This is a genomic window from Vibrio sp. 2130-1, assembly GCF_033339515.1.
The window spans coordinates 83,510-141,180 of the sequence record NZ_JAWOUT010000011.1 but is presented as its reverse complement, the minus strand read 5'-3'; the positions used below and the strand labels follow the sequence as shown (position 1 = coordinate 141,180).

Genomic DNA, 57,671 nt, shown 5'->3' with positions numbered 1-57,671 from the left:
TGCGTAACGTAACTCGGTTACTGTTGTTGTTAATTCCATAATAAGTATCTCCAATCCTTTGAATTCTTAAAGTGCTTCTGCGTCCATTTCGCCAGTTCGGATACGCACCGCTTGGTTCAGATCGTAAACAAAAATTTTACCGTCGCCGATTTTTCCGGTTTGCGCAGCTTTTGTAATTGCTTCAACAACACGATCTACATTGTCTGCGTGAGTCGCGATTTCAATTTTCACCTTTGGTAGGAAATCAACTTGATACTCTGCACCGCGGTACAATTCCGTATGACCTTTTTGACGACCGAACCCTTTAACTTCTGATACTGTCATCCCTTCGATACCGACATCAGCCAATGCTTCTCGTACATCGTCTAATTTAAACGGCTTAATAATGGCATTGATTATTTTCATTGAGTTATCTCCGAAGCTTTCATCCTGAAACACTTCTTATAATCCAATCTACGTGCCAAGTTTTTAAGTAATTGAATAATAAAAGCTAACCTCAATTTACATATCTATAAACAAAAAGAGCGCACCATATCGGTGCGCCCTTTTCACAAATTTAAAGCAACGGCAGAGAAGTTACCCAAAACTGTGCATTAAATGTTCAAAAAGTCTTTCCATTGTTCGATAAGTGTCATGAAATCCTCTATCCCACAACTTGCTGTACTTTCTGCATTGTAGAAGTCGAACTCACTTTCCATCTCGACATCATATTCATGGGCTAATGCGTTTTCTTGTACAAGAACTTCGTCGCCCTGAATCATCAAGCTAATTTCCGTGCCTGTTAGGTTATGCTCCTGAGAAGGCGCTAAAAATGACTGCTCAATTAGCTTTTCAACTTGTGCAATCTTCATCGGATCTTTGCCAATTTCTTCTTGCAACCAGCGCCCTACAATCTCATGTCCCATGCTACATTTTACATAGTACTCGCCCATCAACGTGTTACGAATGAATTCAAATTCCACCGAGATTGCCTATTTCGTATCAATTTGGTGCGAGTATAGCGAATTGCTCCCATAAAAAAAGCACCTCATGTGAGGTGCTTTTGAATTGTGCATTTCTGATTATGCCGGCTCTTGGAAGATCACTTCGTCCGCTTTCTTGGTGTATTGATCCATTTTATGGAAGTTCAAGTAGCGGTACGTATCCGTTGCCGTAGCGTCGATTTGCTTCGCGTATTCTAGGTATTCTTCTTTGGTTGGAATCTTACCTAGAATTGCACCTACTGCAGCTAGCTCAGCTGACGACAGGTAAACATTCGCACCAGTACCCAGACGGTTCGGGAAGTTACGCGTTGAAGTCGACATTACTGTTGATTTATCTGCAACACGCGCTTGGTTACCCATACAAAGTGAACACCCTGGCGTTTCAATACGAACCCCTGCACGTCCGAAGATACCGTAGTAGCCTTCTTCAATCAGTTGGTCTTTATCCATCTTTGTTGGTGGCGCTACCCAAAGGCGCGTTGCTAACTGGCCATTGAACTTATCAAGCAATTTACCTGCTGCGCGGAAGTGACCGATGTTCGTCATACAAGAACCGATGAACACTTCATCAATCGCTGTGCCTTGTACTTCAGACAACAAACGAGCGTCATCTGGGTCATTCGGTGCACATAGTACTGGCTCATTGATTTCAGCCATATCGATTTCAATCACATGTGCGTATTCAGCGTCTTTATCTGCTTGCATCAGCTCAGGGTTTGCTAGCCACTCTTGCATTGCAGTAATGCGGCGCTCGATAGTACGGCGATCACCGTAGCCTTCAGAGATCATCCACTTCAGCATCACGATGTTAGAGTTTAAGTACTCTTCGATCGACTCTTGAGACAATTTCACAGTACAACCTGCCGCCGAACGCTCTGCAGATGCATCAGAAAGCTCAAATGCTTGCTCAACCGTTAGCGTTTCTAGGCCTTCAATCTCAAGGATACGGCCAGAAAATTCGTTGATCTTGCCCGCTTTTTCTACCGTTAGTAGACCTTGCTGAATCGCGTAGTAAGGGATGGCATGAACAAGATCACGTAGTGTGATACCCGGTTGCATTTCACCTTTAAAACGAACCAAGATTGACTCTGGCATGTCTAGCGGCATAACGCCTGTCGCAGCTGCAAAGGCAACCAAGCCCGAGCCAGCTGGGAATGAAATACCCAGAGGGAAACGAGTATGTGAGTCACCACCCGTACCGACAGTATCCGGTAGTAGCATACGGTTTAGCCATGAGTGGATAATACCGTCACCAGGACGAAGAGATACACCTCCGCGGTTCATAATAAAGTCCGGAAGTGTATGGTGAGTGTTAACGTCTACTGGTTTTGGATAAGCCGATGTGTGACAGAAAGACTGCATGACAAGATCAGCAGAGAAGCCGAGACACGCCAAGTCTTTAAGTTCATCACGAGTCATAGGGCCAGTAGTATCTTGCGAGCCTACTGTCGTCATCTTCGGCTCACAGTAGGTTCCAGGACGGATGCCTTCTACGCCACATGCTTTACCAACCATTTTCTGTGCAAGCGTGTAACCCTTGCCAGAATCTGCGATTTCACCAGGTTTGCGGAATACGTCCGAAGGCTCAAGACCTAGAGACTGGCGCGCTTTGTCTGTCAAACCACGACCGATGATCAATGGGATACGACCACCAGCACGAACTTCATCAATCAGTACTTCTGTTTTTAGCGAGAACTCAGCTAGAACCTCACCAGTTTCGTGGTTGCAAACTTTACCTTCATATGGGTAAACATCGATAACATCGCCCATGTTGAGCTTAGTTACGTCAACTTCAATTGGTAGTGCGCCAGCATCTTCCATTGTGTTAAAGAAGATAGGGGCAATTTTGCCACCAAGCACATACCCACCAGCTCGTTTGTTTGGAACGTAAGGGATATCATCACCCATAAACCAAAGCACTGAGTTGGTTGCAGATTTACGTGAAGAGCCAGTACCAACAACATCACCAACGTAAACCAATTGATGGCCTTTGTCTTTTAACTCTTCAATTTGCTTGATCGGGCCAATAGTACCCGGTTGATCAGGGTTTATTCCTTCACGCTCGTTTTTAAGCATCGCCAGTGCGTGTACTGGGATATCAGGGCGAGACCAAGCGTCAGGTGCAGGTGAAAGGTCATCCGTGTTCGTTTCACCTGTTACTTTAAATACGGTTAGAGTGACTTTTTCTTCAAGCTTAGGCTTAGAAAGGAACCACTCAGCATCAGCCCATGATTGAAGTACTTTCTGTGCATGCGCATTGCCTGCTTTCGCTTTCTCTTCTACGTCATAGAAAGCATCAAACATCAGCAGCGTATGAGACAGCGCTTTTACTGCGATCTCTGCCAGTGCTTCATCATCCAATAGCTCAACTAGCGGTTCGATGTTGTAACCACCTTGCATAGTGCCTAGCAGTTCAGCCGCTTTTTCACGACTCACTAATGGTGATTTAACTTCACCTTTTGCTACTGCTGTTAGGAAACCCGCTTTTACATAAGCAGCTTCATCAACACCTGGAGGGATACGGTTTTCAAGTAGGTCAAGAATGACTTCTTCTTCACCTTGCGGGGGATTTTTCAGAAGTTCTACAAGTCCAGCAACTTGTTCTGCGTCTAGCGGTTTAGGAACAACTCCTTCAGCAGCACGCTCTTCGACGTGTTTACGGTAGGCTTCAAGCACGACTTTTTCCTCTCATTGCGGTTCCTCCTCTATTATTACTATTGTTAAAGTAAAGGAGTGAACATCCTTGGAAACTTGGCTCTCCATTGCCCTTGTTTTCATTCAATTATGATTGAGAAACAGCGCCGTAGAGGCCAAACTGTGGGCAAAATAATAGCAAATTTAACCTTAAATTAAAATCTTATCATTTTGACCAACATAGCAACTTACGACTAAAGTTCTGCTAATTTTGACCAAATATGCCAAGTTTTTGCTTTCTCATACCCGATTAATTAAACGATGTTCCTACGATCAAATACACAGCATCCAAATCTTGCTCGGTACGACCGTATGCCAACATTATTGGTCCTATTGGTGAGTCAACACCAAAGAAGATGGAGCCAGCATTGTAAAGCGGCGCTTCGTTTAGTTTCAGATCATTATCAGACCAAACACCGCCATATTCGACCGATGCGCCCAGGTAGACTGGAGCTTCAAACAATCCGAAATCATTATCAAACCACTTATATCGGTACACCAAACTGCTGAAAAATAAGTTCTGTCCGATCAGGCTATTTCTTGGGATTCCCGATAGGCTTAAAAAGCCGCCCAACTCTCTGGGATCAAGCGGTAAAGATGAGTTTTTACTCTCTACAAAACTATATTCAGCATGTCCGACTAAAGTATGACGCTGATGACTCACTGCACCTTTAAATCGTGCAGAGATTTCATAAACGGTATCTTCAATAATTTTGTCAGTCTCTAAAAGGCTAACGCCCTGAGGACTTTGATCATGAGACACTAAATATTCGAGATCGACTAAAAGTCCACGAGTCGGAAATGCGAAATCATCAAGTGTATCTAGACGATAATTGGCAAACAGTCCACGACGTTCAAAATCCAATTTACCAGCAGAAGCCAAAGTAGAAAGCTCAATATCTCCGGTAGAGTAGCGAGCGCCAAATCGAAGTTCTTGCCACAATGTGGGTTGGATACCTATCGCTAACTCTGTTGTAAAATCATCGTAAGTGACCGGAAAAAAATCATTTACTGACTCTAAATCTGGTGCTTGAGGCTCTGTTAAAGGTAAGTTTCGGCTCTCACTGCCATAGGAAATACGCCCCGATACAAAAAGTTCTTGGCTAGATAAAACAGGGGAATACAACTCAGCTTCAATCAGCTTATCCGTGCCCATTTCTACGTTGAACGCCAACTCCGCGCCATGAGAGTTCAAGTTGGTAAAGTTGGTTGATATCCCTATGCCGTACTGGCTATCTGTATCGAAGTCATCTTCAAGAAAAAATCGGAAGTTGAGATAATTAGGCCCCCACGACTTCTCGTTAACATCAAAAACCAACAATGTCTCACCATCAACCTCTTCAAAGTGATAAGTGATGAGCTCGAACCGATCTAACGCGTAGAGGTTTTCAACGGCTTTCTCAATTTCGGCCGTTGAAATACGACGTCCGGTTTCTAATTCAATACGATTCGTCAACAACACATCGCTGTAGTGCGTGTTATTTACAATCACAATGTCATCAACCACACGCTGATCGCCATAAATCAAAGTTTTACGAACTTCTTGTTTGCGGTCGATGTATTTTTGATAGTCCGCATTGGACAAGCGCAACCCTTTCAGCTTGTCTTTTAACTGCTTGGTAATATCGTACCCAGCTTGAAAAGCCCAAGGCATTTTGTCGAACTCGACAGTTTCCATGGTGCCCACATTGGGACGAATATAGATATCTTGAGGTTCAAGCTCGTCCACTTGCTGTTGTGTACTACGACGAACGAGATAGTTAGAGAGTTGATCCGCGACAGTAAACAGCCCCGTAAATTCATCTTCGGTTTTGTAGTCGGTGCTAATATCGACGGCAATAACGACATCAGCCCCCATGGCGCGAGCCACATCGACAGGCATGTTATTGACGACGCCGCCATCAACAAGCATATGGCCATTGAGCTTATAGGGAGGAAGTGCTCCTGGTACAGACATGCTAGCCATCATGGCATCCACAAGGTAACCATTACCCAGTACGACTTCTTCTAGGGCAAGAATATCAGTCGCAACAGAACGATAAGGAATGGCAAGCTCATCAAAAGAATCGAATCGCCCTAAGTTCCCTGTAGTCTCACGCAATACTCGCAACATGTTCTGGCCTTGCACCACACCCGTTGGTGCTCGTACCTCACCGAACCTTAAGCCGAGGTCGGTATTAATTTGATAGCGGTCTTCATACTCTTTGTCACGAACTCGACGTTGGCTACGGTCAACACGATCTCGATAACCGCTGCCCCAATCGACGGTGTAGATAAAACTCTCAATTTCATCAGCACTCATCCCCGTGGCATAGAGCCCACCCACATAGGCGCCCATACTGGTACCGGTCACAATATCGACAGGGATCTGCATTTCTTCCAATGCTTTTAAAACCCCAATGTGTGCCGCCCCTTTCGCTCCGCCACCAGCGAGCACAACCGCCACCTTTGGTCGAGGTTCCAAGTCATCCGTTTTTGTTAGAGAGTTTGCGAGGGAAACAGAAGGAGTGATCATCAAAAAGGTACTAACCCAAAGCGCAAAGTTGCGAACCGATGGGCTTGATAACAGCTTTTTGAACATTCACTTCTTCCTTTATTGAATATCTGATCAAGTAGGGCGTGCTAGCAGTACTGTACTAACACGCCCTAATATGTACTAAGAATTAATCAGATAAACAAGCTAATGTTGTTGATTTGGCGATGCTACCAATCAAATATGCTATTTAACCAGTTTGATTTCTTCTCACACTGTTGCTTTATCTGACCGGTTTTATCCCAAACCGGCAGTTTGTAATCACTACGGCAGTTCATTTCTAAACCTCCATCAGATGTAGGCTTGAACCCTAATGTGGTGATTTCTCTTGGCCATGGGAGCTCTAAGCGCTCAGGAATACGCTGCTTCAAGTACTCTGCGTATACTCGTAATGCACCACTCGACCCCGTTAGATTCACGGGTTTATTATCGTCGCGGCCTAGCCAAATTGTCGTCACCTCACGACCATCAACACCGACAAACCAACTATCGCGGTTATCATTACTGGTACCCGTTTTTCCTGCCAATGCAGCCCAACCAAACTGGCTTTGTAAGAAGCGGCCAGTGCCTTGAGCAACCCCTTGTTTCATCGCGTAGGTCGTTAGCCATGCTGCTTGTTCATCCACGGCTCTTGATGAACGAGGCAAGGATTGATACAGCACATTACCTTCCATATCCATGACTGAGCGCAGAGCGGTCAGTTTTGCACGCTTACCTGAATTCGTCAGAGTCTGATACATCTGTGCGACTTCGAATGGCGTCAAAGAAAACGAACCCAAAAACATCGAAGGCACTGGGCGAATTTCGTCTTTGTTCACGCCCAAACGCTCTAAAGTATTGGACACTTCAGGAATGCCAAGTGCCATACCTAAGCGCACGGTTGGTACGTTAAGTGATTTCGCTAAAGCAATGTAAAGTGGCACATCACCACGATATTTTCTATCGTAGTTGCGCGGCGTCCACACGTTACCTTTACTGCTCTTCAGACTTAACGGCGTGTCGTGTAGCGTCGTGCCTAGGTTGTATTTATCCGGTTGTTCTAGAGCCGTTAAGTAAATCGCTGGTTTCACTAAAGAACCAATTGGACGACTGGCATTGAGCGCTCGGTTAAAGCCTTCATAACCGACACGTTTACCACCAACCATCGCACGGATTTCACCACTATGGCGATCAACGGCCACAGCAGCGGCTTCTAACTCTTTACCACCCCGTTTAGCTAGTTCTGGGATCTTTTTCGCGATAGCTTGTTCCATTTTGCTTTGCGATACTGGGTCCAGAGACGTAAACACGCGCAGTCCGGTCTCTGCTTTAAATCGCTCCCCAACTTTTTCTTTTAATTCAATGCTCAATTGTTGGAAATAAGCTGGCTGACGGCTCGCAATACGTGGCTTGCTTTGCGTATCGAGTGGACGACTTACAGCTTGTTCATACTGCTCTGAAGTCAACATGTTTTGCTGCATTAACAGGCGCAGAACGAGATCACGACGCTCTTTCGTTCTCTCAGGGTAACGAATTGGGTTGTAGTAAGACGGTCCTTTTACCATCCCAACTAACATCGCCAGCTGATCGATTCGCAACTCCTGAATTGGCTGCCCAAAATAGTAACGCGACGCCAAGCCAAACCCGTGGATCGCTTCACCTCCACTTTGACCTAGGTACACTTCGTTGAGGTAGGCTTCTAAGATACGATCTTTGCTGTAACGGTAATCCAAAATTAGCGCGATATACGCTTCTCGAACTTTACGCCACAGTGTTTTATCACGAGTCAAAAACAGGTTTTTTGCCAATTGCTGAGTCAGCGTACTACCACCTTGAACAGTACGACCGGCCTTAATGTTCGCAACCAATGCACGTGCAATCGCCAGCGGTGACACCCCGTCATGTTGATAAAAATCCCGGTCTTCGGTCGCAAGCAGTGCATCCACTAAAATTTCAGGGAACTGATCACGACGTAAGAAAAGACGCTGTTCATCACGGTCTTTCTCCAGCATGCCCAACATCTTCGGTTCTAGGCGCAAGTAACCAAGGTCTCCTCGAGATTCTAAAGACTGAATACGTTGCAAGCCGGAATCAGAGAAATGCAGCATAATGTGACGATCCGGCTCAGGACCATCGGCAAACTCGAATGGACGGCGAATCAATTCAATCCGAGTGGAAGAAGAGGAATATTCGCCTGGGTAACGAGGTTGACTCACTTTACGGTAATTCAACACATCTAGCTCGTTGCGCAGTTCTTGGATGGTGATATTCTCACCAGGGCTTAGATTCAAGATACGGGCATAAACTACCGTTGGCAGCTCAAACAGCTGGCCTTCAAAGCGTTCTTTCACCACACTATCTAAGTAAATCCCAACAAACAGCAAAACAGCGGCAAGTGCAACGCCAGCTTTCCAGCTAAACGACCACAGAACTTTCAACCACGAACGTTTCTCGTTAGTCGGTTTTTTACTCGGCGTACGTCGAGTCTGTTTTGCGGTTCCTTTATTGGTTGTACTTTTCTTCGCTGGCGCTTTTTTCGCGCTAGGCTTCTTGCTGTCAGTCATTATTCAATTGTCTTTTTGTTTTCGTTGTTGCTACATGATTGGCAGGATCATCTGGCCAAACGTGTTTTGGGTAGCGCCCTTTCATCTCTTTTTGAACGTCTTTGTAGCTTCCGTTCCAGAAAGCCGCCAAGTCCGACGTTACTTGCAATGGACGTTGTGCCGGTGAAAGCAGTTCAAGCACCAAACGCTTGCGGCCAAGAGCCACCGTTGGGGAACCACTCTCCCCAAATACTTCTTGCATACGCACCGATAATATCGGCTCGTGGCCATATTGGTAACGGATACTCTTCTTTGAACCTGTGGGCAGTTGGTAATGCTCAGGTAACCATTCATCCAGTTGTTGATTGAGAGGCCAACCTAATAGAGCATTAAGCGCTTCGACCAAGTTTATCTTGCTCAGGTCTTTAACCGAGCTGACAGACGTCATGTATGGTTCTAACCACTCCTCTAATGAATCCAGCAAACTGGCTTCATCAAACACTGGCCATGACTGCTCAGGTAACCATTCCACCGCACAACGAATCCGAGCCAACAAGCTCTCCGCTGCCGGTGTCCAGTTTAGACTCTGTAAGCCCTGGCGGCGGACATACGTGAGTAAAGCTTGTGTCATTTTTTCTTTGCCCGGGCTTGGCAACGGCTCGCGTTCAACGACCAGCAGACCGAGTTTTGTTTGTCGCTCAGCTATTAGACGGCCTCTTTTTTCATCCCAGTCCACTACTTCTTCAGACGAAAATAGCGTATCAAAGGTCGTTCGCAATATATTGACATCCAATTCACATGCCGAGTGAATTTGACTTGAGTTAGAATGAGAACGCATTAAGTCAACGGCAACCAAATACTCACAGCCACCTAGCATGTCTTCCTGATGACATTCTGCACCATGACCATTAGCCAAAGTAAATCGCCCAAATTGATTTGTGCGCTGCTGCGCAATGCGATCTGGAAATGCCAAACTTAACACCAGCGGTAATGCATCTTCATCCACGCCTTTCAGGTCAAATACCGTATCCAATTTGTACGCCAGAGATTGAGCACGCTTGAACAACATCGACTTTTTTGGATGAGTACCAACAAGCCAACGATGCAAGCTATAAGCGATATTGGTAACATTTCTCTCTGGCTCTTCAATCAGTGCGACCGCCGCCAAAGCAGCATTTAACATCTTATCACTGTAAGATTGCGCTTTAATTAGCATCGCAGCCGCACGAGGCTCAACGCCTAGTTCATGCGCCTGTTTTCCTTCGGACGTTAATTGCCCTTTTTCCGTCAGTAGTCCCAATGACACCAATAGCTGCTTCGCTTGTTCCAATGACGCATTAGCGGGAACATCAAGCCACTTTAGATCGTGGATATCACTCGCTCCCCAAAAGGCAAGCTCCATAACTAAACTAGCTAAATCGGAATGCAAAATTTCGGGTTGGGGAACCAGCGGTTGCTGCTTGAACTGGTTTTCAGAATAAAGACGAACACAAATGCCCTCTTCTATTCGTCCCGCTCGTCCTGTACGCTGAATCGCTGAAGACTGTGCAATGCGTGTTTGCTCTAAGCGTGTTAAACCGTTTTTCAAATCAAAGCGGGCAATACGCTCTAACCCAGAATCAACGACGAGGCGAATGCCTTCAATCGTTAGTGAAGTTTCTGCAATGTTGGTCGCTAGAACGACTTTACGCTTACCTTGTTCTGCTGGCGTAATCGCTTTTTGTTGATCTGCAAAGCTCAGTTGACCATAAAGTGGGCATACGTCGATATCATCCGCTAAATGAGACAACCGCTCTTCAACTTGTTTTATGGCACCAACACCCGGTAGGAAAGCTAACAAAGATCCAGACTCTTTGTTCATAAGACTTTCTATTGTTTTTGCCATACTCGTAGGTAAATGCTCGTTCACACCTAACGGCTGGTAGCGCATTGCCACATCAAAGCTGCGCCCTTCAGATTCAATGTAACTGGCTTCCGGCAACAACGATTGTAATGCTTGTTGGTCAAGCGTTGCCGACATTACCACCAGCTTGAGATCGTCTCGCAATGCCTCTTGAACTTCTAAACTGAATGCCAAAGCGGTATCGGCATGAATGCTGCGTTCATGAAACTCATCAAAGATCAGTAGATCAACCCCATCCAGTTCAGGGTCAGTTTGGATCATCCTGGTCATGATCCCTTCGGTCACGATCTCCAGCTGCGTTGCAGAACTTACCTTTGCCTCGCCACGAACTCGATAACCCACGCGTTGACCAACTTGTTCTCCCAATTGCTCAGCAAGATAACGGGCAATGTTACGCGCCGCGAGTCGTCTTGGCTCAAGCATGATGATTTTTCCAGCAACCGAATGATTTAAGAGTAACTGCAAAGGGAAGTAAGTCGACTTACCGGCACCAGGCGCCGCTTTTAAGATCACTTGATGTTGATTTTTGACCGCCGTCAGCAACTCAGGCATCACGGCTTCAATCGGCAATTGTGACAAAGGAAATACCTTATGGTGTAATGGTGGCAACATTGTACATAAAAAATTTTTTGTCTAAATAAGCAAATGCATTTCACACCCGCTTTAGAGTCCGCCACTCTACTCAAACGTTATAAACGCTTTCTTGCCGATATCGAGCTCGATACTGGTGAAATCCGTACAATCCACTGCGCAAATACAGGTGCAATGACGGGTTGTGCAACGCCCGGAAACAAAGTTTGGTTTTCTACTTCCGACAACCCGAAACGAAAATACCCCAATAGTTGGGAGTTGAGTGAGACCGAACAAGGCCACCGTATTTGTATCAACACCGCGCGTGCCAATCAATTAGCCGTAGAGGCTATTGAAAATAATGTCATTTCAGAGCTTTATGGTTATGACACACTTCAAACTGAGGTGAAATACGGCAATGAAAATAGCCGAATTGATATCTTGCTCAGCGCAGACGACAAGCCAAAGTGCTATATAGAAGTGAAAAGCGTCACTCTTCTTGATGAGACCGACTCTACTGGACAAGGATACTTCCCAGATGCGGTCACGACTCGGGGACAAAAACACCTGAGAGAGCTCACAGAAATGGCACAAAATGGAAGTAGAGCCATACTTTTATTCACTGTTTTACATTCAGGTATTGAAAAAGTATCCGCGGCGCACCATATAGACGCGAAATATTCACTATTACTCAAACAAGCACAAGACGCTGGAGTGGAAGTTCTCTGCTACAAAGCTGAACTGAGCGATACTGGAATGAAGCTGATTTCCGCTATTGATTTTATCAATTAAGAGAAAAAATGATGTCGTCTTCACATTGACGATAACTTTGCGATTCAGTATTTGCTTGCACCGCCTCTTTTTGCTATAGATACCCGCCTTAAATTGACTGCGTAGCAGTTGACTAGGTGTAAGTAGGAGATGCTGTATGCCAGAATCAAAGAAGAAAACGATAGGCATCCTAGCCATTGCCGGCGTGGAGCCATATCAGGAAAAACCTGGTGAAGAGTACATGTCACCAGAGCAGGTTGAACACTTTACGAAAATCTTAACAGCTTGGCGCGACCAGCTAAGAGCTGAAGTGGATCGTACTGTTCACCACATGCAGGACGAAGCAGCAAACTTCCCAGATCCAGTTGACCGCGCCTCTCAAGAGGAAGAGTTCAGCCTAGAACTGCGTAACCGTGACCGCGAACGCCGTTTGATCAAGAAGATTGAAAAGACTTTGGATAAAATCAAAGAAGACGATTTTGGCTTCTGTGAGTCTTGTGGCGTAGAGATTGGCGTTCGCCGTCTTGAAGCACGTCCAACCGCTGACCTTTGTATTGACTGTAAAACACTTGCAGAAATCAAAGAGAAGCAAATGCAAGGTTAATCACCCAGCATTATGATTGTTGAAGGGAGCTCAGGCTCCCTTTTTGTTTTGGCTATCTTCGCACCCTATTTGTTTACTAAATTCGAGATACACGCATGACACGCTATGTAGGTCGATTCGCCCCATCTCCTTCTGGTCCACTGCATTTTGGTTCACTGATTGCCGCTCTTGGCAGTTATTTTCAAGCGAAAGCACAAAACGGAGCTTGGTTAGTACGTATTGAGGACTTAGACCCACCAAGAGAAATGCCAGGTGCAGCGCAACTTATCCTAGAGGCACTCAAGGCCTATCAGCTGCATTGGGATGGAGAAGTGGTATACCAGAGCGAACGTCACGACCTTTACCAAGCTCAAATAAACAAATGGCTCGAAAATGGGGAAGCCTATTATTGCCAATGTACTCGTAAGCAAATTAAAGAGCATGGCGGTTTTTATCCTGGCACTTGCCGCGATAAAAACTTGAAAGACGGCGCGATTCGCCTAAAAATGACCAAGCCTGTCGCTCATTTCCTCGACCAAAAGCGGGGAACCATTACGATTCCAGAGCAACTCGTTAATGAAGATTTCATTATTAAACGTCGAGATGGATTATTTGCTTATAATCTTGCGGTAGTATTGGACGACATCGACCAAGGCGTCACAGAAGTCGTGCGAGGTGCAGACTTAATCGAGCCGACAGGGCGTCAAATTAGCCTGTACCAAATACTTGGTCAGCCAGAAGTTAGCTACTTGCATTTACCATTGGCGATGGACAACAACGGCAATAAATTGTCGAAACAAAATCACGCGACGGCTATTGATATAGATACACCAAAACCTACTCTATTGCGCGCCATGACATTTTTAGGTTTCGAGATACCTGAAACCGTAAGGGCGGCCAACATAGAAGATATTCTTCGTTGGGGCTGCGAAAACTGGCGGTTGGAACAGCTTCCAGCAGAGATCGAGATCACACCGTGATTCTCAAATGGCATTGTGTAGGCTATCATTAGCCGCAAATTAGGCCCCTAGAGGCGTATAAAACTAACCAAAGCAAGATTGGATTAAACCCAGTTATTGCCAGATGCACATGAATACAAACGACTATACACCAAGCGAACCTGCCACAATTCCAGAGCTCGCTCTCAATGTAATAACTCGTGAAGAGCACAACATTTCGCGTAAGCAGATCAGTGATAATGCGCTGAAGGTACTGTACCGCCTAAATGGTGCTGGTTTCGATGCTTTTCTTGTGGGTGGCGGGGTTCGAGACTTACTGCTTGGACAAAAACCAAAAGATTTTGACATTGCGACCAACGCAACGCCGGAACAGATCAAACAGCTATTTCGTAACTGCCGTTTGATTGGTCGCCGCTTCCGCTTGGCTCATATTATGTTTGGCCGAGACATCATTGAGGTTGCGACATTCCGTGGTCACCACCAAGAGCAAAAGAATAAGAGCATTTCTCAGCAATCAAAAGAGGGTATGCTGCTGCGTGATAACGTCTACGGCACCATCGATGAAGATGCTGAGCGCCGTGATTTCACGATTAACTCGATGTACTACAACATCGCAGATTACTCGATTCACGACTACGCACGTGGTATTGAAGATTTAGAAGATCGCCTAATTCGACTGATTGGTGATCCAGAAACACGCTACCGTGAAGACCCTGTACGCATGCTGCGTGCGGTTCGTTTCGCGGTAAAACTAGACTTTGATATTGAAGAAGACACCGCAGCGCCAATCGAACACATGGCACCGTTGCTCGGTGACATTCCGTCAGCGCGTCTTTTTGAAGAGTCACTCAAATTATTGCAATCCGGTCATGGCTTAGAAACCTACCACCTACTGCGTGAGTACAACCTATTCCAGCAACTATTCCCGACGATTGCAGCGCACTTTACAGAAGATTACTCCTCTCACACTGAGCAGATGTTGGATCTTGTCCTAGATTCTACCGACATGCGCATCGAAGATGGGAAACGCATCAATCCAGCATTTATGTTTGCTGCAATGCTGTGGTACCCACTGTGTGCGAAAGCCGATGAACTGATGGAAGAGCGCAACTTAGGCCATTACGACGCCATTATGGAAGCGAGCAACATCATTCTTGACGAGCAAGTTCGCACAATTGCCATTCCAAGACGCCACACCGCAACCATTCGCGAGATTTGGCAGTTACAGCTTCGTCTTCCACGACGTAACGGTAAACGTGCATTCCGTCTTATGGAGCTCAATAAATTTAGAGCTGGCTTTGATTTTCTTGAAATGCGCGGTGAAATTGAAGGTGGTGACACTCAGAAGCTTGCCAAGTGGTGGGAAACTTTTCAAAATGCAGGCCGAGAAATGCGTCAAGCAATGGCTGCCGACTTAGACGGTCAATCACCGAAAATAGGCCAACGCCGCCGTAAAACTTATCGCAAGAAAAAGAGTAAGCCCAAATCATGATTACAGCGTACATTGCGGTAGGCAGTAACTTGGCTGATCCTGTCAGCCAAGCGAAGCAAGCGATTGAAGCATTAAAAACGCTGCCTAAATCAGAGTTTGTTCAAGCTTCTTCGCTATACAGCAGCACGCCAATGGGGCCACAAAACCAACCGGATTACATCAATGCGGTTGTGTCTATTAACACCAGTTTGACGCCTATTGAATTGCTCAATTGCACACAAGCTATAGAGCAAGAACAAGGGCGTGTCCGTAAAGACGAACGCTGGGGACCAAGAACCTTGGACCTCGACATTGTGCTTTATGGCAATGAGGTGATTAATTCCGAGAGGCTGATCGTTCCTCATTATGGAATGAAAGAGCGTGAATTCGTACTCTACCCTCTTGCGGAAATTGCACCAAGTTTACAACTCCCTGATGGGACCGAGGTCTCTAAACTACTGGAACAAGTAGATAGAAACGGCCTCAGTATCTGGCAGTCATAGCCAACTCCTAGTAAGGATAAAACCATGAAAAAAATGACCATCAACGACCTAATCAAGTGGAAGCAAGAAGGTCGTAAATTTGCTACTTCAACCGCTTATGATGCGAGCTTTGCCCAACTGTTTGAAAGCCAAGAAATGCCAGTACTTCTTGTTGGTGATTCTCTAGGTATGGTTTTGCAAGGTCACAACGATACTCTGCCAGTAACGGTCGATGATATCGCTTACCATACTCGTTGCGTACGCGCTGGTAGCCCAAATTGTTTGTTGATGGCAGACATGCCATTCATGAGCTACACCACGCCAGAGCAAGCTTGCGAAAATGCGGCTAAACTGATGCGTGCTGGTGCCAATATGGTAAAAATTGAAGGTGGTGACTGGCTTGTCGACACGGTGAAAATGCTCACTGAACGATCAGTTCCAGTTTGTGCTCATCTTGGTTTAACTCCTCAAGCTGTTAATATTTTTGGTGGTTACAAAATCCAAGGTCGCGATCAAGAAAAAGCAGACCGCATGGTAAAAGACGCATTAGCGCTGCAAGAAGCAGGCGCTCAAATCGTCTTACTAGAATGCGTACCAGCTGAGCTTGCTGAACGTATTACGCAAGTGCTTGACGTTCCTGTTATCGGTATTGGTGCAGGTAACGTAACAGATGGTCAAATTCTCGTAATGCATGATATGTTTGGTATTTCTGCCAACTACATGCCGAAATTCTCCAAAAACTTTCTTGCTGAAACAGGTGATATGCGCAAAGCCGTTACTAAATACATTGAAGATGTAGCCAACGGTGTATTCCCAGACGACGCTCATACCATTGCCTAGAGGATAAATGCATGCAAACTTTTGCGGAAATCTCAGCAGTTCGTGAACACCTTAAAACCTTTAAACGTGAAGGTCGTAAAGTGGCGTTTGTCCCTACCATGGGCAACCTTCACGAAGGCCACTTAACCTTAGTGCGTAAAGCACGCGAATACGCTGATATCGTTGTCGTAAGCATCTTTGTTAACCCGATGCAGTTTGATCGTGCAGACGATTTAAATAATTACCCACGCACGCTAGAGGAAGACTTAAGCAAGTTAACCTCTGAAGGGGTCGATGTGGTATTTACGCCAACACCAGAAGTTATCTACCCAGAAGGTCTGGACAAGCAAACCTTCGTCGATGTCCCTGGCCTATCAACAATTCTCGAAGGCGCGTCTCGACCAGGTCATTTCCGTGGCGTGACGACGATTGTGAATAAGCTGTTTAACATCGTACAACCGGATGTCGCGTGCTTCGGCGAGAAGGACTTCCAACAACTTGCTGTTATCCGCAAGATGGTTGATGACCTAGCAATGGACATTGAAATCATCGGTGTACCAACCGTACGTGAAATGGACGGTTTAGCAATGAGTTCACGCAATGGCTTGCTTACGCTGGACGAGCGTCAACGTGCGCCTGTACTTGCTCGTACAATGCGTTGGATCAGCAGTGCCATTCGCGGTGGCCGCGATGACTACGCATCGATCATCGAAGATGCAAGCGACCAACTTCGAGCTGCAGGTCTGCACCCTGATGAGATCTTCATTCGTGATGCTCGTACATTACAAGTGATCACACCAGAAACGACACAAGCTGTCATTCTGATGTCTGCGTTCCTAGGCAAGGCTCGTCTTATCGATAACCAAACGGTAGATATGGTTGTCGAAGCGAAGGAAGAAGCTGAATCTAACAATACAAACTCAGAGAGCGCAGAGTAAGCTCTGAGTCATAAAAGTAAAAAGGTCGACTCTTAGTCGACCTTTTTATACTCTACGTATAGACGCAATCCAACCCTTCAGGGCGAGTTTTAAACCGCTTGTGCAGCCACATCCACGCTGGAATATCACGTTTTATCATTTTCTCAAGCTCTTGGTTCAAGATGCTTGCCGCTTTAATCGCATTACGTCTCTCGAAACGCTCGCTAATGTCTTTTCCAATGTACAGCGTGTAATGGTGATTTTTACTCACTGTAACGCCAGATATAACCGCGCACTTTGTTGCATCAATGAGAACACTAGACCCGACGGTACTCGCCGCTTGTTCAACAGCAAAAAACGGCGCAAAAACAGAATGGCTAACGCCATAATCATGGTCGGGCAAATACCAAAGTCGATGACCATTCTTCAGAACTTTGAGCATTGATTTCACGTCTTTTCGATCAATCATTTGATGTCCAAAACGAGTTCGACCTCGATGTTGAATAAACTCATAAGCAGGATTCGAATTTGGGCGATAAACGCCATAACCTTGGGCAAACTGGCTAAAAATACGAGCGGTTATCTCCAAGTTTAAATGGTGACTGCACACCACCAACACACCACGTCCATTATTTTCCTCAGCGAGTAAACGATCTTTTCCAACAATAGAGGTTATCCGACGTATCCGCCAATCTGGCCAAAACCAAGCGATACCGGTTTCGATGATCGCCATTCCAGTATATTGAAAGTTTTTTCGTACTACGTCCTTACATTGCCAATCCGTAAAATCAGGGAAACACAGCTGGAGATTACGCAGAGCGATCTTGTGTCGGCGCTTCATTACATGCATCGCAATACAGCCGATGCTTCTACCTAAGATTCGCAATACTACGTATGGCAGTACATTAACAAGAATCGCTAAAGATCCAAATGCCAGCCATACAGACCAATATTTGGGCTTAAGTAACTGATAGGAGAAAGGCGGCGGCGGGACAATATTCATAGGATCACTCATTTATTACAAATGATTGAAACCTACCATGATAAAAACCGAAAAATTGTATGGGTATGTATTGTTATGCACGCGAAAGAGCAGCGTGAATCGCCGCTCTTTGCTTTATGAGAATGGCTTAGCTTCTTAGCCCAATCCCTTTGGTTACTAGATAATGCGCAATGGCATACAGTGCAACAACAAACACTACAAGTACACTAAATGAAGTGACAATGCCCACATCCGAGACACCTAAAAAGCCGTAGCGGAACGCATTCACCATGTAGACGATTGGGTTGATCTTAGAAACGCCTTGCCAAAATTCAGGCAGCAGACTAATCGAATAAAAGACTCCTCCCAAGTAAGTTAAAGGAGTCAATACAAACGTAGGGATGATCGAAATATCATCAAACGTTTTTGCGTAAACCGCATTGATCAAGCCACCGAGAGCAAATACCACCGACGTCATGAAGACAGTCGCGACAATAATGCCCCAGTGCTCCACTTGCAAATCAACGAACAAAAGTGACACACAGGTAACAATTGCACCGACCAACAAACCTCGAGTCACGCCGCCCATCACATAGCCAGCAATAATCACATAGTTTGGTACCGGTGCCACCAGCAGTTCTTCAATATTCTTCTGTAGCTTTGCACTAAAGAATGAAGACGCAACATTCGAGTATGAGTTGGTGATCACCGACATCATGATCAAACCTGGAACAATGTACTCCATGTAACTAAAGCCGCTCATCTCACCAATTCGAGAGCCAATAAGATTACCGAAAATGATGAAGTACAACGTCATCGTAATGGCTGGCGGCACTAAGGTTTGCACCCAAATACGTGTAAAACGAGTGACTTCTTTGCTCAGCAAGCTGCGAAATGCCGTCCAATATAAACCGTACATTTAATTACTCCCCTCTCTTACAATGCTGACAAACAACTCTTCAAGTCGGTTGGCTTTGTTACGCATTGAGAGAACTTTAATGCCATGCTCTGTTAACTGACTGAATACCGAATTCAATCCTTGGCTTTTATCTAGTTCTATCTCTAAAGAGCCATCAACAATACTTTGTCGATTAACACCTTCAAGCTCAGGCACCTCGACTTCTGACTCAATATCCAAGATAAATGTCTCGACGCTTAGCTTACCTAGTAACGCCTTCATAGTGGTATTTTCAATCAGCTCACCACGATTAATAATGCCGATATTTCGACACAGCATCTCCGCTTCTTCTAGGTAGTGTGTCGTTAAAATAATCGTAATTCCTTGCTCTTGGTTGATCTCTTTCAGAAACCCCCACATTGAGCGGCGTAGTTCAATATCCACTCCAGCCGTTGGTTCATCTAAAATGAGTAATTGCGGCTCGTGCATCAAAGCTCTTGCGATCATTAAACGACGCTTCATCCCACCGGATAGGTTACGAGCACGCTCTTTGCGCTTCTCCCATAAATCCAATTTTTTCAGGTATTTTTCTGCTCGTTCTTTAGCTAACACTTTAGACACACCGTAATAGCCAGCTTGCTGCATCACAATTTGCTCAACGGTTTCAAACTGGTTGAAGTTGAACTCTTGTGGCACCAAGCCTAAATTCTGCTTGGCCAATTCGAGGTCGGTATCAATGTCATAACCGAAAACTTTCGTCGTTCCGGAGGTTTTATTCACTAAGGAGGAAATGATGCCAATCGTGGTCGATTTTCCTGCACCATTGGGACCCAGAAGCGCGTAGAAGTCACCCTTTTTCACTTGGAGACTTATACCTTTTAACGCCTCAAAGCCACCTGCATACGTCTTGCGCAGTTGTTCAATTTCTAATGCGTACATAAGGTCTTGATTGCCGTTTGTTTGTGATTACTAATACCGACTCATATTTAGCAGCGGTTTACTACAAAATCGCCTTGGGTATCGTATTGGAGGTCCATCAGTTTATCGTTGAATAACGATGATTACAAATAAACCTTTCGATAATATTGGAAATATAACCCTTACCTCGTAAAGGTTATCTCTGAGTAAGACAAAATAGAGCATAAAAAAACGCAACAGGACACTGTTGCGTTTTTAACTGTCAGAATGATTACGCCGTTATGCGCTGATACTGGTCTGCCTCAACATGTGCCACCGCCGCATTCAATGCTTCGTAACGGAATTGGTACATATTTTCATCAGGCACAAGGTCAATCACATGGAATTTCTCTAGCTGTTCTCGTGTTCGCTCATTCGGGCATAATAAATACACGGCACAATTGGCATCGAGAGCATCCTTAATCGCATTCTCTAACGCCAAACCGACGGTTACATCAATCATTGGTACATCCGTAAGATCGAGAATCATCACGTCATAGTCCGAAATACTAGAGTGCTGACGTGAAATGGCTTTAGAAACACTAAAGATCATCGGACCGGAAAGATAAAAGAACAGCACTTTACCATTAGCACGATCCAACAAACCACGCTCGCTGTCAGTCAGCGGCACATCATCTTCATCCGCGTCGCTGATCGCTTTTACTTGTCGCGCCTGCTCTCGGCTCAAACGCTCGATGATGATAATGTTCGAGATAAAGACGCCTAAACCCACCGCAACGATAAGATCAACGAATACTGTAAGCAACATAACGCCATACATCACCGCCATTCCGGAAAAGCTTACCTTATGTGCCCTCTGAATAAAGCTCCAGTCTAGGATGTTAAAGCCAACATACACCGCAATGCCTGCTAACACAGCCATCGGGATTGGCTCTGTTAGCCCACCAGCAACCAGTACAACCAACGCCAACATTAGTGCGCGAATCACACCAGATAATGGCGAGCGAGCCCCAACTTGAATATTCGTTACCGTCCCCATGGTAGCCCCCGCCCCCGGCAGCGCACCAAACAAGCCTGAGATCATGTTAGCTAACCCTTGACCTCGCAGCTCTTTATCTGAGTCGTGTTCTTTACGAGTTAATGAGTCACCGATAACCGCCGTTAACAAAGTATCAATACAACCTAATGTGCCGAGCACTAATGCATCAATGACCATCTCGACAAACATATCCGTGTCAATATAAGGGGCGACGAGAGAAGGTAACCCAGCAGGAATTTCACCGATACGACGAATATCTTCTGTATCAAAGAGAATCACAGACAATAAAGTCACCGCGACCAATGCCACGAGCTGTGCAGGAACGTATTTACGATATTGCTTAGGGAAGAAAAAAAGAATCCCCAAAGTCAGTAGTCCCAAAAACAACTCACTGAACTTAAGGTTAGAAATGGTCTCCGGCAAAGCAGATAACGTTCCGAGTACTCCCCCTGAAGGCGCAGCATGCCCCATCAAAGGCGATAACTGCAGAATGATAAGAATCACACCAATGCCAGACATAAACCCGGAAATAACGCTATAAGGCATCAAGGTAACGTATTTACCCAGTTTTAACGTCCCCAATAGGATTTGGAACGCGCCAGCCATCATGACAACCGTGAAAGTCATAGCCATGCCCGTTTCTGGGTATTTCGCCATCATACTGGTTAATACTGCGGTCATGATTACCGTCATTGGCCCTGTCGGTTCTGATATTAACGTATTAGAACCACCAAATAACGAGGCAAACAAACCGACCATTATTGCCCCCCAAAGGCCGGCCTCAGCACCGGCTCCGGATGCAACACCAAACGCTAACGCCAGAGGGAGAGAGATAATCGCTGTGGTTACCCCGCCAAATACATCCCCTTTGAAATTGATATCTTCAAAACGACTACCGAACACTGCTGATTTTCCCTGCATTCAATTTTAAAAAGTAAAATATCACTACTTTAACGAGCTAGGCGAAAATTTAAACCATAAATAGATTAAGGCTAAATTCGCACCACAAATAGTTTCACCAGATTTTACTTTTTTCTTAATGAAAACTAGTCAGATGAGTCCTATCTGACGAATATTTAACGAGATCGAAATTGTAACATTGTGTATAGTTACAACACTGATCGCTTGCATGTGCACACAAACAGCGGCAGCGATTTTGTCTTTTAAGGGAAGTAGTTTGCAAAATGCCGGAAATAAAACAGTTATTTGAAAACAATTCGAAATGGTCTCAAGAGATCAAATCTGATCGACCTGAATACTTCGCAAAACTCGCTGAGGGGCAAAAGCCTGATTTTCTTTGGATTGGCTGCTCTGATAGCCGCGTTCCTGCCGAGCGACTAACCGGGCTATACTCAGGTGAACTCTTTGTTCATCGGAATGTTGCAAACCAAGTTATCCATACTGATCTCAACTGCCTATCGGTCGTCCAGTACGCTGTAGACGTTCTTAAGGTTAAACACATCATTGTCTGTGGACACTATGGATGTGGTGGCGTAAACGCAGCCATTGATAACCCTAAGCTAGGTCTTATTAATAATTGGCTGTTACATATCAGAGATATCTATTTCAAACACCGCACTTACCTAGATCAAATGCCGCAACAAGATCGAGCGGATAAACTAGGCGAGCTTAATGTTGCAGAGCAAGTGTACAACTTGGGTAACTCAACCATCCTGCAAAACGCTTGGGAGCGTGGGCAAGATGTTGAAATTCATGGTGTGGTATACGGAATTGAAGATGGTCGCTTAGAGTACTTAGGCATTCGTTCTAACTCTAAGGAAACCGTAGAAGCGTCTTACCAGAAAGCTCTTTCGACGATTCTAAATACAGACAACAAGCTCCTTTGTCGCTAAGTCACATCTAAAAGTTGAACGAAAAACGCCCATCTTAGATGGGCGTTTTTTTATATTTTTAATGCTGAACTCAATGATTATTCTTGAGGTACAACTTTACCGATGTATGGTAAGTGGCGGTATTTCTGCGCGTAATCAATACCCACCCCAACGACAAATTCATCTGGAATTTCGAAACCAATCCAATCCACAGGAACATTCACTTCACGACGAGATGGCTTATCTAGGAGCGTACAAATCGCGATAGACTTCGGCTCACGTAGCGAAAGAATCTCACGGATTTTATTTAGTGTGTTACCAGTGTCAATGATGTCTTCAACAAGCAGAATATCTTTACCTTTGATGTCATCATCCAAATCTTTCAAGATACGAACGTCACGTGAGCTTTCCATCGTATTGCCGTAGCTTGACGCAGTCATAAAATCAACTTGGTGAGTCAGTTCGATAGCACGTGCCAAGTCTGCCATAAATACAAATGAGCCTCGCAATAAGCCTACCAACACAAGATCTTCACTACCTTGATAACGCTCTGTAATTTGTTTGCCTAATTCACGAACTCGCTCCTGAACTTCTTGCTCAGAAATCATGACTTCTATTGTATGTTTCATACTGTGCTCAATCTAAATTTGTGGGTTGAGGTAAGTCGCACGCAAACGATCACCTAATCTTACGGCGTGTAGTGTATCACCACGTTCATTGGGTTGAAAGTCACATCCTGTTGCCAAAAAATCTTGGAAGAAGGTCTTAGTTTTATAAAGTTCATAGCTAAATTTATCAATAATAATGACATTACTGTATATAAATTGTTCTACAGATGTTGACCTTGTGCATATGCACCATTACACTCATCACTGCTTTAAGCAACTATTAAAATAATCAATTAGGGGGTTACCCCCAATATCAACTCAAATGGCAAGGAAAATGGATATGGACTCAATTGCAAAGAGACCTAGAACTAGGCTTTCTCCAATTAAGCGTAAGCAACAGTTAATGGAAATCGCATTGGAAGTATTTGCGCGCCGCGGCATCGGTCGTGGTGGTCACGCAGATATCGCAGAAATTGCTCAAGTTTCTGTGGCGACTGTTTTTAACTACTTCCCTACACGCGAAGACTTGGTGGATGAAGTTCTCAATCACGTCGTACGTCAGTTCTCAAACTTCCTATCGGATAACATAGACCTAGACTTACATGCACGTGAAAACATCGCCAATATTACTAATGCGATGATCGAGCTTGTCAGCCAAGACTGTCACTGGCTAAAAGTATGGTTCGAGTGGAGTGCTTCAACACGTGATGAAGTATGGCCATTGTTTGTTTCAACTAACCGTACTAACCAGTTGCTGGTACAAAACATGTTCATTAAAGCAATTGAACGCGGTGAGGTGTGTGACCAGCACGATTCAGAACACTTGGCAAACCTGTTCCACGGTATTTGTTACTCACTGTTTGTCCAAGCGAACCGCGCTAAAGGTGAAGCGGAGCTGAAACATCTAGTGAATTCATACTTAGATATGCTTTGCATTTACAACCGTGAACACTAAAGCTTAGCTCGTAATATATGTCAGCCCACCGTTTGGTGGGCTTTTTATTGTCTGCTAAGCACACATTTATATTCCTATATAACAAGCATAAAAAAACCGCTGCAATGCAGCGGCTTCTATCATTCAGTCAGAAAAACCTTACTTCTTCTTAACTGCTTTTTTGTTTGGCAGGTCAGTGATTGAACCTTCAAATACTTCAGCAGCTAGACCTACAGACTCGTGTAGAGTTGGGTGAGCATGGATAGTCAGAGCGATATCTTCTGCATCACAGCCCATCTCAATTGCAAGGCCGATTTCACCAAGTAGTTCACCACCGTTAGTACCAACGATAGCACCACCGATTACGCGGTGAGTTTCTTTGTCGAAGATTAGCTTAGTCATACCGTCTGCACAGTCAGATGCGATTGCACGACCTGATGCTGCCCATGGGAATGTTGCTACTTCGTACTTGATGCCTTCTTCTTTCGCTTCTTTTTCAGTCTTACCAACCCAAGCCACTTCTGGCTCAGTGTACGCAATTGAAGGGATAACTTTAGGGTCGAAGTAGTGCTTCTTACCAGAGATAACTTCAGCAGCTACGTGACCTTCATGCACACCTTTGTGAGCAAGCATTGGTTGACCAACGATATCACCGATCGCGAAGATGTGAGGAACGTTAGTACGCATTTGCTTATCAACGTTGATGAAGCCGCGCTCGTCAATTTCTAGACCCGCTTTTTCACCGTCGATTAGCTTACCATTTGGTACACGACCGATAGCAACTAGAACCGCATCGTAACGCTCAGCTTCAGCTGGCGCTTTCTTGCCTTCCATTGAAACGTAGATACCGTCTTCTTTTGCTTCAACTGCTGTTACTTTCGTTTCTAGCATTAGCTTGAACTTGTCTTTGATACGCTTAGTAAATACTTTCACGATATCTTTGTCTGCTGCAGGAATTACCTGGTCAAACATTTCAACAACTTCAACTTTAGAACCTAGAGAGTGGTAAACCGTACCCATTTCTAGACCGATGATACCACCGCCCATGATAAGCAGTTTTTCTGGCACTTCTTTTAGTTCAAGAGCGTCAGTAGAGTCCCAAATACGTGGGTCTTCATGCGGGATAAATGGCAGTTTGATTGGACGAGAACCAGCCGCAACGATTGCGTTGTCAAAGTTAACAACTGTTGGCTCACCTTCGCCTTCTACAAGGATAGAGTTAGGGCCAGTGAACTTACCGTAACCGTTAACTACTGTTACGTTACGCATCTTAGCCATACCGCTTAGGCCGCCAGTTAGTTGGTTAACAACTTTTTCTTTCCAGATGCGGATTTTGCTGATGTCTGTTTGAGGCTCACCGAACACAACGCCGTGGTCAGCCATCGCTTTCGCTTCTTCAATTACTTTAGAAACGTGAAGCAGTGCTTTAGATGGGATACAACCCACGTTCAGACATACACCGCCAAGCGTGCTGTAACGTTCAACTAGTACAGTTTCAAGACCTAAGTCCGCACAACGGAATGCAGCGGAGTAACCAGCAGGACCAGAACCAAGTACAACAACTTGGGCTTTAATTTCTTTGCTCATTTTGACCTCTTGTAGTCATTATCCCTAACAGGCTGAGTGGGTATCGATTTTTTATGTTTAAGAGAGATTTGTTTTAAACAGTTATTTTCAGACCGCTAACAGTTTACAGAGATGTTAATGGTGTGAAAAGTAAATCAATTTAGCCTGTGAGCTAGACAACAATTCGATTGTGAAAACCCTGAACGAAGCAAGGCTGATAACCAAATTGTCGGTAATTATGATTAGCAGAGGCGGCTAAGTTGCCGCCTCTCATTCATCTAATTTCTATTACAGAACTAGACGACGAATGTCAGATAGACATGCGTTTAGGTAAGTGATGAAGCGCGCACCTTCAGCACCATCGATCACACGGTGGTCGTATGATAGAGACAGTGGAAGTTGTAGACGCGGTTCGAACTCTTTACCGTTCCATACCGGTTTCATTTCTGACTTAGACACACCTAGGATACCAACTTCTGGCGCGTTTACGATTGGAGTAAACGCCGTACCGCCGATACCGCCTAGGCTAGAGATAGTGAAACAGCCACCTTGCATGTCAGCCGCAGTTAGCTTACCAGCACGTGCTTTCTTAGAAACCGCCATTAGCTCTTCAGATAGCTCGTAGATGCCTTTCTTGTTCACGTCTTTAAATACAGGAACAACTAGACCGTTTGGTGTATCTACCGCGATACCAACATTCACGTATTTCTTCAGAATTAGGCTCTCACCGTCTTCTGATAGAGAAGAGTTGAACGCTGGGAACGCTTCAAGCGCTTTAGCTACCGCTTTCATGATGAACACAAGTGGTGTGATCTTCATTCCAGTGTCTTTCTTCGCTTCAATCGCGTTTTGCTCTTTACGGAATGCTTCAAGAGCCGTGATGTCTGCGTTATCCCACTGTGTAACGTGCGGGATCATTACCCAGTTACGGTGTAGGTTTGCGCCAGAGATCTTCTTAATGCGAGATAGCGGTTGAACTTCTGTCTCACCAAACTTGCTGAAGTCCACTTTTGGCCATGGTAGTAGACCAAGAGCCGCGCCGTCGCCTTTGCCAGATGCTGCTGCACCTGCGCCAGACTCAAGACGCTTAAGTGCATCTTTCACGTAAGCTTGAACGTCTTCTTTTAGGATACGGCTCTTACGACCAGAACCTTTAACCTTAGAAAGATTAACGCCAAATTCACGCGCTAGACGACGAACAACTGGAGACGCGTGAGCGTACTCATCGTTTTCTTTGAAATCGCCAGTCGCTGCTGGAGCTGCTGCCGCTGGAGCTTCTGCTTTAGGAGCCGGAGCTGCAGGTGCTGCCGCTTGAGCTGGAGCTGGAGCTGCTGCAGGAGCAGGTGCTGCACCCGCCACTTCGAATACCATGATTAGTGAGCCAGTAGACACTTTGTCGCCAGCTGCAATCTTGATTTCTTTAACTGTGCCAGCGAATGGTGCAGGAACTTCCATAGAAGCTTTGTCACCTTCAACAGTGATTAGAGATTGCTCTTCTTCCACTGTGTCGCCAACCGCAACCATGATCTCAGTAACTTCAACTTCGTCGCCGCCGATATCTGGAACGTTCACTTCTTTTGCCGCAGACGCTGCTGGAGCTGCTGCCGCAGGAGCTTCAGCTGCCGCTGGTGCTGCTGGAGCGCCTGAACCTGCTGTTTCGAATACCATGATAAGTGAGCCAGTCGATACTTTATCGCCTGCTGCAACTTTGATCTCTTTTAGAGTACCTGCGAATGGCGCTGGAACTTCCATAGAAGCTTTGTCGCCTTCAACAGTTAGAAGAGATTGCTCTTCTTCGATGCTGTCGCCAACGGCAACCATGATTTCAGTAACTTCTACTTCATCACCACCGATGTCTGGTACGTGAACTTCTTTTAGTTCTGCCGCTGCTGCTGGAGCTGGAGCTGCTGCTGGAGCTGCTTCTGCCGCAGGAGCAGGTGCAGCGTCAGCTGCACCCTCGGCTTCGAAAATCATGATTAGAGAACCAGTAGAAACCTTGTCGCCTTCTGCAACTTTGATTTCTTTAACGATACCCGCTTGAGAAGCAGGAACTTCCATAGAAGCTTTATCGCCTTCAACTGTGATCAGAGACTGCTCTTCTTCAACCTTGTCGCCAACGCTTACAAGAATCTCAGTAACTTCAACCTCATCCGCACCGATGTCTGGTACATTAATTTCGATTGCCATTTCTTATCTACCTTCTTAATTAAGCGTATAGCGGGTTTGTTTTCTCTGTGTCGATGTCGAATTTCTTAATTGCTTCTGCAACTACAGATTTCTCAACTTCGCCACGTTTCGCTAGTTCAGTTAGCGCTGCTACTACTACGTAACCTGCGTTCACTTCGAAGTGACGACGTAGGTTTTCACGGCTGTCTGAACGACCGAAACCATCAGTACCAAGAACTTTGAAAGACTCAGCAGGAATGTATGCACGAACCTGCTCTGCGTAGTTCTTCATGTAGTCAGTTGCTGCGATAGCAGGTTCAGTACCCATTACTGTTTGGATGTAAGGTACTTTCGCTTCCGCTTCTGGGTGAAGCATGTTGAAACGCTCTGCATCTTGGCCATCGCGAGTTAGTTCGTTGAATGACGTTACAGAGTAAACATCAGAAGCAACACCATAATCTTCGCTTAGGATTTGAGCTGCTTTACGTACTTCATTCATGATAGTACCAGAGCTCATTAGCTGAACTTTCGCTTTGTCGCCCGTGTAAGTTTCTAGCTTGTAGATACCTTTACGGATGCCTTCTTCAGCGCCTTCTGGCATTGCTGGCATTGCGTAGTTTTCGTTCATTAGCGTTAGGTAGTAGAACACATTTTCTTGTTCTGGACCGTACATGCGACGGATACCGTCTTGCATGATTACTGCTACTTCGTACGCGAATGTTGGGTCGTAAGAAATACAGTTAGGAACCGTACCCGCCAAAATGTGCGAGTGGCCGTCTTCGTGCTGTAGACCTTCACCGTTCAACGTTGTACGACCCGCAGTTGCACCTAGTAGGAAACCACGTGCTTGTTGGTCACCAGCCATCCACGCCATGTCGCCAACACGTTGGAAGCCGAACATTGAGTAGTAGATGTAGAACGGGATCATTGGTAGGTCGTTTGTCGAGTATGAAGTCGCAGCAGCAACCCATGAAGACATAGCACCTAGCTCGTTGATACCTTCTTGTAGAACCTGACCTGAAGTCGCTTCTTTGTAGTAAGAAACAACGCCACGGTCTTCTGGTGTGTAAGTTTGGCCGTGCGGGTTGTAGATACCGATTTGACGGAACAGACCTTCCATACCGAATGTACGTGCTTCGTCAGCAATGATAGGAACGATGTTCTTACCAATGTTCTTGTTCTTAAGTAGAACGTTTAGCGCACGTACGAATGCCATAGTAGAAGAGATATCACGCTTCTGTTCTTCTAGTAGTGGCTTGAATTCTTCTAGCTCAGGAACGATGAATTCTTGAGTGAATTTTGGTAGACGCTGTGGCGTGTAGCCGTGTAGCGCTTTACGACGAGCGTGTAGGTATTCGTACTCTTTTGAACCTTCTTCAAGTTTCAGGTACGGAAGTTCTTTCACTGCTTCGTCAGTTAGGATGTCTTGAAGGCCTAGACGATCACGTAGGTGTAGTACGTGAGTCATATCCATCTTCTTAACTTGGTGCGCGATGTTCTTACCTTCAGCCGCTTCACCCATGCCGTAACCTTTAACAGTCTTAGCTAGGATTACTGTTGGACGACCTTTAGTTTCTGCCGCGTTTTTGTATGCCGCGTATAGCTTAGAAGACTCGTGACCACCACGCTTAAGTGCGAAGATTTCGTCATCAGTCATGTCAGCAACAAGTGCAGCTGTCTCTGGGTACTTACCAAAGAAGTGCTCACGTACGTACGCGCCATCTTTTGATTTGAATGTTTGGTAGTCGCCGTCGATCGTTTCATTCATAAGCTGTAGAAGCTTACCAGTCGTATCTTTAGCTAGTAGTGAATCCCAGTTGTTACCCCAGATTACCTTCACTACGTTCCAACCAGCACCTTTGAACAGACCTTCAAGTTCTTGAATGATCTTACCGTTACCCATTACAGGGCCATCTAGACGCTGTAGGTTACAGTTGATTAGGAAGCATAGGTTGTCTAGTTTCTCACGCGCAGCGAAAGAGATAGCACCACGTGATTCTGGCTCATCCATCTCACCGTCACCTAGGAACGCGTAAACGCGCTGCTCTGAAGTATCTTTAAGACCACGGCCTTCTAGGTACTTAAGGAAACGAGCTTGGTAGATAGAAGCGATTGGACCTAGGCCCATCGATACTGTCGGGAACTGCCAGAATTCAGGCATCAGTTTAGGGTGCGGGTATGAAGGAATACCTTTGCCGTCTACTTCTTGACGGAAGTTGTCTAGCTGCTCTTCAGTTAGACGACCTTCAACGAATGCACGTGAGTAGATACCTGGTGAAATGTGACCTTGGTAGTAAACTAGGTCGCCACCATCCTTCTCGTTTGGTGCACGGAAGAAGTGGTTGAAACATGTCTCGTAGAACGCAGCAGAAGACTGGAAAGACGCCATGTGGCCGCCTAGCTCTAGGTCTTTCTTAGATGCACGTAGAACGATCATGATAGCGTTCCAACGAATAATTGAGCGAATACGACGCTCAAGTGTTGTGTCACCTGGGTATGCTGGTTCTTGGTCTGCAGGAATCGTGTTGATGTAGTTAGTTGTGATACCTGTTGGCATATCAACACCGTCTAGACGTGCTTTATCTAGAACTTGCTCTAATAGGAATTGAGCACGCTCTAGACCTTCTTCACGTACAACTGACTCAAGCGCTTGTAGCCATTCTTGAGTTTCCAGTGCATCTACGTCATGCTTCATATCAGACATGGCGATCTATCCTTCTGTTGGTTGGATCTACTTATTTAAGTAACGCTCTTACGAGTCATTACCCTGCTGAATTCGACGTAGAGAACGCTCTCGTCGAGACTCTTCTCGAGTCAAATCCAACAATGTTTCTTCGATGTAAGCCAAGTGCGAGTGGGACATTTCTCGCGCCTTTTCAGGCTGACCAGAAACAATCGCATCCACGATATTGGCTCGGTGTTTACTGACTTTCTCGACCGCTTCTGGGCGGCGACGTAGTAATTTAAAATTTTGTAGAATATTTTGCTCAAGCAAAGGTGCTAAGCTTCGAACAATGTGCAACAAAACCACGTTGTGCGCGGCTTCTGTCAAAGCGATCAAAAATTGCATTACTTCCGCAGATTCAGCTTCGATATCGTTGTTTGCTTGCTCTTGGCTAATGCGCTCAAGGCAACCTTGAATACGCGCAAAATCTTCTTCGGTACCACGTAAAGCTGCAAAGTAGGCTGAAATTCCTTCCATCGCATGACGAGACTCAAGCACATCAAGCTGGGTTTCAGAATGACTAGACAACAAATTCAACAAGGGATCTGAAAAGCTCTTCCAGATATTCTCACTTACGAATGTTCCGCCACCTTGGCGACGAGTCAACAAACGCTTCGCTTCCAAGCGTTGAATGGCTTCTCGGACTGAAGGACGAGACACATCGAACTGTTTTGCCAGTTCACGCTCTGGAGGCAGTTGTTGCCCCGGAGACAATGTTCCTTCCACTATCAACCTTTCTAACTCTTGTTCTATAACATCAGAGAGTTTTGGCTGACGAATCCTTTGATAAGCCATAATTTATTGTTCTTCTACTCTTGCAGGTAATTGGTAATACCAATTTTAAGTTGGTGCAGAAATTAACATAATTAAAACGCCACTGTCCAGCCGAAAATTGACCTAAATCATAGAACGAGCTTACTTCCAACACTCTGATAACAATCGACTGTTAAAACAGCAATAGAATTGGTATGACCAATTACATAAAGCATACAAATGGGAAGTCGACGTGCTAGCAGTTTTGGAAAAGAAATACAGAAAATGACAAAATTATCAGTCTATTTATTCACCAAAACGGCATGTGCGAGCGTAAAAATGTAGTTAACTTTTAACAATCATTAATATTTCTGGTATCAAAAAAAGGCATACCTGATCGTATGCCTTATTTATTTCGCTTTTTTGAATTTACACTTTCGCTACAAATCAACGCTGTATAAGCAGTCTATATTTCACCCAATCAAAGCTTAGACCAGGATCGCTTTTTCTCAAGGGCGCAATATATTGATGACCGGTAATTCGTGGCGGGGTGATTTGAGGATAAGACTGCATAATCACCTCAGTGATCTCTGCAAGTGATTGATATTGCGCTTCTGTGTAGGCAGTAAATTCTGTCCCTTCAAGCTCGATACCAATGGAATAGTCATTACAACGCTCCCTGCCTGCGAAACTGGATTGACCGGCATGCCATGCTCTATCAAGAAAAGAAACAAATTGAACAACCTCGCCGTTTCTTTTAATCAAGCAATGTGCAGAAACGCCCATTTTGTGAATGACTTCAAAAAATGGATGTTCATTTGGGTCTAGCTTGCCAGTGAAGAAGTCCTCTATATATGGTCCACCAAACTGCCCAGGAGGCAAACTGATATTGTGTACCACCAGCAGAGAGATGTCGTTTATATCAGAGCGGGCATCAAAAAATGGTGACGGAACATGCTTTGCTTGTGTCAGCCAGCCATTCTCGATAATTGGGCGCATATCAACCTCTCTACTTTGCAAATTAACTGCTGAAATTATTGACACCGGAGAGTATCATTCGTTGCCATCTCCCTTTCAAGACAAGATTTGCGATGAAGAACACACACAACATTCAAGAACGCCTAGAATACCTTAAACAACAACTCCCTTTAGAGATCACTCGCTCTGTCGCTGATACCTTAAAAGAAGATCTAGGTGGCAGTGTCGACGCAGATAATGACATTACTGCATCTTTGATCCCTGCCGATGCGGTTAATACCGCAACGATTATTACTCGTGAGTATGGTGTGTTCTGTGGTCAAGCATGGGCAGATGAAGTTTTTAAGCAGCTCGGTGGCAAGGTCAGTATTGAATGGCACGTAAAGGACGGCGATAAAGTCGAACCTAACCAAACCCTTTGCACGCTGACAGGCCCTGCTCGTGACTTGTTGACTGGTGAGCGTAACGCAATGAACTTCATCCAAACGTTGTCTGGCTGCGCAACAGTTACCGCAGAGTACGCTGAAAAAATCGCGCATACTGAGTGTCGTCTACTAGACACACGCAAAACCATTCCTGGTCTGCGTAGCGCACTAAAATACGCCGTGACGTGTGGTGGTGGCTTTAACCATCGCATCGGCGTGTTCGACGCTTACCTCATTAAAGAAAACCACATTATTGCTTGTGGTGGCATCACTCAAGCCATCCAAAAAGCGAAAGAGCTTAACCCAGGCAAACCGGTAGAAGTAGAAACGGAAAGCTTAGAAGAGTTGAAACAAGCGATAGAGGCTGGTGCCGACATCATCATGCTCGATAACTTCACAAAAGAAATGATGCGTGAAGCCGTAGCGATTAACGCAGGTCGTGCCGCTTTAGAGAACTCCGGCAACATTACGCTAGAGACCATCGCAGAATACGCAGAAACCGGTGTCGATTACATTTCGGTAGGCGCGTTGACTAAGCATTTAAAAGCGATGGATCTTTCGATGCGCTTCAAATAATAAAAGCAACAAATCTGAAATTACTTCAACTAACTCAGTGAGTTGTGAGTAATTCATCATTTAAAAGGGCCAATTGGCCCTTTCTTTTTATCCACTAAAAAAATAGTACTACTCGCAAAACTCTGCATGCGATATGCAACTTTTCACCAAAGAGTTTTATCTCACTCGAGAGCCCATCCCTTCCCCATTTTCAACCCACCTTAACTCTCCATAATCTTTCGCTAATGCAAGAGCATTATTAATTTTTTAGAAAGGGTTAAAAATGAAAAACAGTAAACAGAAAAAACAGCAAGGTTTTACCTTGATTGAATTGATGATTGTAGTGGCTATTATTGGTGTTTTGGCAGCCGTCGCCATACCAGCTTATCAAGACTACGTAAAAAAATCAGAAGCCGCATCAGCTCTTGCTACGTTAAAGTCCCTAATTACTCCGGCTGAACTCTATTATCAAGAAAATGGAACGAGCTCGGCTGCTGGTCTTTCTGATTTAGGTTCAGTAGCTTCAGCTAACGATTTAGGCACACTAACATCAGCAATTGGATCTGGTTCAGGTGCGGTACCAACTCTAGAATTTGCTTTTGGTTCAAATAGCTCAATGACCTCGAGTGATACTTTAACTTTCTCTCGTAGTGCAACCGAAGGTTGGTCTTGTGCTCGTGCTGGTACAGTCCCAGCAATTGATGGCTGCCAATAACTAGTTGTTAATGTTAACCAACTTATCCACGGTTCTTCGCCAAAGAGGAGTACTGACGTTTTCCCAAGAAGAATCGTTAATAGAGCAAGTCAAAGCTTCTGGCATTTCGATGCCAGAGGCTTTACTCAGTTCTGGATTATTTACATCAAGCGAACTCGCTGAGCACTTAAGTTCTCTCTTTGGTTTAAATCAGCCCGAGTTATCTCAGTACGAGTATGCTTCGCTTTGTCAGCAACTTGGCCTTAGGGAATTAATCACGCGGCATAACGCACTCCCACTCCAGCGTACGTCTTCAACGTTATTACTCGCCGTTGCCGACCCCACCAACCAACAAGCAGAAGATGATTTTCGCTTTGCCACTGGTTTACAGGTTGAATTGGTCTTGGGGGATTTTAGTCAACTCAGCGCGGCAATTCGACGCTTGTATGGTCGTTCATTGAGTCATGAGAAGTCCGGGTTAAAAGAGATCAACCAAGAAGAGTTAGCCAATCTGGTTGACGTGGGCGCAGATGAAATCGACAACATTGAAGACTTGAGCCAAGATGAGTCTCCTGTTAGCCGTTACATCAACCAAATTCTGTTGGACGCTGTGCGCAAAGGCGCATCCGATATCCACTTTGAGCCTTATGAAAAGATGTACCGCGTGCGCCTACGCTGTGATGGCATCTTAATTGAAACACAGCAGCCACCAAGCCACTTAAGTCGCCGCTTATCCGCTCGTATCAAAATCCTCTCTAAACTTGATATTGCAGAGCGACGTTTACCACAAGATGGGCGTATTAAGCTCAAGTTGAATCAAGACACCGCAATTGATATGCGTGTATCCACGCTACCGACTCTATTCGGAGAGAAAATTGTACTACGACTGCTCGACAGCAGCTCTGCGTCATTGGATATCGACAAGCTTGGTTATAGCGAACAACAAAAACAATTGTACTTGGATGCGCTGCGTCGCCCACAAGGCATGATTCTGATGACAGGCCCAACAGGGAGCGGAAAAACCGTTTCTTTGTACACCGGGCTGAGTATCCTCAATAAACCAGAAATCAACATTTCTACGGCAGAAGACCCAGTAGAAATTAACTTATCGGGCATTAACCAAGTTCAAGTCCAGCCTAAGATTGGTTTTGGTTTTGCCGAAGCACTGCGCTCTTTCTTACGTCAAGACCCCGATGTGGTAATGGTCGGTGAGATTCGTGACTTAGACACCGCCGAAATCGCTATAAAAGCCTCGCAAACTGGTCATTTAGTACTTTCAACCTTACATACCAATTCTGCGGCTGAAACGGTTATTCGTTTATCAAACATGGGCGTAGAAAGCTTTAACTTGGCCTCATCTCTTAGTTTGATTATTGCCCAGCGCTTGGCCCGTAAACTGTGCTCGCACTGTAAACAATCACAAGAGCTTACGGTTCAGCTACAACATCTTGGAATTCAAGCAAGCGACAACATTTTTAAAGCCAATCCCGATGGATGCAATGAGTGTACCCATGGTTATTCCGGCCGGACGGGGATTTATGAAGTGATGCGCTTTGATGAATTTCTTTCCGAAGCGCTTATTAAAGGTGCCTCGGTACATGAACTAGAAAAACTCGCCATCGCAAATGGTATGAGCACGTTACAAATGTCGGGCATAGAAAAACTCAAACAAGGGATCACAAGTTTTAGTGAACTACAGCGTGTACTTTATTTTTAATCCTTTAATCAGCAGTCACATCCATGAAAAGCACTACACCACAACTTAAAAACTTCCGCTGGAAAGGCATCAATAGTTCTGGCAAAAAGACGTCTGGACAAACCCTCGCGATGACAGAAATTGAAGTACGCGAACGTCTAAACGCACAGCATATCAAGATCAAGAAGTTAAAGAAAAGCAGTATCTCGTTTCTCACTAAACTCAGCCATCGCGTAAAAGGCAGAGACATCACGGTGTTTACCCGTCAAATTTCGACGATGTTGATAACCGGTGTGCCCTTAGTTCAGGCTTTAAAATTGGTATCAGAAAATCACAAAAAAGCAGAGATGAAATCCATTTTGATGAGCGTAACACGCGCCGTCGAAGCGGGTACGCCTATGTCAAAAGCCATGCGCACTGCAAGTGAACACTTTGACCCACTCTATACCGACCTTATCGCAACAGGTGAGCAATCCGGTAACTTAGCGGAAGTATTCGAGCGCTTAGCCACCTACCGAGAAAAAAATGAACAACTCCGTGCGAAAGTGATCAAAGCACTGATTTACCCAGCGATGGTAGTGCTAGTCGCGTTAGGCGTGTCGTTTATCATGCTCACCAAAGTCATTCCCGAGTTCGAAAAAATGTTTGTTGGTTTTGGTGCTGATTTACCTTGGTTTACCAGGCAAGTGTTAGATCTTTCCGCCTGGACACAAAACTGGAGTCCGTTTATCGCACTAGGCTCCATTAGTTTATTCACCTCGGCGAGAATCCTCTCTAAGCGTTCAGATTCTTTTCGCTTAATGCTCAACCGCTCTGTGCTTAAATTTCCTGTTCTGGGCCCTGTATTATCAAAAGCCGCTATCGCCAAATTTAGTCGAACACTCGCCACAAGCTTTACAGCGGGTATTCCAATTCTAACCAGTTTAAAAACCACATCAAAAACCTCAGGAAACTTACACTATCAACTCGCCATAGAAGAAGTGTACCGTGATACCGCCGCAGGTATGCCAATGTATGTAGCCATGCGCAACTGTAATGTGTTCCCTGAATTGGTGTTACAAATGGTTATGATCGGTGAAGAGTCTGGTCGACTTGACGATATGCTCAATAAAGTTGCAACGATCTACGAGTTTGAAGTCGACAACACCGTCGACAACCTTAGTAAAATTCTAGAGCCACTAATTATCGTATTTTTAGGTATCGTTGTTGGCGGATTAGTGACAGCAATGTACTTGCCAATCTTTAACTTAATGAGTGTATTGGGCTAGAATGAGCTGTTAACTCCTTTAAAACAGCATCTTGCTGATTTCACTCATCGCTCAAGAGACAAATATGGAAGTATTCCAGTACTACCCTTGGCTATTCGTTGTGTTTGCCACCATCTTCGGTCTGATCGTGGGTAGCTTCCTCAATGTGGTTATTTATCGACTACCTAAAATCATGGAACTAGAATGGCGACGCGAATGTGCCGAGTCATTTCCTGAATACAAAATAGAACCTCCTAAAGAAGTGCTGACCTTAAGCGTCCCACGCTCCTCCTGCCAGAAATGCGCAACACCGATACGTATTCGCGACAACATTCCTGTGATTAGCTGGCTGCTTTTAAAAGGCAAATGTCACAACTGTCAGGCAACCATTAGTGCACGCTATCCACTGATTGAACTGCTCACCGCGTTCTGTTCAGGCTTTATAGCTTATTACTTTGGTTTTAGTTACTTTACCGTTGCCCTACTCTTTTTTACTTTTATCTTAATCGCCGCAACATTTATCGATCTCGATACTATGTTGTTACCTGACCAATTAACATTACCATTAACTTGGGCTGGCATTGCCTTAGCATTAGTCGAAATAAGTCCTGTTACTCTACAAGATTCTGTCATTGGTGCTATTGCTGGTTACCTATGTCTCTGGTCCGTTTACTGGGGCTTTAAGTTACTTACCGGTAAAGAAGGAATGGGGTATGGTGATTTTAAACTACTGGCGGCACTAGGAGCTTGGCTAGGTTGGCAGTCACTGCCGATGATCATTCTACTTTCTTCTGTGGTTGGCATCGTATTTGGCATCATTCAACTACGCTTGCAAAAGCAGGGAATTGAAAAAGCTTTCCCTTTCGGTCCTTACTTAGCAATTGCTGGTTGGATAAGCTTAATTTGGGGCGACCAGATTTTAAACTGGTACTTTACTTCAGTTCTAGGAGTGTAAATGGCTTTGGTTATTGGTTTAACAGGTGGTATCGCTAGTGGAAAAACAACCGTCGCGAATCTGTTCAAACAACAATTTAAAATCGATATCGTCGATGCCGACATTGTCGCAAGAGAAGTTGTCGAGCCAGGTACTCCCGGCCTAAACGCGATTATTGAACACTTTGGTCACGATATCGTTCGTGAAGACCAAACTTTAGATCGCGCAAAGCTGAGAGAAAAAATCTTTTCGAATTCAGATGAAAAAGCATGGCTCAACGCACTGTTGCACCCGATAATTCGTGAAAAGATGATCGAAGATTTGCAGCAAGTCACTTCAGAGTATGCGTTACTTGTGGTGCCGTTGCTCGTAGAAAACAAGCTAGATAGTTTGTGTGATCGCGTTCTTGTCGTCGATGTAGAACCGAATACACAGATATCTCGCACGATGAAACGAGACAATGTGAGTGAAGATCAAGTTCGCGCCATCCTTGCCTCTCAAGCATCAAGAGAGCAAAGGCTCGCGCTTGCAGAAGATGTGGTTAAGAATAATCCAAGTGACCCTGATCTTTTGCTTCAAATCACAGATTTGCACGAAAAGTACCTAGCCATGTGTAAGAAAAATCTGCGAAAATAGGAACGAAACTCACAAAGGCTTATGTCGATGACCACGCACAAATTTGAACATCCGTTAAATGAGAAAACTCGTATTTATCTAAGAGTGGAGTCTCTGCTGCGTCAGGCTCACTTGGCCTCTGGGTTTAGCGAAAATCATCAGTATCAACTGTTTTTCCGTGCGTTATTCGATATGGTTGAGATCTTCGAACAAATCCAACTGAAAAGTGAACTGGCTAAAGATCTTGAGAAGCAACGGCTGTCGTACCGCCATTGGCTCAATGTTGATGGTGTCGATCAAGACGCATTAAATACCTTGCTACAAGAGATAGATGTCGTTCATAGCCAACTAATGAGTGCTGAACGTTTTGGCCAAGCATTAAAAGAAGATCGCTTCCTAAGCTCTATCCGTCAACGCTTTAATCTACCGGGTGGTTCATGCTGTTTTGATCTGCCAGCATTACACTACTGGCTTCATCTACCTATTGAACGTAAAAAGCGTGATGCACAACAGTGGCAAGCAAGCTTAAAGCCCTTATCTGATGCGCTTTCGTTATGGTTAAAGCTCACTAGAGAGACCGGACATTTCAAAGCTCAAATCGGTCGTGCAGGTTTCTTCCAAAGCGACGCTGATGAAGCCAACATTCTAAGACTTCACATCCCAATGGAATATGGCGTTTATCCTATGATTTCAGGTCATAAAAATCGCTTTGCGATCAAGTTCATGTCGTTTGAAAACGGTCAAGCGTGCACACAAGATATTGAATTTGAACTTGCTGTGTGCAGCTAAGACGACACTACGCCTCGCCTCCATAATCTAAAATTCAACGCTTTATTGCGCTTATATTTGATAAAATTTCGTAGCAGCAATAGCGCGTTGAATAAGCCATCTTTAATTCGTTTAGGTATACTACCCTTTAACACCAATTAGTAATGGGACGCTCAACTATGTCTAAAGTTACCATCGTTCAATGTCCACAATGTGGCGCCGACGTAGAATGGGGAGAACAAAGTCCTCATCGCCCTTTCTGCAGTAAACAATGCCAAATGATTGATTTTGGTGAATGGGCAGATGAAGAAAACACCATCCCAGGCGCACCCGATATGTCCGATAGTGATGGCTGGTCTGAAGATCAGTACTAAATTAAGACCTAGGGTAAAGGAAGATCCTAGGTTCCTTCTTGGGGAATCTGAATCACGCTCCTTCGTCGCTGTCCAGAATGACGAATTTTAACCACGGTACTCTATAATCTTTGACCATCATTTCCTGTCATTCCTAGGAGCCATAGCGGCATCAGGAATCTACTCATAGCAAGGATGAAGCTAACAACTTAAACAATTGCATGCTCGACTAGTAGATTCTGAATCACGGTCCTTCGTCGCTATCCAGAATGACGAATTTTAACCAAAGTACCCAGTAATATTTGATCATCATTTCCCGTCATTCCGAGGAGCCATAGCGACATCAGGAATCTATTCACAGCAAGGCAGAGGCGTGGAGTGTACATCAGTGCATGAGCATCGACAGTTCAGGTCGGGTGAAAAGAAACGAGCAAGCTAATTACACAAATAAAAAAACGGAGCCCTAAAAGGACTCCGTTTAAGATGAGAACGCTAGTTATAGCATTACTTCTTAGCAAGTTTCTCTTTGATACGAGCAGACTTACCAGAACGCTCACGTAGGTAGTACAACTTGGCACGACGTACTGCACCACGGCGTTTAACTTCGATGCTATCAACGATTGGAGAGTGTGTTTGGAACGTACGCTCAACACCTTCACCGTTAGAGATCTTACGTACAGTGAAAGCAGAGTGTAGACCACGGTTACGGATTGCGATTACAACGCCTTCGAAAGCCTGTAGACGCTCACGGTCACCTTCTTTTACCTTAACTTGAACTACAACAGTGTCACCTGGTGCAAATTTAGGTAGGTCTGATTTCATTTGCTCTTCTTCAAGAGCTTTGATGATGTTACTCATTTTTTAAATTCCTAGAATAAACTGATACTAAATAAATTAGGTTACTTTGCGTTATGTTCTTTAATGGCTTTATGCTCATTAACAAACTCAGCAAGTAATTGTTCCTGTTCGTCAGTCAGAGCTAGGTTTTCCAGGAGCTCTGGTCTTCTTAGCCAAGTACGGCCCAACGACTGCTTGAGTCGCCATTGACGAATGTCCTTGTGATTGCCTGACATCAGTACAGCTGGTACCTCTTTGTCATCCAATACTTCTGGACGCGTATAGTGAGGGCAATCTAACAAGCCATTTGCAAAAGAGTCTTCTTCTGCTGACGCGAAATCCCCTAGTACACCCGGAACAAACCGAGAGACAGAGTCGATTAACGTCATGGCTGGTATCTCACCCCCCGTCATCACAAAATCACCAATCGACCATTCTTCGTCGACTTCAGATTGAATGATGCGCTCATCTACCCCTTCATAACGACCACAAATCAGAAGCAAGTTCTCATTCGTTGCCAGTTCTTCGACCCCTTTCTGGTCGAGCTTGCGACCTTGAGGAGAAAGGTAGATGACTTTCGTCTTGCCCGGTGAGGCTGCTTTCGCGGTATGAATGGCATCGCGCAAAGGCTGAACCATCATTAACATACCAGGGCCACCACCGTAAGGTCGGTCATCGACTGTGCGATGTTTGTCGTGAGTGAAATCTCTAGGATTCCAAGTCTCAATCGACAAAAGACCTTTTTTAACCGCTTGACCTGTTACTCCAAAATCAGTAACAGAACGGAACATTTCTGGAAAAAGGCTAATAACGCCAACCCACATGTTTATCTCGCTCTGTAATTTTGGAGATTAGAATCCAGGATCCCAGTCAACTTCGATCCGTTGAGCTTCGCGATCAACATTAATGATCACTTGCTCTTCAAGGAACGGGATTAATCGTTCCTTCTGCCCGAAAGCATCTTTAAGATTTGCTTTAACAACCAGAACATCGTTTGAGCCAGTTTCTAGCATGTCAGTAACAACACCTAGATCGTAACCTTTAGTGGTTACAACTTGCATCCCAAACAATTCGCGCCAGTAGAACTCATCTTCTGACAATTCAGGAAGTACCGCAGGGTCAATAGCAATTTCAAAGTTCGTCATTAGATGCGCGTCTTCACGAACATCCATGCCTTCCAGCTTAGCCACCATACCTTTGTTATGGCGCTTCCAGCTTTCTACTTTGTACTCAACCCACTTGCCCTTTTGGTTAATGTACCAAGGGCTGTAATCGAAAATGCTTTCAGCATTGTCTGTGTAGGAAAAAACCTTAAGCCAACCACGAATGCCGTAAGTAGCACCAAACTTGCCTACAACAATCTTTTCGTTGCTCATTGTTTCTTTACCTTTCATCGACATAAACTAGTTTCTACTTTTCAAGTAAAAAATTAAGCCGCTTTTTGAGCGTCTTTAACTAGCTTAGCAACACGGTCAGATACTGACGCGCCTTGACCAACCCAGTGGTTAACGCGGTCTAGGTCTAGACGTAGACCTTCTTCTTGACCTTTAGCAGTTGGGTTGAAGAAACCAACTTTCTCGATGAAACGGCCAGTTGCAGCGTTGCGGCTGTCCGCTACTACGATTTGATAAAATGGACGCTTTTTAGCGCCGTGACGTGCCAAACGAATGGTTACCATGTCGTCCTCTTTGCTTTCTCAAAAATAAAATTAACCCCAAAAACCATTCAAGAAATTAAACAGTTTGGGGTCTCGTGCCAAAATAAAGCTCCGGAATTTTACTCTTCTCCCGGAGCAATGCAAGGAGTTTAGTTACTTTTTCACCAACATAAATTGAATTTAAAGTTTGTGACGTACCTAACACCCTGAATCTATGCGTGATCGATTAATTAACGACCAAATGGGTTGAAGCCACCGCCACCCCCCATGCCGCCCATCATGCCTTGCATGTTGCGCATCATGCCTTTCATGCCACCTTTTTGCATCTTTTTCATCATTTTCTGCATTTGGGTGAACTGTTTTAGTAAGCGGTTTACATCTTGAACCTGCACACCAGAACCAGCCGCGATACGCTTCTTGCGCGAGCCCTTGATAATTTCTGGGCGTTGACGTTCTTTCATTGTCATGGAGCTGATGATCGCTTCCATCTGTTTGAACATCTTGTCATCGACTTTATCTTTCACATTGTCTGGTAGCTGGGACATTCCTGGAAGCTTATCCATCATCCCCATCATGCCGCCCATGTTTTGCATCTGGCCTAGCTGTTCACGGAAATCTTCAAGGTCGAAACCTTTCTTCTCTTTGAACTTCTTCGCTAACTTTTCTGCCTTTTCTTGGTCAACGTTGCGTTGTAGGTCTTCAATCAAAGACAGAACGTCACCCATGCCAAGAATACGTGAAGCAACACGATCTGGGTGGAACGGTTCTAGCGCGTCAGTTTTTTCACCGACACCCAAGAATTTGATTGGTTTGCCCGTGACATGGCGTACTGAAAGTGCCGCACCACCACGAGCATCACCATCAACCTTAGTTAGAACTACACCGGTAAGAGGTAGCGCATCGCCAAAGGCTTTTGCTGTATTTGCTGCGTCTTGACCCGTCATGGCGTCAACAACAAATAGCGTTTCTACTGGGTTGATAGCTGCGTGAAGATCTTTGATCTCCCCCATCATCTCTTCATCAATTGCCAAACGACCTGCGGTATCGACAATAAGTACGTCGTAGAACTTTTTCTTCGCATGGTCAATCGCTGCATTGGCGATATCAATAGGCTTTTGGTCTGGTGATGATGGGAAGAAGTCAACACCGATGTCTGATGCCAGTGTTTCAAGCTGCTTGATTGCCGCAGGACGGTAAACGTCGGCAGACACAACCAAGACTTTCTTCTTGTCACGTTCTTTTAGAAGCTTAGATAACTTACCTACCGATGTGGTTTTACCCGCACCTTGTAGACCAGCCATAAGAAGCACAGCAGGTGGTTGAGCAGCAAGGTTTAGCGCCTCATTCGACTCACCCATTACGGCTTCAAGTTCTGTTTGAACGATCTTGATAAATTCCTGACCTGGAGTCAGAGATTTAGAAACTTCTACGCCCACCGCTTTTTCTTTAACGCGGTTCACAAATTCACGAACGACCGGAAGCGCAACGTCAGCTTCAAGTAGAGCCATTCGGACTTCACGTAGGGTTTCTTTAATGTTGTCTTCGGTCAGACGACCTTTACCACTGATATTTTTCAGCGTTTTGGATAATCGATCCGTTAAATTCTCAAACATCTTTGTCTCTTCGCTAAAATGGCGATTAATTAGTGTGAGTATACATTAGCCAAGGTCTGAGTCATACCCGTACCGCTGTCCTATTCTTGTCTCTATTTATATATGGTGGGGTAACTTATTAATTTCAATATCTCATCTCTCACGATTGATGTCGGATATAACGTAGCCCCAAAGTGTAATGCAAGGTATAATTTCTCCATCGTGCACAATAATATTTAGGATTCATGGATAGCTTAATAGCCATCGCGGCCGCCATACTTTATGTCTTGGCGATTGCGACCATCATACCCGGACTCTCACAACAGTCAGGAATCAAAGCAAAAACAGTGTTTGCTAGTGCTGCCTGTGCGCTTGTTTTTCATGCGTGGATTTTGAGTGATCTGATTTTTGATGGTTCAGGTCAAAACCTGAGTATTCTCAACGTGGCTTCTTTGATCAGTTTTATTATTTCTCTGGTCATGAGCCTTGCTATGTTGAAAAACCGACTGTGGTTTTTATTGCCTGTCGTTTATAGCTTTGCTGCCATCAATTTATCTGCTGCCACATTTTTGCCAAGCACGTTTATAAAGCACCTAGAGAATGACCCTAAGCTACTCATTCATATTTCATTTGCGCTCTTCTCATACGCGACTTTAACTATCGGGGCACTCTATGCGCTTCAGTTGGCTTGGCTGGATCACAAACTGAAAGCAAAAAAATCTTTGGCGATTAACCCAAACCTGCCGCCTCTATTAATGGTGGAGCGTCAACTCTTCAAAATTATTTTGATCGGTAACTTATTGTTAACTGCCACGCTCATTACTGGCTTTGTCTTTGTGCAGGATATGTTTGCCCAAGGTAAGGCACATAAGGGCATTCTTTCTTTCATCGCTTGGGTGGTGTACTCAATACTGCTTTGGGGTCACTATCAAAAAGGCTGGCGTGGTAGAAAAGTCACATGGTTCGCTGTTGCAGGAGCAACACTGTTAACTCTGGCATATTTTGGCAGTCGCTTTGTAAAAGAAATCATCTTGAATTAAGGAGCTCTAGGGCTCCTATCCTTTATATTTTAGGCTAGATAAAATACAGTACGCCTTAACTCTTTGACTTAACGGACTTACTCAACCGTTATATAACCCAATACTTACAAGGAACAGCAACGTTTTGGACGACATCTCTACGGGTATCTTGTTTGCGCTACTCGCGTGTCTTATCGTCATATCAGGTTACTTTTCCGGTTCAGAAACAGGGATGATGTCTCTGAATCGTTATCGCTTAAAACACTTAGCCAAAAACGGGCATAAGGGTGCTAAGCGAGTCGAAAGACTATTAGACCGTCCAGATCGTTTGATTGGTCTTATTCTTATCGGCAACAACCTCGTTAATATTCTCGCGTCCGCGATCGCGACCATTATTGGTATGCGTTTGTATGGTGATTTAGGTGTCGCTATCGCAACCGGTGCACTAACTATGGTTGTATTGGTTTTTGCCGAGGTTACCCCTAAAACAATTGCAGCGCTTTACCCTGAACGTGTGTCCTACGCGAGCAGTATATTATTGACCATACTGATGAAGTTACTGTCGCCTTTAGTGATGCTTGTTAACTTTATTACGAATGGCTTTATCCGCTTACTTGGTGTAAGAGCGGATCACTCAGCAGAAGATCATCTTAGCTCCGATGAGCTGCGTACGGTGGTAAATGAAGCTGGCGGTTTGATCCCTCGCCGACACCAAGACATGCTAGTGTCTATTTTAGATCTTGAGCACGTCACCGTGAACGACATTATGGTCCCACGCAATGAAATTACCGGTATTGATATTAACGACGACTGGAAATCCATTGTTCGCCAGCTAACACACTCACCACATGGACGCATAGTTTTCTATCGTGACCAAATTGATGAAGTGGTTGGCATGCTGCGCTTGCGTGAAGCTTATCGTCTGATGTTGGAAAAGAACGAATTCAACAAAGAAACGCTATTACGTGCTGCTGATGAGGTCTATTACATCCCAGAAGGCACACCACTGAACGTGCAAATGTTGAAATTCCAACGCAACAAGCAACGTATCGGTCTGATCGTGGATGAGTACGGTGATATCATCGGTCTAATCACTCTTGAAGATATTCTGGAAGAGATCATTGGTGAGTTCACGACGTCAATTTCTCCAAGCCTCTCTGATGAAATCAGTCCTCAAGGTGACGGAAGCTTTCTTATTGAAGGCAGCACCAATATTCGAGATATTAACAAAGGCCTGAAATGGGATTTACCAACGGATGGCCCAAGAACGTTAAACGGTCTTATTTTGGAGCACCTGGAAGATATTCCAGAGAGCCATTTAAGCGTGAGAGTAGCGGGTCACCCAATGGAACTTGTTGAGATTGAAGAGAACCGAATCAAGCTCGTTCGTGTTTATCCGAAGAAGAAAAAATCGACATCCAAATAGCCAAAAGAAAAGCCTGACTCATGTCAGGCTTTTTTACTTATTGGGGCAATATGCTTCTTAATGAGCACCTAGTCGATGCGCAACTCTTTTAACATCGACTCAGGCAAAGCAAGTTCATCATTTTTGTTCACCGAAACACCAGCATCCAAAATGTTCTTTGCGATCTGTTGTGCTTCTTTTAAAGAGTGCATTGCTGCCGTGCCGCATTGGTATTCGTTAAGTTCAGGGATCTTATTCTGACTTTCTACCTTCAGCACGTCTTCCATTGCTGCAATCCAAGCATCTGCGACTTGCTGCTCTGATGGTGTGCCAATCAGACTCATGTAAAAACCTGTGCGGCAACCCATAGGCGAAATATCGATGATCTCAACAGAATCACCGTTTAGGTGATTACGCATAAAGCCTGCATAAAGGTGCTCTAGGGTGTGAATACCTTTTTCAGAAAGAATGTCTTTGTTTGGCGCAGTAAAGCGTAAGTCGAAAACAGTAATCGTATCCCCTTTTGGGGTCTGCATGGTTTTCGCCACTCGCACTGCCGGTGCATTCATACGAGTGTGGTCCACGGTAAAACTATCGAGTAAAGGCATTACATCTCTCCTGATTGTAACTCCAGTACCTTTCGGTAATGGATAAATGTCATTCATCCCTACAGCACATGAACTGACTGTGGGCTAAAAGAACCAGCTGCTGTTGTCTTCTAATTCCTGACGACATTGCTTCAGCTGCCAGCCATAAGTTTTCGCTGTTTGTTCAACACGTCGAGCGACTTTGATTAAACTAGGCTTTCGATTATAAGTACCTCGCTTATACCCACCTCGCCCTTCATGATAAGCCAGATACTGGTTATAGGGATCCCATAATGAAATCCCTAGCTGACGCCGTGTTTCATGAGTATACCAACCGACAAACATCATAGAATCATCGAAGTTGGTACGAGAGCCACCCTGACCTGTGGCATCTTGGAAGTCTTCCCAAGCAGGGTCTTGAGCTTGAGCGTAACCATACGCACTGCTGACTCGTCCCCAAGGAATAAACCCTAGCAAATAATCTTTAGGTGGTTTTGCATCGTGCCGAAAGCTGCTTTCTTGTTTAATGATGGCCATAGCGACATGAATAGGGGTCCCCCATTCATCTTCCATATCTTTGGCATCATCGTACCAACCGGATTTCTCTCGGAATATCTCGCATAAGTTATTCTGCTGCTTTGGCGGTGCCGTAGCACAACCTGCAAGTAACACGCTTCCAAGTACCGCTACTACTGACGACTTAATGTTCAACCGCACCAATCCTTAGTTAGTCATTACTGCTTCAGGTAAGCAAAGTAATCTTCCAAAAAATCATCAAGAGAAAGCGTGTCACTCTGCTCTGCTTGCTTTTGTTTTTCCACGGACGACGCTACTTCCGTTTCCATCGTATCTTGTGAATAGTACTGATAACCGTGAGCTAGGTTTTCATCACGGTACTTCATACCAAGAGTACAACCAACTTTACCTAGCCCACCCAGCTCTTTCGTTAGCTCTAATAGTTGACCAGAGATCGTTAGTTCTGGGTTATCAATCCATGTCTCGAGTTGATTACACACATCTTGGTATGCACTGCCACCAGCGGTCATATCCATTTGCTGTGCTATTTGACGTAACTCGACGAAAACTCGGTGTGCCCAATCTTGTAGAGATAGACGCTCACCTTGGCAACCAATTTGCAGCATTAGACCTTTTTCACGGCCAGAAACAATGACTTTATTCCAGTTATCGCGCCAACACTCTAATTCACAGTTATCCATAGGGTCTGAGTCTGACAAGGCCGCCCAGGTAAGGAAGAGATCCAAGAATCGTACTTGCTCTTCATTTAAGCCCACTGCGCTGAATGGGTTAACATCTAGAGAACGAACTTCAATGTATTCGACACCACCGCGTCGTAACGCATCTGAAGGCTTCTCACCACTTTTCGATACACGTTTTGGACGAATCGGAGCGTACAGTTCATTCTCAATTTGTAAGATATTGGAATTAAGCTGGCGGTATTCACCATCCACTTTTACCCCAATTTTCGCAAACTCTTCTGATGGGTGGCGAATCGCATCACTCAAACCATCGAGGTATTGGTCAATGCTGTTAAAACCAATTTTCAGCACACTTTGAGCACTATTGGTATAGCCAAGATCGCTCAAACGCAAAGACGTCGACTTCGGCAAATATAATGTCCCGCCAATCTTCTCGAATGGCAGATCGGTTTCACGACCTTGAATAAAAGAGCCACATAACGCTGGTGATGCACCAAAGAAGTAGGGAATCATCCAGCCAAAGCGGTAGTAATTACGGATCAACGCAAAGTACGCATCAGACTTAGCATCTTGGCGGGCTTGTTCATCTTGCTCGCCATAGAGCGCATCCCAAAATGTTTCAGGAAACGAGAAGTTAAAATGGACACCTGAAATAATTTGCATCAGGCTGCCATAGCGACGCTTTAGGCCTTCTCGGTACAGCGTTTTCATTTTCGCTGCATTCGAAGAGCCATACTGGGCTAACTGAATATCATCCTCTGAGCCTACGTAGCAAGGCATTGATAGTGGCCACATTTTCTCTTCACCCATTTTGGTTTGAGTGAAATGATGGATATCTTTCAGCTGTGCCATCAGTTCTGGAATTTCATGTGACACAGGCGTAATGAACTCTAACAATGATTCCGAAAAATCCGTTGTGATCCATTGATTTGTGAACGCAGAGCCTAACCCTTCAGGATGAGGAGTTGTAGCTAGATGTCCATCCTGACGATAGCGCAAAGTTTCTCGCTCAACACCGCGTCCAAACTGCTTAAATACTTCGGGGTTTGATGCAACTTTTTTTAGTCGCGCAGCAAAATCAGTCAAAATGAGGTTCGCTTATATTGGGAGCAGGACACTTGTTACATAACACAAGTGTAAGCTAAGTTATTGATAGTTAATGCATCTAGATAAATAACCCACGAAAAGTTGCTTATCTAGATGAATAGCGGAGAAACGTTTCTCCGCTATTAAATGTGTACTCTATCGAATGATTTCAAGCTCTTCTACGTCTTTCCCCAACTTTTCTAATTGAGGACGCAACGATTTAGCATCACCAACGACGATAATTTGATAGTCATTTGGATCAAACCATTTCTGAGCCAGCGCATTCAACGTCTGCTTATCGACTTTTTCTACGATAGCGTTTCTTTGCTGCAAGTAATCATGATCGAGGTTGTACTTAAGAATATCACTGATGAGCTCCGCTTTTTGTGTTGGCGTTTCATATTTCAGTGCATCTTTTTGACCGACCGCTTGACGCATAAATTTCATCTCTTCATCAGTAATACCTGACTGCGAGTATTCATTTAGCTCATTTTCCATCTCAATGATCGAAGCAACCGTTGCATCCGCTCGTACTTGCGCGGTGAAAACCACCGAGCCTGTTTCTGGATTACCAGAGAAATATCCGTAAGCACCGTATGTGTAACCCTTGTCTTCACGTAGATTTTGGTTAATGCGGCTATTGAAGTTCCCAGCTAAGTTGAAGTTTGCCAGTTGGCTTAGGTAAAAATCGCCCGTTGCGTCGTAAGGCATACCTTGACGAACCATCATGACCACACTTTGCGGCGCTCCTGGTTTATCAACAAGATGGATCTTTTGCTCACCTAATGCAGCAATGCTTTGCGGTGCATACAATGGCGCAGCTTCATCTTGCCAGTTTTTCCAGAACGTCAGTTGCTGCTCAATTTCCTGTTTATTGATGTCACCAACAACGACGATTTGCGCACTTTGTGGCGTGTAATGCTTCGAGTAGAATTCACGGACATCATCCAACGTTAATGCACTGACACCTGCTTGCGTGCCGTCTTTTGGTCGAGCAAAAACCGAATCCCCATAGAGCACCTGGCGACTCGCTTGTGACGCCATCCAACTTGGATTTTGGTGCTCATATACCAGGCCTTCTAGCGCTTGCATTTTTACACGCTCGAAATCATCTTGATTAAATGCAGGAGACAGCAACATCTCTTCGACAATTTTTAACGTCGGCTCTAAGTTCTTTTCTAGAGCAGAAACACTGATGTTTGTTGTATAACCTGTGGCATTAACAGAGATAACACTACCCAGTTTATCAAGCTCAGCTTGAATCTCTTCGACACTGCGTTTCGTTGTACCTTCTTGCAACATCGCAGCGGTCAATTGGGCAAGACCTTCTTTACCCTTTTCAACAAAACGTGTCCCTGCAGGTAGACTAAATTGCATCATCACCGTCGGCGTTTCATCGCTAACTGCACCAAGCAGCTCTGAGCCATTCTTGAAATGTAACTCGTACAGCTCTGGCATCGTCGCTTTCACTGGTTCTCCTACTGGCGGTTGCACTGAGCGATCGAAGTTATCGGTCGCACGACGATACGCCAATTGGTCATCGGAAATCTTCTCATATTCTGGCAGCGTACGCTTTGGTGTCACAAAGGTCGCAGGTTTTACGACAAGGTCTGTTTTTCCTTTTGGGACCACGCTTAGGGTCACTTTGTTCTTACCTTGGATAAAGTCCGTATACGCTTTTTCTACCGAAGTCGGCGTAACTGCACGGATTTGTTCAAGCTGTTGCTCAAGACGATCAGGTTCGCCGAAAAATGTCTCGTTGGAAGCCAACTGAGTCACTTTACCTTTAACGCTTTCTAGCGCAAAAATAGCATCCGCTTCCGCTTTACCCTTCAACTGCTCAAGGCGATCTTCTGTCACGCCTTTTTCCGCAAACTGATTCAGTGATTGTAAAAGCTCGTCGTACAGTTTTGATAGGTCGCCTTTGTCTCCAGAATCGCCCATTGCGTAAACGTAAAAGTTACACGCCAGTTCAGCACAGTCATGGAATGAACCAGCATCGACCGCTTTTTGAGTCTTCACTAGGTCTTGGTAGAGCACGCTGTTGGTACCGCCACCCAATACTTCTGATAACGTGTCGAGAGACGCTTGGCTTTCTTCGCCGTTGTAGGTTGTTGGCCACGCGATCATCACCATAGGTTGTTGAATACGATCTTCTAGCGTGATGTATTTATCTTCTTGCAGTTTTGCAGGTTGTTTCGGCGCATTTTCAACCTCAGGACCACGAGGAATCGAACCGAAGTACTTATTTACCCACTCTAGAGTTTGTTCAACGTCTAAGTCACCACCGATCGTGATAGTCGCATTGTTTGGGCCATACCAACGCAAGAAAAACGCTTTGAGGTCGTTCACATCCACACGATCAAGATCTTCAACATAACCAATGGTTTGCCACGAATACGGATGACCTTCAGGATATAGCGCTTCGGACATGCGCTCCCAAATTAAGCCATAAGGACGATTATCGTAACGCTGGGCTCGCTCATTTTTTACAGTCGAACGCTGAATTTCAAATTTGCGTTGAGAAACCGCATCCAGCAAAAAGCCCATACGGTCAGACTCTAACCACAGCATTTTCTCGAGCTGGTTAGCAGGGACAGTTTCAAAGTAGTTAGTACGATCGCGGTTTGTTGTACCATTTAACGTGCCGCCAGCCTCTGTGATGATCCTGAAGTGCTCTTGGTCACCAACGTTCTCTGAACCTTGGAACATCATGTGCTCAAAGAAATGCGCAAAACCAGACTTACCCACTTCTTCACGAGCTGAACCAACATGGTAAGTCACATCCACATGGACCAATGGGTCAGAATCTTCAGGAGCTAAGATCACCGTTAAACCATTATCGAGTTTATACTTTTGGTATGGAATCTTAACTTTGCCTTCTTCAGCTTTCGATGACTCAACGAAAGTTACCCCTTTAGGCAGTGATGAAACTGGCGTATTTGATGCACAGCCCGTGATCACCAACAGTGAACACGCGCCAACCCAAAACATCTTCATGTACTTTCCTTAAAATAATCCGAGATAGATGGCCGCAAGTAAGCTATACCTAGCAGCCTTTCCTAAAAATATTAAAATCACGCAAGGCAGAAACTTCATTCTTAGCCACCCTGCGGCTAAACACAGCGGGTCTCCTATTACAGGTAACCAGCTAAAAAATAATCCCCAATAGCCATACTTAGAGAGCCACTTTAATGCGGTATGACCGTGCTTTTCCTCTTGTGCTTTGTTGGGAATCCACAAGCCAAGCCAATAATTTGTTAAGCCACCAAGCGTATTACCGATAGTAGCGACCATAACAATTGAAGAAACGGTATATTGATTTAATGAGAGAGTAGCAACTAAGCCCGCCTCAGAACCACCAGGCAACAACGTGGCACTGAGAAAACCGGTCATGAAAAGCACCCATAATGCTGAATCTGAAAACCAAAGCGCTAAACTTTCAAAACTCGTGTTAAATGCTTCTAGCATGTCATATCAAGCAACACCTTGCCTCTGGTTCTTCCTGATTCGACCTGCTGGTGAGCACCAATGACATCACTCATAGGATAAACCTGTTGAATTTCAGTCTTCAGTAAGCCAACGCCGACCATGTACAACAAGGTATCTAACTGCGCAGGGTCTGGTTCAACCAACATGCCACTAGCCTCAAAGCCTAGGAGTTTGGCTTTTTCACAAATCAGCTCAGCTGTGATGGTTGGAACGGTGATGACTCTCGCATTGTCTTTCAGGCATTTAAGCGCATCTAACGCAGCATCTCCGCCTACTAAATCAATCAAAACATCAACATCTTCAACACGTTCTGACACTGGTGCAAATTGATAGTTCACTGCATGAGCACCGAGCGTCGCAAGGTAATCTAAATTTCGTTCACTGCAGGTTGTAAAGACTTCCGCTTTCGTCGCGATCGCAATTTGTACCGCGAGGTGTCCAACACCACCGGCTCCAGCGAGGATAAGTACGCGATCGTTTTCCGTCACATTAGCCTTACTGAGAGCTTGTGCCGCAGTTTGTCCCGCCAACGGTAATGCAGCAGCCGCCTCTAAAGTGACAGAGCTAGGAACATGACTTAACTCAGTTTCTGGAACACATATGTATTGGCTGTAACCACCGCCTCGAACTGGGAAACCAATAAATCCAGCCACCTCATCACCTTCATTAAAACGTGACGCCCCCTCTCCACAAGACATCACTTTTCCTGAGATGTCGTAACCTGGCACCCAAGGTAAATTGTCCTTATTCTGCGCTGCCGCCCAACCGAGCCCAGCTCGAGTTTTGACATCAATAGGATTTACGCCTGAAAAAGCGACTTTTACTAAGACTTCACCAGGCTGTGGTGATGGTGTAGAAGCATGTTGAATCGCGAGTACGTTGGCATCACCAAACTCAGTGATAACGATCTGTTTGTGTTCCATAAACCATTCCCTGCAAGAAAACAAAAAGGGATGCGAAAGCATCCCTTTGACTATAAACCATTTTGTTAACCTAAGTTAATCGTGATTTTGTAAATTGGTTGATCATTCCATTTTCAATAATGTCTAACCAACAAGTGCTAACAATATACCAGCCGCAACGGCTGAACCCAGCACACCAGCAACGTTTGGTCCCATCGCATGCATTAACAAAAAGTTTTGCGGGTTAGCTTGTAAACCAACTTTGTTTACGACTCGCGCGGCCATTGGTACCGCAGAAACGCCAGCCGCACCAATAAGTGGGTTGATGTCTTCTTTCGAGAACTTGTTAAGCAGTTTCGCCATCAGAACGCCCGCACCAGTACCGATACTAAATGCAACTGCACCTAACCCCAAGATACCTAACGTTTCTAGGTTCAAGAACTGCTCAGCTTGCAGCTTAGAACCAACACCAAGACCTAAAAAGATAGTCACTATGTTGATCAATTCATTTTGAGCAGTTTTCGATAAACGATCGACCACACCAGCTTCACGCATCAAGTTACCCAAACAGAACATACCAACCAATGGCGTAGCTGAAGGTAAGAACAGAATCGTCATCAGTAATACGGCAAGCGGGAAGATGACTTTCTCCCATTTACCAACATGACGAAGCTGAGCCATCTTAATTTGACGCTCTTCCTTGGTTGTCAGTGCTTTCATGATTGGTGGCTGGATAATCGGCACCAATGCCATATAGCTGTATGCCGCGACTGCAATCGCACCTAGCAGATCTGGAGAGAGCTTACTCGCTAAGAAAATCGCTGTCGGCCCATCAGCACCACCGATGATCGCGATAGACGAAGCATCTGCCATGGAGAACTCCATGCCAGGTACATAGTTGAGCAAAATAGCGCCAAACAGTGTTGCAAAAATACCAAACTGCGCAGCCGCACCTAACCACAACGTTTTTGGGTTTGCGATCAAAGCACCAAAGTCGGTCATCGCGCCCACACCCATGAAGATCAATAGCGGGAACACACCCGATTCAATCCCAATGTAGTAAACGTAGTAGAGCAAGCCACCAGGCTCAGTAAAGCCAGCATTTGGAATATTCGCCAAAATAGCACCGAAACCAATCGGCAATAACAGTAAAGGTTCAAATCCTTTTTTAATTGCCAAAAACAGCAAAGTACAACCAACCAGCATCATACAGATTTGGCCGAACTCGAAGTTAGCGATCCCTGTTTCTGCCCAAAGGGTTAACAATCCGTCCATGATACTCCCTTACGCTAGGCTCAACAGAGGCGCACCTACTGTGACAGCATCGCCTTCTTTAACGTTCAGCTCTTGAACCACACCACCACGCGCCGCTCGTACTTCAGTTTCCATTTTCATCGCTTCAAGGATGAGCAATACATCGCCTTCAGCTACCTCAGCACCAGGCTGAACATTCACTTTGAAGATGTTACCTGCAAGAGGAGCAGGCACCGCTTCAGCTGAAGCATTAGAAGGTGTGCTAGGTGTAGCCGATTTTGCCGGTGCATTAGAAGGAGCAACAGATGTCAGTTCACCTTGAGGGCCAACTTCCACCTCATACACCTGCCCGTCAACACGTACACTATAAGTTTCTACACCACCAGTTGCTGGTTGAGCTGCAGGTACAGCAGGCTTCGCAGCTTCTAGCGTTGGTGCTGGCTCAAATGCTTCTGGGTTTTCACGATTCTTAAGGAACTTAAGCCCAACTTGAGGGAAAAGTGCATAAGTGAGTACGTCATCAACACGCTCACTTGCTAGCTTAATGCCTTCTGATTTCGCTTTCTCCATCAGATCAACCGTAAGCGTCTCCATTTCAGGCTCAAGTAAATCGGCAGGACGACAGCTAATTGGCTCTTTACCATCAAGCACTTTCGCTTGCAGTTCTGCATTTAACTCGGCTGGCGCTTGACCGTACTCACCTTTCAATAGGCCAGCGGTTTCCTTGGTAATACTCTTATAGCGCTCGCCAGTAAGAACGTTAATCACCGCTTGCGTACCGACGATCTGTGAAGTTGGAGTCACCAATGGAATGAAACCAAGATCTTTACGTACACGAGGGATCTCTTCTAATACTTCATCAATGCGATCCGCAGCGCCCTGCTCTTTCAACTGGCCTTCCATATTGGTCAACATACCACCAGGCACTTGGGCAATCAGGATGCGTGAATCGACTCCTTTTAACTGGCCTTCCCACTTCGCATACTTCTTACGTACCTCACGGAAATATGCGGCGATAGGTTCCAGTTGCTCGAGTTTCAAATTGGTATCTCGCTCGGTGCCTTCTAGCATAGCGACTACCGTTTCAGTCGGTGTATGGCCGTAGGTACAACTCATTGAAGAAATCGCAGTATCAAGAATATCAATACCGGCTTCTACTGCTTTTACCGCTGTTGCTGTAGACAGCCCCGTTGTTGCATGACAATGAAGTGCCAATGGCACATCACAAGACGCTTTGATACGCGTGATAAGCTCTTCCGCTTCATAAGGCTTAAGTAAGCCAGACATATCTTTAATACACAGCGAATGACAACCTAAATCCTCTAGGCGTTTTGCCAAGTCAACCCAAGTGTCTGCGTTATGCACTGGGCTCGTTGTGTAAGACAACGTACCTTGAGCATGCGCACCAACATCAACCGTTGCTTTCACGGCTTTCTGGAAGTTTCGCACGTCATTCATTGCATCAAAAATACGGAATACATCCATGCCGTTAGCATGCGCGCGTTCAACAAACTTTTCTACTACGTCGTCGGCATAATGGCGGTATCCTAAAAGGTTTTGACCACGCAGTAGCATTTGCATTGGTGTATTAGGCATCGCTTTTTTTAGTTCACGTAAACGCTCCCAAGGGTCTTCCCCTAAGAATCGAATACAAGAATCAAATGTTGCACCACCCCAAGTCTCTAGAGACCAGTAACCAACCTTATCCAACTCAGCTGCGATAGGCAGCATATCCTCAATACGCATACGCGTAGCAAATAGTGATTGATGGGCATCACGAAGGACCACATCAGTAATAGCTAGTGGTTTAGACATGCTCTTAAACTCCTTTTTAATCCTAGTTCGGCTACTTCGCGAATGAGGCGCGATGTTTATGAATCGCAGCCGAGATCGCCGCCACTACTTGTGGACTAACAGCTGAAGAGGTTGATTGAATATTAGTGTTTGTTTTTGGTGCTGCGATCGGCTCTGGTACTTCTTCTGGTACCAATTTCGACATTAACCGAACGAGATAAACAAGAATAGTGAGGAAAATAAATACGACCGCCATCCCCGTTAGCATCAGGGTGGCCGCATCTACTAGCAGGCTTCCTATATTAGTCATGTTGCTTCCTTTCTTTGTCATCCTGACAACGTGCAGGACTTTAATAGTGTCAAATCCCGACCCATGGATTATCTCGATTGGTTAAATTTTGTCAATTTTGTTTAAGGAAGGTTTGTAGTAATCCTGATAAATGATTATTTATTCACTACCCAGATCACAGTTCATGACAAAATAATCACTTCAAATCGCTATCACCTTACGAACAGAGTAAAGGAGGACATAAATAAAAACTGCGATTTAGATTTCAAAATCAAATCGGGACTCACGCAGTAAAAACCAACAAAAACAAAAAGATGAACAAAATTAACAATCAATAAACAAATAACAAACAAAGTGACTACATGAGAGTAATTGAAATGAAAAATGGAAGTCAGTGTATAGGAGGGATAATCAGGATGATTCACACGATGCGACAGAGGCTTGATAGCAAATTGCTTAGATACGCACATATTCGCTTTTAAAAAGAGGAACATAGGCTCTAGTGATCCTACGCCATATTCCAGATGTCTAGATACAAAAAAGCCTCGCAATTGCGAGGCTGTTTCAATGAGTGGCGCGTCCTGGAGGATTCGAACCTCCGACCGCCTGGTTCGTAGCCAGGTACTCTATCCAGCTGAGCTAAGGAC

50 protein-coding genes (1 of these 50 cut by a window edge) are annotated in these 57,671 nt (G+C 44.9%); 19 read left to right on the top strand and 31 right to left on the bottom strand.

Features of this window, described 5'->3' with window-relative positions; all coding sequences use genetic code 11:
- The 7 genes from R7Q09_RS17115 to hrpB form a co-directional block, all read right to left on the bottom strand.
- Positions 1–39, bottom strand: partial view of an ammonium transporter gene (locus tag R7Q09_RS17115; RefSeq protein ID WP_005386568.1) — the 5' end (the start) only. The gene continues 1,191 nt to the left of window position 1, outside the view; only the first 39 of its 1,230 coding nucleotides appear in the window; it begins with the start codon at positions 37–39; its stop codon lies off the left edge, out of view.
- Positions 40–66: 27 nt separating this feature from the next.
- Positions 67–405, bottom strand: a complete 339-nt coding sequence (locus R7Q09_RS17110) for a P-II family nitrogen regulator (protein ID WP_005386570.1) — start codon at positions 403–405, stop codon at positions 67–69.
- Between the two features lie 188 nt (positions 406–593).
- Complete coding sequence (locus tag R7Q09_RS17105) at positions 594–962, bottom strand: YacL family protein (RefSeq protein WP_064368753.1); 369 nt, start codon at positions 960–962, stop codon at positions 594–596.
- Positions 963–1,061: 99 nt separating this feature from the next.
- Positions 1,062–3,659, bottom strand: a complete 2,598-nt coding sequence (gene acnB / locus R7Q09_RS17100; protein ID WP_005380009.1) for a bifunctional aconitate hydratase 2/2-methylisocitrate dehydratase — start codon at positions 3,657–3,659, stop codon at positions 1,062–1,064.
- A gap of 268 nt (positions 3,660–3,927) precedes the next feature.
- Positions 3,928–6,258, bottom strand: coding sequence for a patatin-like phospholipase family protein (locus tag R7Q09_RS17095; RefSeq protein ID WP_213969866.1), 2,331 nt, complete (start codon positions 6,256–6,258; stop codon positions 3,928–3,930).
- 122 nt (positions 6,259–6,380) lie between these two features.
- On the bottom strand, positions 6,381–8,753 hold the full coding sequence (gene mrcB, locus R7Q09_RS17090; RefSeq protein ID WP_005380020.1) for a penicillin-binding protein 1B: 2,373 nt from the start codon (positions 8,751–8,753) through the stop codon (positions 6,381–6,383).
- Entirely contained in the window at positions 8,746–11,214 is a 2,469-nt protein-coding gene (gene hrpB / locus R7Q09_RS17085; protein WP_318071125.1) for an ATP-dependent helicase HrpB, read from the bottom strand. Before hrpB ends, mrcB begins: the two co-directional genes overlap by 8 nt.
- Before the next feature lie 66 nt (positions 11,215–11,280).
- On the opposite strand from hrpB, the gene sfsA reads away from it, so the two are divergent.
- The 7 genes from sfsA to panC all read left to right on the top strand — a co-directional run bounded on the left by sfsA (position 11,281) and on the right by panC (position 17,228).
- On the top strand, positions 11,281–11,997 hold the full coding sequence (sfsA, locus tag R7Q09_RS17080; RefSeq protein ID WP_005380023.1) for a DNA/RNA nuclease SfsA: 717 nt from the start codon (positions 11,281–11,283) through the stop codon (positions 11,995–11,997).
- Between the two features lie 136 nt (positions 11,998–12,133).
- The gene (gene dksA / locus R7Q09_RS17075; protein WP_005386584.1) at positions 12,134–12,580 is read left to right on the top strand and encodes an RNA polymerase-binding protein DksA; all 447 of its coding nucleotides are present in this window, start codon (positions 12,134–12,136) and stop codon (positions 12,578–12,580) included.
- A 95-nt stretch (positions 12,581–12,675) separates the two neighbouring features.
- Positions 12,676–13,539 carry a tRNA glutamyl-Q(34) synthetase GluQRS gene (gluQRS, locus tag R7Q09_RS17070; RefSeq protein WP_005386586.1) on the top strand — a complete coding sequence of 288 codons (864 nt, stop codon included), beginning with the start codon at positions 12,676–12,678 and terminating at the stop codon, positions 13,537–13,539.
- A gap of 103 nt (positions 13,540–13,642) precedes the next feature.
- Entirely contained in the window at positions 13,643–15,010 is a 1,368-nt protein-coding gene (pcnB, locus tag R7Q09_RS17065) for a polynucleotide adenylyltransferase PcnB (RefSeq protein WP_318071124.1), read from the top strand.
- Positions 15,007–15,492: a 2-amino-4-hydroxy-6-hydroxymethyldihydropteridine diphosphokinase gene (gene folK, locus R7Q09_RS17060; RefSeq protein WP_005380007.1), complete on the top strand. Its 486-nt coding sequence runs from the start codon at positions 15,007–15,009 to the stop codon at positions 15,490–15,492. The genes pcnB and folK overlap by 4 nt, the downstream gene beginning before the upstream one ends.
- Positions 15,493–15,516: 24 nt before the next feature.
- On the top strand, positions 15,517–16,311 hold the full coding sequence (gene panB, locus R7Q09_RS17055; protein WP_005386592.1) for a 3-methyl-2-oxobutanoate hydroxymethyltransferase: 795 nt from the start codon (positions 15,517–15,519) through the stop codon (positions 16,309–16,311).
- 11 nt (positions 16,312–16,322) lie between these two features.
- A complete protein-coding gene (panC, locus tag R7Q09_RS17050) occupies positions 16,323–17,228 on the top strand; it encodes a pantoate--beta-alanine ligase (RefSeq protein ID WP_005380005.1) in 906 nt (301 codons plus the stop codon).
- Between the two features lie 52 nt (positions 17,229–17,280).
- On the opposite strand, the gene R7Q09_RS17045 is transcribed toward panC, so the two are convergent.
- The 4 genes from R7Q09_RS17045 to R7Q09_RS17030 form a co-directional block, all read right to left on the bottom strand.
- A complete protein-coding gene (locus tag R7Q09_RS17045; RefSeq protein ID WP_064368757.1) occupies positions 17,281–18,210 on the bottom strand; it encodes a Kdo(2)-lipid IV(A) acyltransferase in 930 nt (309 codons plus the stop codon).
- Positions 18,211–18,337: 127 nt separating this feature from the next.
- Positions 18,338–19,108 (bottom strand): ABC transporter permease, encoded by a 771-nt coding sequence (locus tag R7Q09_RS17040; RefSeq protein ID WP_064368758.1) that lies wholly within the window; start codon positions 19,106–19,108, stop codon positions 18,338–18,340.
- The gene (locus tag R7Q09_RS17035; RefSeq protein ID WP_130545018.1) at positions 19,109–20,026 is read right to left on the bottom strand and encodes an ABC transporter ATP-binding protein; all 918 of its coding nucleotides are present in this window, start codon (positions 20,024–20,026) and stop codon (positions 19,109–19,111) included.
- Between the two features lie 250 nt (positions 20,027–20,276).
- Entirely contained in the window at positions 20,277–21,947 is a 1,671-nt protein-coding gene (locus R7Q09_RS17030; protein WP_005379997.1) for a SulP family inorganic anion transporter, read from the bottom strand.
- Between the two features lie 281 nt (positions 21,948–22,228).
- Between R7Q09_RS17030 and can the strand changes: the two genes are divergently transcribed.
- Complete coding sequence (gene can, locus R7Q09_RS17025; RefSeq protein ID WP_005379996.1) at positions 22,229–22,897, top strand: carbonate dehydratase; 669 nt, start codon at positions 22,229–22,231, stop codon at positions 22,895–22,897.
- A gap of 77 nt (positions 22,898–22,974) precedes the next feature.
- Here the strand turns inward: can and hpt are convergent, their stop codons facing one another.
- On the bottom strand, positions 22,975–23,505 hold the full coding sequence (gene hpt, locus R7Q09_RS17020; RefSeq protein WP_005379995.1) for a hypoxanthine phosphoribosyltransferase: 531 nt from the start codon (positions 23,503–23,505) through the stop codon (positions 22,975–22,977).
- 319 nt (positions 23,506–23,824) lie between these two features.
- Between hpt and opaR the strand changes: the two genes are divergently transcribed.
- Positions 23,825–24,439: a transcriptional regulator OpaR gene (gene opaR, locus R7Q09_RS17015; RefSeq protein WP_005379994.1), complete on the top strand. Its 615-nt coding sequence runs from the start codon at positions 23,825–23,827 to the stop codon at positions 24,437–24,439.
- Between the two features lie 138 nt (positions 24,440–24,577).
- Here opaR and lpdA read toward each other — a convergent pair whose 3' ends face one another.
- From lpdA to ampD, 5 genes are all read right to left on the bottom strand, one after another.
- Entirely contained in the window at positions 24,578–26,005 is a 1,428-nt protein-coding gene (gene lpdA, locus R7Q09_RS17010) for a dihydrolipoyl dehydrogenase (protein WP_005379993.1), read from the bottom strand.
- Between the two features lie 267 nt (positions 26,006–26,272).
- Positions 26,273–28,171 carry a pyruvate dehydrogenase complex dihydrolipoyllysine-residue acetyltransferase gene (aceF, locus tag R7Q09_RS17005; RefSeq protein WP_318071123.1) on the bottom strand — a complete coding sequence of 633 codons (1,899 nt, stop codon included), beginning with the start codon at positions 28,169–28,171 and terminating at the stop codon, positions 26,273–26,275.
- A 19-nt stretch (positions 28,172–28,190) separates the two neighbouring features.
- Complete coding sequence (gene aceE, locus R7Q09_RS17000; protein ID WP_005386612.1) at positions 28,191–30,854, bottom strand: pyruvate dehydrogenase (acetyl-transferring), homodimeric type; 2,664 nt, start codon at positions 30,852–30,854, stop codon at positions 28,191–28,193.
- A 48-nt stretch (positions 30,855–30,902) separates the two neighbouring features.
- Positions 30,903–31,670 (bottom strand): pyruvate dehydrogenase complex transcriptional repressor PdhR, encoded by a 768-nt coding sequence (gene pdhR / locus R7Q09_RS16995; RefSeq protein WP_005379989.1) that lies wholly within the window; start codon positions 31,668–31,670, stop codon positions 30,903–30,905.
- Positions 31,671–32,075: 405 nt separating this feature from the next.
- A complete protein-coding gene (ampD, locus tag R7Q09_RS16990; RefSeq protein ID WP_042521337.1) occupies positions 32,076–32,627 on the bottom strand; it encodes a 1,6-anhydro-N-acetylmuramyl-L-alanine amidase AmpD in 552 nt (183 codons plus the stop codon).
- 92 nt (positions 32,628–32,719) lie between these two features.
- Between ampD and nadC the strand changes: the two genes are divergently transcribed.
- The 8 genes from nadC (at position 32,720) to yacG (ending at position 39,914) form a co-directional block, all read left to right on the top strand.
- Positions 32,720–33,607 (top strand): carboxylating nicotinate-nucleotide diphosphorylase, encoded by an 888-nt coding sequence (gene nadC, locus R7Q09_RS16985; RefSeq protein WP_054576329.1) that lies wholly within the window; start codon positions 32,720–32,722, stop codon positions 33,605–33,607.
- 262 nt (positions 33,608–33,869) lie between these two features.
- Positions 33,870–34,301 carry a prepilin-type N-terminal cleavage/methylation domain-containing protein gene (locus tag R7Q09_RS16980; protein WP_042521333.1) on the top strand — a complete coding sequence of 144 codons (432 nt, stop codon included), beginning with the start codon at positions 33,870–33,872 and terminating at the stop codon, positions 34,299–34,301.
- Positions 34,302–34,311: 10 nt separating this feature from the next.
- On the top strand, positions 34,312–35,997 hold the full coding sequence (gene pilB, locus R7Q09_RS16975; protein WP_318071122.1) for a type IV-A pilus assembly ATPase PilB: 1,686 nt from the start codon (positions 34,312–34,314) through the stop codon (positions 35,995–35,997).
- Between the two features lie 23 nt (positions 35,998–36,020).
- A complete protein-coding gene (locus tag R7Q09_RS16970; protein ID WP_258481689.1) occupies positions 36,021–37,244 on the top strand; it encodes a type II secretion system F family protein in 1,224 nt (407 codons plus the stop codon).
- A gap of 64 nt (positions 37,245–37,308) precedes the next feature.
- Positions 37,309–38,178, top strand: a complete 870-nt coding sequence (locus R7Q09_RS16965) for a prepilin peptidase (protein ID WP_017635919.1) — start codon at positions 37,309–37,311, stop codon at positions 38,176–38,178.
- On the top strand, positions 38,179–38,793 hold the full coding sequence (gene coaE / locus R7Q09_RS16960) for a dephospho-CoA kinase (RefSeq protein ID WP_318071121.1): 615 nt from the start codon (positions 38,179–38,181) through the stop codon (positions 38,791–38,793).
- 27 nt (positions 38,794–38,820) lie between these two features.
- Positions 38,821–39,561, top strand: coding sequence for a cell division protein ZapD (gene zapD, locus R7Q09_RS16955; protein ID WP_017820392.1), 741 nt, complete (start codon positions 38,821–38,823; stop codon positions 39,559–39,561).
- A 158-nt stretch (positions 39,562–39,719) separates the two neighbouring features.
- On the top strand, positions 39,720–39,914 hold the full coding sequence (gene yacG, locus R7Q09_RS16950) for a DNA gyrase inhibitor YacG (protein WP_017635922.1): 195 nt from the start codon (positions 39,720–39,722) through the stop codon (positions 39,912–39,914).
- A gap of 483 nt (positions 39,915–40,397) precedes the next feature.
- Here the strand turns inward: yacG and rplS are convergent, their stop codons facing one another.
- From rplS to ffh, 5 genes are all read right to left on the bottom strand, one after another.
- The gene (rplS, locus tag R7Q09_RS16945; RefSeq protein ID WP_005379971.1) at positions 40,398–40,751 is read right to left on the bottom strand and encodes a 50S ribosomal protein L19; all 354 of its coding nucleotides are present in this window, start codon (positions 40,749–40,751) and stop codon (positions 40,398–40,400) included.
- A 41-nt stretch (positions 40,752–40,792) separates the two neighbouring features.
- Entirely contained in the window at positions 40,793–41,554 is a 762-nt protein-coding gene (gene trmD / locus R7Q09_RS16940; RefSeq protein WP_005385420.1) for a tRNA (guanosine(37)-N1)-methyltransferase TrmD, read from the bottom strand.
- Between the two features lie 27 nt (positions 41,555–41,581).
- Positions 41,582–42,130, bottom strand: a complete 549-nt coding sequence (rimM, locus tag R7Q09_RS16935) for a ribosome maturation factor RimM (protein ID WP_005379964.1) — start codon at positions 42,128–42,130, stop codon at positions 41,582–41,584.
- 29 nt (positions 42,131–42,159) lie between these two features.
- Positions 42,160–42,408 carry a 30S ribosomal protein S16 gene (gene rpsP, locus R7Q09_RS16930; RefSeq protein WP_005379962.1) on the bottom strand — a complete coding sequence of 83 codons (249 nt, stop codon included), beginning with the start codon at positions 42,406–42,408 and terminating at the stop codon, positions 42,160–42,162.
- A gap of 209 nt (positions 42,409–42,617) precedes the next feature.
- A complete protein-coding gene (gene ffh / locus R7Q09_RS16925; protein ID WP_005385423.1) occupies positions 42,618–44,000 on the bottom strand; it encodes a signal recognition particle protein in 1,383 nt (460 codons plus the stop codon).
- A gap of 224 nt (positions 44,001–44,224) precedes the next feature.
- Between ffh and R7Q09_RS16920 the strand changes: the two genes are divergently transcribed.
- Together R7Q09_RS16920 and R7Q09_RS16915 are read left to right on the top strand one after the other, a co-directional pair.
- Positions 44,225–45,019, top strand: coding sequence for an inner membrane protein YpjD (locus R7Q09_RS16920; protein ID WP_005379950.1), 795 nt, complete (start codon positions 44,225–44,227; stop codon positions 45,017–45,019).
- Positions 45,020–45,143: 124 nt separating this feature from the next.
- Positions 45,144–46,424: an HlyC/CorC family transporter gene (locus R7Q09_RS16915; RefSeq protein WP_005379948.1), complete on the top strand. Its 1,281-nt coding sequence runs from the start codon at positions 45,144–45,146 to the stop codon at positions 46,422–46,424.
- A 68-nt stretch (positions 46,425–46,492) separates the two neighbouring features.
- Here R7Q09_RS16915 and luxS read toward each other — a convergent pair whose 3' ends face one another.
- From luxS to R7Q09_RS16870, 9 genes are all read right to left on the bottom strand, one after another.
- Positions 46,493–47,011, bottom strand: coding sequence for an S-ribosylhomocysteine lyase (gene luxS, locus R7Q09_RS16910; RefSeq protein ID WP_017820391.1), 519 nt, complete (start codon positions 47,009–47,011; stop codon positions 46,493–46,495).
- A gap of 84 nt (positions 47,012–47,095) precedes the next feature.
- Complete coding sequence (locus tag R7Q09_RS16905; protein ID WP_005379943.1) at positions 47,096–47,701, bottom strand: hypothetical protein; 606 nt, start codon at positions 47,699–47,701, stop codon at positions 47,096–47,098.
- 23 nt (positions 47,702–47,724) lie between these two features.
- Positions 47,725–49,293, bottom strand: a complete 1,569-nt coding sequence (gshA, locus tag R7Q09_RS16900) for a glutamate--cysteine ligase (RefSeq protein WP_213964639.1) — start codon at positions 49,291–49,293, stop codon at positions 47,725–47,727.
- 156 nt (positions 49,294–49,449) lie between these two features.
- Positions 49,450–52,293: a M16 family metallopeptidase gene (locus R7Q09_RS16895; RefSeq protein WP_222712307.1), complete on the bottom strand. Its 2,844-nt coding sequence runs from the start codon at positions 52,291–52,293 to the stop codon at positions 49,450–49,452.
- A 9-nt stretch (positions 52,294–52,302) separates the two neighbouring features.
- Complete coding sequence (locus tag R7Q09_RS16890; RefSeq protein WP_158159772.1) at positions 52,303–52,764, bottom strand: YqaA family protein; 462 nt, start codon at positions 52,762–52,764, stop codon at positions 52,303–52,305.
- Positions 52,758–53,708 (bottom strand): NADP-dependent oxidoreductase, encoded by a 951-nt coding sequence (locus R7Q09_RS16885; RefSeq protein WP_005385434.1) that lies wholly within the window; start codon positions 53,706–53,708, stop codon positions 52,758–52,760. Before R7Q09_RS16885 ends, R7Q09_RS16890 begins: the two co-directional genes overlap by 7 nt.
- Before the next feature lie 123 nt (positions 53,709–53,831).
- Positions 53,832–54,962, bottom strand: coding sequence for a sodium ion-translocating decarboxylase subunit beta (locus tag R7Q09_RS16880; RefSeq protein WP_005379935.1), 1,131 nt, complete (start codon positions 54,960–54,962; stop codon positions 53,832–53,834).
- Between the two features lie 9 nt (positions 54,963–54,971).
- On the bottom strand, positions 54,972–56,756 hold the full coding sequence (oadA, locus tag R7Q09_RS16875; RefSeq protein WP_104979686.1) for a sodium-extruding oxaloacetate decarboxylase subunit alpha: 1,785 nt from the start codon (positions 56,754–56,756) through the stop codon (positions 54,972–54,974).
- Between the two features lie 31 nt (positions 56,757–56,787).
- Positions 56,788–57,045, bottom strand: coding sequence for an oxaloacetate decarboxylase subunit gamma (locus R7Q09_RS16870; RefSeq protein ID WP_005379932.1), 258 nt, complete (start codon positions 57,043–57,045; stop codon positions 56,788–56,790).
- Positions 57,046–57,671: the final 626 nt, after the last annotated feature.

Excerpts from the sequence above, each read along its gene's own strand:
- R7Q09_RS17110 (WP_005386570.1), bottom strand. The coding sequence starts at position 405 with ATGAAAATAATCAATGCCATTATTAAGCCGTTTAAATTAGACGATGTA.
- R7Q09_RS17095 (WP_213969866.1), bottom strand. The coding sequence starts at position 6,258 with ATGTTCAAAAAGCTGTTATCAAGCCCATCGGTTCGCAACTTTGCGCTT.
- mrcB (WP_005380020.1), bottom strand. The coding sequence starts at position 8,753 with ATGACTGACAGCAAGAAGCCTAGCGCGAAAAAAGCGCCAGCGAAGAAA.
- sfsA (WP_005380023.1), top strand. The coding sequence starts at position 11,281 with ATGCATTTCACACCCGCTTTAGAGTCCGCCACTCTACTCAAACGTTAT.
- dksA (WP_005386584.1), top strand. The coding sequence starts at position 12,134 with ATGCCAGAATCAAAGAAGAAAACGATAGGCATCCTAGCCATTGCCGGC.
- gluQRS (WP_005386586.1), top strand. The coding sequence starts at position 12,676 with ATGACACGCTATGTAGGTCGATTCGCCCCATCTCCTTCTGGTCCACTG.
- pcnB (WP_318071124.1), top strand. The coding sequence starts at position 13,643 with ATGCACATGAATACAAACGACTATACACCAAGCGAACCTGCCACAATT.
- folK (WP_005380007.1), top strand. The coding sequence starts at position 15,007 with ATGATTACAGCGTACATTGCGGTAGGCAGTAACTTGGCTGATCCTGTC.
- panB (WP_005386592.1), top strand. The coding sequence starts at position 15,517 with ATGAAAAAAATGACCATCAACGACCTAATCAAGTGGAAGCAAGAAGGT.
- panC (WP_005380005.1), top strand. The coding sequence starts at position 16,323 with ATGCAAACTTTTGCGGAAATCTCAGCAGTTCGTGAACACCTTAAAACC.
- R7Q09_RS17045 (WP_064368757.1), bottom strand. The coding sequence starts at position 18,210 with ATGAATATTGTCCCGCCGCCGCCTTTCTCCTATCAGTTACTTAAGCCC.
- R7Q09_RS17040 (WP_064368758.1), bottom strand. The coding sequence starts at position 19,108 with ATGTACGGTTTATATTGGACGGCATTTCGCAGCTTGCTGAGCAAAGAA.
- R7Q09_RS17035 (WP_130545018.1), bottom strand. The coding sequence starts at position 20,026 with ATGTACGCATTAGAAATTGAACAACTGCGCAAGACGTATGCAGGTGGC.
- can (WP_005379996.1), top strand. The coding sequence starts at position 22,229 with ATGCCGGAAATAAAACAGTTATTTGAAAACAATTCGAAATGGTCTCAA.
- hpt (WP_005379995.1), bottom strand. The coding sequence starts at position 23,505 with ATGAAACATACAATAGAAGTCATGATTTCTGAGCAAGAAGTTCAGGAG.
- opaR (WP_005379994.1), top strand. The coding sequence starts at position 23,825 with ATGGACTCAATTGCAAAGAGACCTAGAACTAGGCTTTCTCCAATTAAG.
- lpdA (WP_005379993.1), bottom strand. The coding sequence starts at position 26,005 with ATGAGCAAAGAAATTAAAGCCCAAGTTGTTGTACTTGGTTCTGGTCCT.
- aceF (WP_318071123.1), bottom strand. The coding sequence starts at position 28,171 with ATGGCAATCGAAATTAATGTACCAGACATCGGTGCGGATGAGGTTGAA.
- aceE (WP_005386612.1), bottom strand. The coding sequence starts at position 30,854 with ATGTCTGATATGAAGCATGACGTAGATGCACTGGAAACTCAAGAATGG.
- pdhR (WP_005379989.1), bottom strand. The coding sequence starts at position 31,670 with ATGGCTTATCAAAGGATTCGTCAGCCAAAACTCTCTGATGTTATAGAA.
- ampD (WP_042521337.1), bottom strand. The coding sequence starts at position 32,627 with ATGCGCCCAATTATCGAGAATGGCTGGCTGACACAAGCAAAGCATGTT.
- nadC (WP_054576329.1), top strand. The coding sequence starts at position 32,720 with ATGAAGAACACACACAACATTCAAGAACGCCTAGAATACCTTAAACAA.
- R7Q09_RS16980 (WP_042521333.1), top strand. The coding sequence starts at position 33,870 with ATGAAAAACAGTAAACAGAAAAAACAGCAAGGTTTTACCTTGATTGAA.
- pilB (WP_318071122.1), top strand. The coding sequence starts at position 34,312 with ATGTTAACCAACTTATCCACGGTTCTTCGCCAAAGAGGAGTACTGACG.
- R7Q09_RS16970 (WP_258481689.1), top strand. The coding sequence starts at position 36,021 with ATGAAAAGCACTACACCACAACTTAAAAACTTCCGCTGGAAAGGCATC.
- R7Q09_RS16965 (WP_017635919.1), top strand. The coding sequence starts at position 37,309 with ATGGAAGTATTCCAGTACTACCCTTGGCTATTCGTTGTGTTTGCCACC.
- coaE (WP_318071121.1), top strand. The coding sequence starts at position 38,179 with ATGGCTTTGGTTATTGGTTTAACAGGTGGTATCGCTAGTGGAAAAACA.
- zapD (WP_017820392.1), top strand. The coding sequence starts at position 38,821 with ATGACCACGCACAAATTTGAACATCCGTTAAATGAGAAAACTCGTATT.
- yacG (WP_017635922.1), top strand. The coding sequence starts at position 39,720 with ATGTCTAAAGTTACCATCGTTCAATGTCCACAATGTGGCGCCGACGTA.
- rplS (WP_005379971.1), bottom strand. The coding sequence starts at position 40,751 with ATGAGTAACATCATCAAAGCTCTTGAAGAAGAGCAAATGAAATCAGAC.
- trmD (WP_005385420.1), bottom strand. The coding sequence starts at position 41,554 with ATGTGGGTTGGCGTTATTAGCCTTTTTCCAGAAATGTTCCGTTCTGTT.
- rimM (WP_005379964.1), bottom strand. The coding sequence starts at position 42,130 with ATGTCGATGAAAGGTAAAGAAACAATGAGCAACGAAAAGATTGTTGTA.
- rpsP (WP_005379962.1), bottom strand. The coding sequence starts at position 42,408 with ATGGTAACCATTCGTTTGGCACGTCACGGCGCTAAAAAGCGTCCATTT.
- ffh (WP_005385423.1), bottom strand. The coding sequence starts at position 44,000 with ATGTTTGAGAATTTAACGGATCGATTATCCAAAACGCTGAAAAATATC.
- R7Q09_RS16920 (WP_005379950.1), top strand. The coding sequence starts at position 44,225 with ATGGATAGCTTAATAGCCATCGCGGCCGCCATACTTTATGTCTTGGCG.
- luxS (WP_017820391.1), bottom strand. The coding sequence starts at position 47,011 with ATGCCTTTACTCGATAGTTTTACCGTGGACCACACTCGTATGAATGCA.
- R7Q09_RS16895 (WP_222712307.1), bottom strand. The coding sequence starts at position 52,293 with ATGAAGATGTTTTGGGTTGGCGCGTGTTCACTGTTGGTGATCACGGGC.
- R7Q09_RS16890 (WP_158159772.1), bottom strand. The coding sequence starts at position 52,764 with ATGCTAGAAGCATTTAACACGAGTTTTGAAAGTTTAGCGCTTTGGTTT.
- R7Q09_RS16885 (WP_005385434.1), bottom strand. The coding sequence starts at position 53,708 with ATGGAACACAAACAGATCGTTATCACTGAGTTTGGTGATGCCAACGTA.
- R7Q09_RS16880 (WP_005379935.1), bottom strand. The coding sequence starts at position 54,962 with ATGGACGGATTGTTAACCCTTTGGGCAGAAACAGGGATCGCTAACTTC.
- oadA (WP_104979686.1), bottom strand. The coding sequence starts at position 56,756 with ATGTCTAAACCACTAGCTATTACTGATGTGGTCCTTCGTGATGCCCAT.
- R7Q09_RS16870 (WP_005379932.1), bottom strand. The coding sequence starts at position 57,045 with ATGACTAATATAGGAAGCCTGCTAGTAGATGCGGCCACCCTGATGCTA.